This window comes from Vreelandella indica, assembly GCF_037070225.1.
Classification (GTDB): Bacteria; Pseudomonadota; Gammaproteobacteria; order Pseudomonadales; family Halomonadaceae; genus Vreelandella; species Vreelandella arctica.
Window position 1 is genome coordinate 114415 of the sequence record NZ_JBANSO010000007.1, and the last position, 53897, is coordinate 168311.

The 53897-nt window shown below is 54.7% G+C and carries 57 protein-coding genes and 1 tRNA gene (1 of these 58 running past the window's edge); 24 read left to right on the forward strand and 34 right to left on the reverse strand.

The genetic code is table 11. The annotated features are described in order from the left end of the window. On the reverse strand, nt 1–982 hold the 5' portion of the coding sequence (locus V8L71_RS06695) for an OmpP1/FadL family transporter (protein ID WP_336273594.1). The gene continues 371 nt to the left of window position 1, outside the view; the window shows 982 of its 1353 coding nt (coding positions 1–982); its start codon is at nt 980–982; the stop codon falls past the left edge of the window. A gap of 265 nt (nt 983–1247) precedes the next feature. On the opposite strand from V8L71_RS06695, the gene V8L71_RS06700 reads away from it, so the two are divergent. Together V8L71_RS06700 and V8L71_RS06705 are read left to right on the forward strand one after the other, a co-directional pair. Further along, entirely contained in the window at nt 1248–1676 is a 429-nt protein-coding gene (locus V8L71_RS06700; protein WP_336273595.1) for a MerR family transcriptional regulator, read from the forward strand. Next, the gene (locus V8L71_RS06705; protein ID WP_336273596.1) at nt 1673–4240 is read left to right on the forward strand and encodes a heavy metal translocating P-type ATPase; all 2568 of its coding nucleotides are present in this window, start codon (nt 1673–1675) and stop codon (nt 4238–4240) included. The genes V8L71_RS06700 and V8L71_RS06705 overlap by 4 nt, the downstream gene beginning before the upstream one ends. A 74-nt stretch (nt 4241–4314) precedes the next feature. Here V8L71_RS06705 and V8L71_RS06710 read toward each other — a convergent pair whose 3' ends face one another. From V8L71_RS06710 to ffh, 11 genes are all read right to left on the reverse strand, one after another. Then, nucleotides 4315–4944, reverse strand: a complete 630-nt coding sequence (locus tag V8L71_RS06710) for a YitT family protein (protein WP_336273597.1) — start codon at nt 4942–4944, stop codon at nt 4315–4317. Between the two features lie 44 nt (nt 4945–4988). Continuing rightward, complete coding sequence (locus V8L71_RS06715) at nt 4989–6800, reverse strand: single-stranded-DNA-specific exonuclease RecJ (protein ID WP_336273598.1); 1812 nt, start codon at nt 6798–6800, stop codon at nt 4989–4991. A gap of 22 nt (nt 6801–6822) precedes the next feature. Then, nucleotides 6823–8211, reverse strand: a complete 1389-nt coding sequence (thrC, locus tag V8L71_RS06720) for a threonine synthase (protein WP_336273599.1) — start codon at nt 8209–8211, stop codon at nt 6823–6825. A 5-nt stretch (nt 8212–8216) separates the two neighbouring features. Then, the gene (locus tag V8L71_RS06725; RefSeq protein WP_101147680.1) at nt 8217–9533 is read right to left on the reverse strand and encodes a homoserine dehydrogenase; all 1317 of its coding nucleotides are present in this window, start codon (nt 9531–9533) and stop codon (nt 8217–8219) included. Nucleotides 9534–9666: 133 nt separating this feature from the next. Beyond that, nucleotides 9667–10446: a DsbC family protein gene (locus V8L71_RS06730; RefSeq protein ID WP_336273600.1), complete on the reverse strand. Its 780-nt coding sequence runs from the start codon at nt 10444–10446 to the stop codon at nt 9667–9669. After that, on the reverse strand, nt 10421–11302 hold the full coding sequence (xerD, locus tag V8L71_RS06735; protein WP_336273601.1) for a site-specific tyrosine recombinase XerD: 882 nt from the start codon (nt 11300–11302) through the stop codon (nt 10421–10423). The genes V8L71_RS06730 and xerD overlap by 26 nt, the downstream gene beginning before the upstream one ends. A gap of 135 nt (nt 11303–11437) precedes the next feature. Continuing rightward, a complete protein-coding gene (rplS, locus tag V8L71_RS06740) occupies nt 11438–11794 on the reverse strand; it encodes a 50S ribosomal protein L19 (RefSeq protein WP_027957738.1) in 357 nt (118 codons plus the stop codon). A gap of 232 nt (nt 11795–12026) precedes the next feature. Further along, on the reverse strand, nt 12027–12788 hold the full coding sequence (gene trmD / locus V8L71_RS06745; RefSeq protein ID WP_336273619.1) for a tRNA (guanosine(37)-N1)-methyltransferase TrmD: 762 nt from the start codon (nt 12786–12788) through the stop codon (nt 12027–12029). A gap of 101 nt (nt 12789–12889) precedes the next feature. Continuing rightward, the gene (gene rimM / locus V8L71_RS06750) at nt 12890–13435 is read right to left on the reverse strand and encodes a ribosome maturation factor RimM (protein ID WP_008958728.1); all 546 of its coding nucleotides are present in this window, start codon (nt 13433–13435) and stop codon (nt 12890–12892) included. A gap of 66 nt (nt 13436–13501) precedes the next feature. Next, a complete protein-coding gene (gene rpsP, locus V8L71_RS06755; RefSeq protein WP_007111767.1) occupies nt 13502–13750 on the reverse strand; it encodes a 30S ribosomal protein S16 in 249 nt (82 codons plus the stop codon). Nucleotides 13751–14039: 289 nt separating this feature from the next. After that, nucleotides 14040–15467, reverse strand: coding sequence for a signal recognition particle protein (gene ffh / locus V8L71_RS06760; protein ID WP_071695239.1), 1428 nt, complete (start codon nt 15465–15467; stop codon nt 14040–14042). Between the two features lie 244 nt (nt 15468–15711). Between ffh and V8L71_RS06765 the strand changes: the two genes are divergently transcribed. Beyond that, a complete protein-coding gene (locus V8L71_RS06765) occupies nt 15712–16509 on the forward strand; it encodes a cytochrome C assembly family protein (RefSeq protein WP_336273602.1) in 798 nt (265 codons plus the stop codon). Nucleotides 16510–16613: 104 nt separating this feature from the next. Further along, on the forward strand, nt 16614–17888 hold the full coding sequence (locus V8L71_RS06770; RefSeq protein WP_336273603.1) for an HlyC/CorC family transporter: 1275 nt from the start codon (nt 16614–16616) through the stop codon (nt 17886–17888). A 46-nt stretch (nt 17889–17934) separates the two neighbouring features. Here the strand turns inward: V8L71_RS06770 and V8L71_RS06775 are convergent, their stop codons facing one another. Next, nucleotides 17935–18600 carry a 1-acyl-sn-glycerol-3-phosphate acyltransferase gene (locus V8L71_RS06775; RefSeq protein ID WP_295712376.1) on the reverse strand — a complete coding sequence of 222 codons (666 nt, stop codon included), beginning with the start codon at nt 18598–18600 and terminating at the stop codon, nt 17935–17937. Continuing rightward, nucleotides 18597–19211 carry a TetR/AcrR family transcriptional regulator gene (locus V8L71_RS06780; RefSeq protein ID WP_008958733.1) on the reverse strand — a complete coding sequence of 205 codons (615 nt, stop codon included), beginning with the start codon at nt 19209–19211 and terminating at the stop codon, nt 18597–18599. The genes V8L71_RS06775 and V8L71_RS06780 overlap by 4 nt, the downstream gene beginning before the upstream one ends. Before the next feature lie 191 nt (nt 19212–19402). Here V8L71_RS06780 and V8L71_RS06785 point away from each other — a divergent pair, with 191 nt between their 5' ends. Further along, nucleotides 19403–20089 (forward strand): SOS response-associated peptidase, encoded by a 687-nt coding sequence (locus V8L71_RS06785; protein WP_295712379.1) that lies wholly within the window; start codon nt 19403–19405, stop codon nt 20087–20089. Next, complete coding sequence (locus V8L71_RS06790; RefSeq protein WP_336273604.1) at nt 20089–22977, forward strand: insulinase family protein; 2889 nt, start codon at nt 20089–20091, stop codon at nt 22975–22977. The genes V8L71_RS06785 and V8L71_RS06790 overlap by 1 nt, the downstream gene beginning before the upstream one ends. Nucleotides 22978–22998: 21 nt before the next feature. Here the strand turns inward: V8L71_RS06790 and sbcB are convergent, their stop codons facing one another. The 4 genes from sbcB to minC form a co-directional block, all read right to left on the reverse strand. Next, entirely contained in the window at nt 22999–24492 is a 1494-nt protein-coding gene (gene sbcB / locus V8L71_RS06795; protein ID WP_336273605.1) for an exodeoxyribonuclease I, read from the reverse strand. A 106-nt stretch (nt 24493–24598) separates the two neighbouring features. Further along, nucleotides 24599–24850 (reverse strand): cell division topological specificity factor MinE, encoded by a 252-nt coding sequence (gene minE / locus V8L71_RS06800; RefSeq protein WP_035564989.1) that lies wholly within the window; start codon nt 24848–24850, stop codon nt 24599–24601. Next, nucleotides 24847–25665 carry a septum site-determining protein MinD gene (gene minD / locus V8L71_RS06805; RefSeq protein ID WP_290695743.1) on the reverse strand — a complete coding sequence of 273 codons (819 nt, stop codon included), beginning with the start codon at nt 25663–25665 and terminating at the stop codon, nt 24847–24849. The genes minE and minD overlap by 4 nt, the downstream gene beginning before the upstream one ends. Before the next feature lie 157 nt (nt 25666–25822). Continuing rightward, the gene (minC, locus tag V8L71_RS06810) at nt 25823–26572 is read right to left on the reverse strand and encodes a septum site-determining protein MinC (RefSeq protein ID WP_336273606.1); all 750 of its coding nucleotides are present in this window, start codon (nt 26570–26572) and stop codon (nt 25823–25825) included. 194 nt (nt 26573–26766) lie between these two features. Here minC and V8L71_RS06815 point away from each other — a divergent pair, with 194 nt between their 5' ends. Then, on the forward strand, nt 26767–29583 hold the full coding sequence (locus V8L71_RS06815) for a DUF349 domain-containing protein (RefSeq protein WP_336273607.1): 2817 nt from the start codon (nt 26767–26769) through the stop codon (nt 29581–29583). Nucleotides 29584–29683: 100 nt separating this feature from the next. On the opposite strand, the gene phbB is transcribed toward V8L71_RS06815, so the two are convergent. Next, a complete protein-coding gene (gene phbB / locus V8L71_RS06820) occupies nt 29684–30430 on the reverse strand; it encodes an acetoacetyl-CoA reductase (RefSeq protein WP_336273608.1) in 747 nt (248 codons plus the stop codon). 271 nt (nt 30431–30701) lie between these two features. On the opposite strand from phbB, the gene V8L71_RS06825 reads away from it, so the two are divergent. Beyond that, nucleotides 30702–30778, forward strand: a tRNA-Met gene (locus tag V8L71_RS06825). Between the two features lie 164 nt (nt 30779–30942). Here V8L71_RS06825 and V8L71_RS06830 read toward each other — a convergent pair. Beyond that, the gene (locus V8L71_RS06830) at nt 30943–31218 is read right to left on the reverse strand and encodes a helix-turn-helix domain-containing protein (RefSeq protein WP_431313166.1); all 276 of its coding nucleotides are present in this window, start codon (nt 31216–31218) and stop codon (nt 30943–30945) included. 97 nt (nt 31219–31315) lie between these two features. Between V8L71_RS06830 and V8L71_RS06835 the strand changes: the two genes are divergently transcribed. Genes V8L71_RS06835 through V8L71_RS06850 form a run of 4 tightly spaced genes read left to right on the forward strand, consistent with a single transcriptional unit; the run spans nt 31316 to nt 34028 of the window. Then, a complete protein-coding gene (locus V8L71_RS06835; RefSeq protein WP_008958743.1) occupies nt 31316–31555 on the forward strand; it encodes a hypothetical protein in 240 nt (79 codons plus the stop codon). Then, entirely contained in the window at nt 31548–32786 is a 1239-nt protein-coding gene (locus tag V8L71_RS06840) for a tyrosine-type recombinase/integrase (protein ID WP_227404221.1), read from the forward strand. The genes V8L71_RS06835 and V8L71_RS06840 overlap by 8 nt, the downstream gene beginning before the upstream one ends. Continuing rightward, complete coding sequence (locus V8L71_RS06845) at nt 32773–33726, forward strand: TraI domain-containing protein (protein ID WP_336273609.1); 954 nt, start codon at nt 32773–32775, stop codon at nt 33724–33726. Before V8L71_RS06840 ends, V8L71_RS06845 begins: the two co-directional genes overlap by 14 nt. Beyond that, nucleotides 33726–34028: a BPSL0761 family protein gene (locus V8L71_RS06850; protein ID WP_336273610.1), complete on the forward strand. Its 303-nt coding sequence runs from the start codon at nt 33726–33728 to the stop codon at nt 34026–34028. The genes V8L71_RS06845 and V8L71_RS06850 overlap by 1 nt, the downstream gene beginning before the upstream one ends. Before the next feature lie 129 nt (nt 34029–34157). Here the strand turns inward: V8L71_RS06850 and V8L71_RS06855 are convergent, their stop codons facing one another. The 4 genes from V8L71_RS06855 to V8L71_RS06870 are packed head-to-tail and all read right to left on the reverse strand — an operon-like array spanning nt 34158 to nt 36146. Further along, a complete protein-coding gene (locus tag V8L71_RS06855; RefSeq protein ID WP_227404218.1) occupies nt 34158–34820 on the reverse strand; it encodes a RodZ family helix-turn-helix domain-containing protein in 663 nt (220 codons plus the stop codon). A 31-nt stretch (nt 34821–34851) separates the two neighbouring features. After that, a complete protein-coding gene (locus tag V8L71_RS06860) occupies nt 34852–34974 on the reverse strand; it encodes a hypothetical protein (RefSeq protein ID WP_264478602.1) in 123 nt (40 codons plus the stop codon). A 16-nt stretch (nt 34975–34990) separates the two neighbouring features. Further along, complete coding sequence (locus V8L71_RS06865) at nt 34991–35725, reverse strand: HupE/UreJ family protein (protein ID WP_217352979.1); 735 nt, start codon at nt 35723–35725, stop codon at nt 34991–34993. 55 nt (nt 35726–35780) lie between these two features. After that, the gene (locus V8L71_RS06870; RefSeq protein WP_159340888.1) at nt 35781–36146 is read right to left on the reverse strand and encodes a hypothetical protein; all 366 of its coding nucleotides are present in this window, start codon (nt 36144–36146) and stop codon (nt 35781–35783) included. Between the two features lie 126 nt (nt 36147–36272). On the opposite strand from V8L71_RS06870, the gene V8L71_RS06875 reads away from it, so the two are divergent. From V8L71_RS06875 to V8L71_RS20700, 5 genes are all read left to right on the forward strand, one after another. Then, entirely contained in the window at nt 36273–36548 is a 276-nt protein-coding gene (locus V8L71_RS06875; protein ID WP_159340886.1) for a metal-sensing transcriptional repressor, read from the forward strand. A 40-nt stretch (nt 36549–36588) separates the two neighbouring features. Next, entirely contained in the window at nt 36589–36900 is a 312-nt protein-coding gene (locus V8L71_RS20685) for a hypothetical protein (RefSeq protein ID WP_159340883.1), read from the forward strand. Then, nucleotides 36834–37187 (forward strand): MFS transporter, encoded by a 354-nt coding sequence (locus tag V8L71_RS20690; RefSeq protein WP_254436443.1) that lies wholly within the window; start codon nt 36834–36836, stop codon nt 37185–37187. The genes V8L71_RS20685 and V8L71_RS20690 overlap by 67 nt, the downstream gene beginning before the upstream one ends. Before the next feature lie 93 nt (nt 37188–37280). Then, the gene (locus V8L71_RS20695) at nt 37281–37583 is read left to right on the forward strand and encodes a hypothetical protein (RefSeq protein WP_348534542.1); all 303 of its coding nucleotides are present in this window, start codon (nt 37281–37283) and stop codon (nt 37581–37583) included. Then, nucleotides 37540–37950, forward strand: coding sequence for a hypothetical protein (locus V8L71_RS20700; protein WP_348534543.1), 411 nt, complete (start codon nt 37540–37542; stop codon nt 37948–37950). Before V8L71_RS20695 ends, V8L71_RS20700 begins: the two co-directional genes overlap by 44 nt. 359 nt (nt 37951–38309) lie before the next feature. Here the strand turns inward: V8L71_RS20700 and V8L71_RS06885 are convergent, their stop codons facing one another. The 4 genes from V8L71_RS06885 to V8L71_RS06900 are packed head-to-tail and all read right to left on the reverse strand — an operon-like array spanning nt 38310 to nt 43630. Further along, on the reverse strand, nt 38310–39353 hold the full coding sequence (locus V8L71_RS06885) for a L,D-transpeptidase family protein (RefSeq protein ID WP_431313167.1): 1044 nt from the start codon (nt 39351–39353) through the stop codon (nt 38310–38312). 53 nt (nt 39354–39406) lie between these two features. Next, a complete protein-coding gene (gene lnt, locus V8L71_RS06890; RefSeq protein WP_336273611.1) occupies nt 39407–40939 on the reverse strand; it encodes an apolipoprotein N-acyltransferase in 1533 nt (510 codons plus the stop codon). Between the two features lie 4 nt (nt 40940–40943). Then, on the reverse strand, nt 40944–41447 hold the full coding sequence (gene lspA / locus V8L71_RS06895; RefSeq protein WP_113271269.1) for a signal peptidase II: 504 nt from the start codon (nt 41445–41447) through the stop codon (nt 40944–40946). Further along, nucleotides 41444–43630, reverse strand: a complete 2187-nt coding sequence (locus V8L71_RS06900; protein WP_113271268.1) for a heavy metal translocating P-type ATPase — start codon at nt 43628–43630, stop codon at nt 41444–41446. The genes lspA and V8L71_RS06900 overlap by 4 nt, the downstream gene beginning before the upstream one ends. An 86-nt stretch (nt 43631–43716) precedes the next feature. Between V8L71_RS06900 and V8L71_RS06905 the strand changes: the two genes are divergently transcribed. Further along, nucleotides 43717–44175 carry a MerR family transcriptional regulator gene (locus tag V8L71_RS06905; RefSeq protein WP_082051477.1) on the forward strand — a complete coding sequence of 153 codons (459 nt, stop codon included), beginning with the start codon at nt 43717–43719 and terminating at the stop codon, nt 44173–44175. 28 nt (nt 44176–44203) lie between these two features. On the opposite strand, the gene V8L71_RS06910 is transcribed toward V8L71_RS06905, so the two are convergent. From V8L71_RS06910 to V8L71_RS06925, 4 genes are all read right to left on the reverse strand, one after another. Further along, nucleotides 44204–44986 (reverse strand): ZIP family metal transporter, encoded by a 783-nt coding sequence (locus V8L71_RS06910; RefSeq protein WP_336273612.1) that lies wholly within the window; start codon nt 44984–44986, stop codon nt 44204–44206. A gap of 112 nt (nt 44987–45098) precedes the next feature. Next, nucleotides 45099–46088 carry a M23 family metallopeptidase gene (locus V8L71_RS06915; protein WP_336273613.1) on the reverse strand — a complete coding sequence of 330 codons (990 nt, stop codon included), beginning with the start codon at nt 46086–46088 and terminating at the stop codon, nt 45099–45101. Continuing rightward, entirely contained in the window at nt 46088–46765 is a 678-nt protein-coding gene (locus tag V8L71_RS06920) for a DsbA family protein (protein WP_022521292.1), read from the reverse strand. Before V8L71_RS06920 ends, V8L71_RS06915 begins: the two co-directional genes overlap by 1 nt. A 113-nt stretch (nt 46766–46878) precedes the next feature. After that, entirely contained in the window at nt 46879–47793 is a 915-nt protein-coding gene (locus tag V8L71_RS06925; RefSeq protein ID WP_035556048.1) for a cation diffusion facilitator family transporter, read from the reverse strand. A gap of 204 nt (nt 47794–47997) precedes the next feature. Here V8L71_RS06925 and V8L71_RS06930 point away from each other — a divergent pair, with 204 nt between their 5' ends. Further along, nucleotides 47998–48918, forward strand: a complete 921-nt coding sequence (locus V8L71_RS06930; protein ID WP_027957952.1) for a bile acid:sodium symporter family protein — start codon at nt 47998–48000, stop codon at nt 48916–48918. Nucleotides 48919–49299: 381 nt separating this feature from the next. On the opposite strand, the gene V8L71_RS06935 is transcribed toward V8L71_RS06930, so the two are convergent. Together V8L71_RS06935 and V8L71_RS06940 are read right to left on the reverse strand one after the other, a co-directional pair. Then, complete coding sequence (locus V8L71_RS06935; protein WP_113271262.1) at nt 49300–49740, reverse strand: DUF411 domain-containing protein; 441 nt, start codon at nt 49738–49740, stop codon at nt 49300–49302. 13 nt (nt 49741–49753) lie between these two features. Continuing rightward, the gene (locus V8L71_RS06940) at nt 49754–49888 is read right to left on the reverse strand and encodes a hypothetical protein (RefSeq protein ID WP_281372643.1); all 135 of its coding nucleotides are present in this window, start codon (nt 49886–49888) and stop codon (nt 49754–49756) included. Between the two features lie 244 nt (nt 49889–50132). Between V8L71_RS06940 and V8L71_RS06945 the strand changes: the two genes are divergently transcribed. The 5 genes from V8L71_RS06945 to V8L71_RS06965 all read left to right on the forward strand — a co-directional run. After that, nucleotides 50133–51077 (forward strand): IS5 family transposase, encoded by a 945-nt coding sequence (locus tag V8L71_RS06945; RefSeq protein ID WP_336273614.1) that lies wholly within the window; start codon nt 50133–50135, stop codon nt 51075–51077. Between the two features lie 510 nt (nt 51078–51587). Next, nucleotides 51588–51959, forward strand: a complete 372-nt coding sequence (locus V8L71_RS06950; protein ID WP_035556043.1) for a copper resistance CopC family protein — start codon at nt 51588–51590, stop codon at nt 51957–51959. Nucleotides 51960–52010: 51 nt separating this feature from the next. Then, complete coding sequence (locus V8L71_RS06955) at nt 52011–52868, forward strand: copper resistance D family protein (protein WP_336273615.1); 858 nt, start codon at nt 52011–52013, stop codon at nt 52866–52868. A 282-nt stretch (nt 52869–53150) separates the two neighbouring features. Next, entirely contained in the window at nt 53151–53684 is a 534-nt protein-coding gene (locus V8L71_RS06960) for a cupredoxin domain-containing protein (protein ID WP_035556080.1), read from the forward strand. A gap of 14 nt (nt 53685–53698) precedes the next feature. Continuing rightward, nucleotides 53699–53897, forward strand: a 199-nt coding sequence (locus V8L71_RS06965; RefSeq protein WP_336273616.1) for a response regulator, incomplete at its 3' end; no start/stop codon positions are given.

The window sequence follows — 53897 nt, forward strand, 5'->3', positions numbered from 1 at the left end:
GATCATTCACAACCCGAATTTCTTCAAACTGGCTCCAGCGCACCCAAGAGGCGCCAAACATCAGTTTAAGGCGGTCAGTCATCTGTTGAGTTAGTGAGAAATTAACTGTTTCAGGTGTGGTTAAATCTAAATTAGCGTTACTTTGAAGAGGAGCACCCGTACTTGGATTTGGGGCTGTTGTGCCATCCGGAGCAATGGCCCTATAGTCGCCTTCAAGCTCATAGTCAACTTTCGAACGGTAAGTTAGACCCAACGTAGTTTCGGGTACCGGGCGATAGATAACACCTAAGTTATAGCCCCATGCTTCATCTTTACCTTCAACACGTGCATCAATGTCCGTAGCGGGGTCATAATTAAGACCACTCGGAACTTGACGACGAAGCTCACCTTCTACTTGGTTGTAAGTCACACCCGCACCTACCGCCCACTGCTCATTAAAGCGATAAGAAACCGTCGGCTGGGCACTGACTACCGTCAGCTCGGTGTAATTGCCAAAATAGCGGCCTTGGAAATCATCTTCATAATCAGTTTTAGAGCCAAACGGCGCATATACACCAAAACCAAACGCTAGCTGATCATTGACGGGGTGCGCATAGAAAGCAAAGGGAATCGCTGTACCCGGCACCATATCTCCATCATTACCCCCAGGGATACTGCCTACAGGAATTTGGCTACCGCTTGGCCCTACACCAGTGGCCAAACCTGAGTCTAAAGTACGAGAAGCTTCGGCGTTAGAAATATCAGTACTAACGTTTAGATAAGTAGCACCCGCCGTAATCTGCGCCCGATCTAAAAACGACATACCCGCCGGGTTGCCGTATACGATGGTGGCATCATGTACGTTCGAGCTACGTCCTGCATGGCCATAGCCCTGCCCACTAACGCTCTGCTCATTAATTTGGTACCCGCCCGCATGGGCTTGGCTGGCGAAGGCGGCTGTGATGGCAGCAGCCAGGGTGAGCTTATTAAATTTATTATTCATAGTGGGCCTCTCTTCCCGATGATCCAGTGGATACCGACGATCCACTCTCTTTATTTTTTACATGACTGTTTTCTCGCACCTGGGCCAAAGGTTCAAGGGCAAACGTTCGTTTTATTTAATTTTTGCCTTATACATTAGTCGCACGGCCGTTTTAAATCAGTGTTTTAGTCATTTTGGCTGATAGCCAAAGACACCCTTGACCTATGGGTTACCCACAGGTTCTACACTTGGATAGTCATTAGTTAACAAGCTGGGAGAACAGGTCATGAAAGTTAATGAGCTTGCCAAACGAGGCGGCGTCACCGCGGAGACCGTGCGCCATTACGCTCGTGAACAGCTGCTTGCCCCCCAGCGGCACCCCGATAACGGTTATCAGCTATTTTCCGATACCGACTTAGAGCGGCTGCACTTTATTCAACGGGCGCGCAAATTAGGTTTTAGCGTGGCGGAGATTCGCGACATCCTGACCCACGCCGACCAGGGTGACTCCCCCTGCCCATTGGTACGCGACTTACTTGCCAGCCGACTACCACAAATCCGCGCACGCATTGCCGAGCTCGAAGCGCTAGCCGAACGAATGGAACAGGCCATGGAGAGCTGGCAGAAAATGCCCGACGGGTCTCCCGACGGCCACAGCGTGTGCCGCCTGATTGAGAGTTTTCCTGACTCCACGTCTACCAAGGAGGCCCCATGAGTGACTCCTCTACCGAAGCCGCCTCAGGCGTAAGCACTGCCAATGACGCCACCACACGAACCATCCCCGGCATGAGCTGCCAGGGCTGCGTTAAGCGTATGCGCGAGGCGATTCAAACTATCGACCCTGACGCTGACGTGAGCGGCACGCCTAACGAAAAACGCCTTGAGGTGGTTTCGACGTTAACCGACGCCGAGCTTGATCAATGCTTGACCGAGGCGGGCTATCCGCCAACAGTCCCAAACGCTGCTGATAAGCAGCCAGATAACGTGCCACCCGCTGAAGCTGAAAAGGCTGCAAGTCATCCTTCCCATTCTCAAGGACATGGCCAGGGCAAAAAGCAGCGCTTGGCGATTAGCGGGATGACCTGCGCCAGCTGTGTCAAAAGCGTTCAAAAAGCGCTTGAACGTACCGAGGGTGTGGACACTGCCAGCGTCAATTTTGGCACCCACTCCGCCCAAGTGTTTGGCAGTGCCGAGACCCAAGCGTTGATCGCCGCCGTTGAGTCAGCGGGCTACGGTGCCGAGCCAATTGTGGATATGCGGGAAGCCGAGCACACCCGGGCAGAGCAGGATGCCAAGACCTACCAAAAACGACTGCGCGGCAGCGCCATCTCGTTGGCACTGGCGATTCCACTGATGCTCAGCATGCTGTTTTTCCACCCTCACCCGATGGGGTTAGGGCGTCTCTACTGGCTGGTGATTGGTCTATTAACCCTGGGCATTATGGCCTTCCCAGGGCGGCACTTTTTCGTCAACGCCTGGAAGCAGTTTAAGCATCGCCAAGCCAATATGGATACATTAGTCGCTATAGGCACCGGCACTGCCTGGCTCTACTCCATGGCGGTGGTGCTGTTCGCACCGTGGTTACCGGAAGTCGCTCAAGGCATCTATTTTGAAGCCTCCGCCATGGTGATCGGGCTGATTCTGCTCGGCAATGCCATGGAACTGCGCGCCCGAGGGCGCACCAGCAATGCCTTAAAGCGCCTGCTTGACCTACAGAGCCGAACAGCGAGAGTTATTCGCGATGGTCACGAGCAGGAGATTGAGATCGATGCCGTGCAAACGGGTGATCACGTTCGAGTGCGGCCTGGAGAACGCCTGCCTGTGGATGGTCAGGTGACCGAAGGCGAAAGCCATATCGACGAGTCGATGCTCACCGGCGAGCCTGTACCTGTAGCGAAGCGCGAGGGGGATGAAGTCAGCGCTGGCACGGTGAATGGCCGTGGCGGGCTGGTCTATCAAGCAACACGAGTAGGCGCCGACACCCGGCTGGGCCAGATTACCGAGCAGGTGGCAAGCGCTCAAAACTCGCGCCCTCCGATTGGTGAGCTAGCCGACCAGGTCTCCAGCGTTTTTGTGCCTGCGGTAATGATCATTGCCGTATTGACTGCCCTGGTGTGGTTCAACCTAGGGCCCGCTCCCCAAGTGATCCATATGCTGGTGACGGCGACCACCGTACTGATCATTGCCTGCCCCTGCGCGCTGGGCCTGGCCACGCCAATCTCGACCATGATAGGCGTCGGTAAAGCGGCGGAGCACGGGGTGCTGGTGCGCAGCGGCGAGGCGCTGCAAACCGCGAGCAAGCTGACCACGCTAGTCGTCGATAAAACCGGCACGCTCACCCAGGGCAAGCCCAGCGTTACTGATGCACAGATGTTTGGCGTGGAGCAATCTACCGTGCTGGCGCTGGTGAACGCGCTTGAGCGCGGCTCCGAACACCCCCTGGCAGCGGCGTTAATGAACTACGCAGATGAACACAACGCACCTCCTGCCGAGGTTAATGGTTTCGACAGCGTGACCGGTGGCGGGGTAAAAGCCCAAACCGCTGATGGCAAAGCGCTGCTGCTGGGCAATGCGCGCCTGTTAAGCGAGGCCGGTGTGGATCTTAAATCAGGTGAAGAGCAGGCTCGCGCTCTGGAGGAGCGGGCCCGCACACTGGTTTATCTAGCGGTGGATGGAAAACTGGCCGCCCTGTTTGGCATCAGCGACCCGCTTCGCCATGACACGGTGGCCGCGATCAAGCGCCTGCAAAAAGATGGCTTAACCATCGTTATGTTAACCGGGGATAACGAGCACACCGCCAAAGCCATTGCCCGGGAGGTGGGCATTGATGAGTTTCGCGCGGGCTTGTTGCCTGAAGACAAGCACGCCGAGATTGAGCGCCGTCAAAAGGCAGGGGAAATCGTTGGCATGGTGGGCGATGGCATCAATGATGCCCCAGCGCTGGCCCGAGCGAATGTGGGCTTTGCGATTGGCCAAGGCACCGATGTGGCGATTGAGAGCGCGGGGATCACGCTAATGCGTGGCTCGCTGCACGGAGTGGCGTCTGCGATAGAGATCAGTCGCGCCACGCTGCGCAATATCAAACAGAACCTGGTGGGCGCCTTTGGCTATAACCTGCTGTGTATTCCCATCGCGGCGGGGGTGCTCTACCCGATCACCGGCATGCTGCTTTCACCGATGATAGCAGGCGCTGCCATGTCACTCTCTTCCATCACCGTGGTGAGTAACGCTAACCGTTTGCGGCTGTGGAAATCACCCCGTCAGGAGGACGTCGCATGAGTCTATTGATCAACCTGGCAGGCCTGGGGCTTATCGCACTGATAGTGTGGTGGTTCTGGCTTGGCTAAACGTTTTTAGCTCACCCCAATATAGCGCCCTGGCTTATGGTTCAGGGCGATAATCAGGTTTAGCGTCAGCGCCCCTAGTACCGAATACCCCACACGATCCAGCGGTAGTTGGGTCAACGCAATCAGCAGGATAACGCCATCAATCGCCAGTTGAACGTAACCTGCACGAAAGCCGTGTTTATCCTGCAAGTAGAGCGCGAGAATATTGATACCGCCTAGGCTCGTGCGGTGGCGAAACAGCATCAGCATACCAATGCCCATCAGCGCGCCGCCCATTAACGCAGCGTAGATTGAGGGCACGATGGCAAACTGCACCCAGCCTTGGGTTAGCTCCGAAAACAGCGATACCAGACCAATAGCGGCGAAGGTACGTAGGGTAAAACTCCAGCCCATACGCTTAACCGCCAAGTAGTAAAACGGCAGGTTAATGGCAAAAAAGTACACCCCAAAGCCCCAGCCAGTCACGCTGCTGATCATATAGCTGAGCAGCAGCGCCAAGCCTGCCGTACTGCCGGTCAGCAACACCGCATGGGTGTAAAAGGTCACCCCCAGCGCGACAAAGAACGTGCCCAGCAGCATCGCCATCACATCTTCATAGGGGCGATGTTGATCCTTGGGTAAATCTTCAACACGCATGGGAGCGTCCTTACTTAGGCTGTTGAGGTTATCAAGTGATTAGTTTAGATAGCGCTAGCGTGCTCAACCATTAACTGCAGCGTCTCACGGCCACGCCAACGATTGCGATTGAGCTTATAGGCACAGTGCAGCGTATCACCCACGTTAAACCCTGGCAGTTCCCCCGGTGTTAACGCACGAAACCAAATCGCTTTGCAGGTCACGGGGCCAGTGGAAAGCTCTAGCATCAGGTGCGCGCCATCAGCTCCCACCGGGCGCAGCGCCTCAACAATAAAGCGGCCTTCAAACAGCGGCGGATCGAATTCACGCCCGTAGGGGCCGAGTGTTTCGATCTCCGTTAATGTCGTCAGCGAAAGCTGCGCCGTGGAGAGTTCACCATCCGTCCAAAGGCGCGGATAGAGCGTTCGTCCCTCTAACTGCTCGCCCACTGCCTGCAAGAAAGCCGTTTTAAAGGCCTCAAGCTGATCCCGTGGCACGCCCACCCCTGCCGCGCCACTATGACCACCAAAGCGTGGTAACGCCTGGGGAGCAAGCTCAAAGGTACGCTGAAGGGCATCGCGCAGGTGCAGCCCGTCAATCGAGCGGCCAGAGCCGGTTAGCATGCCCGGTGCCGATGCTTGAGTTAGCACCAGTGCCGGGCGCCCGTAGGCCTGCACTAACCGCGAGGCGACGATACCCTGTACGCCGGGGTGCCCGTCTTCCAGCAGCACCACCACGGCGGGCTCGTCGGCACTCAGGGCGCTCGCCGCCAAGGTACGCGCCTCGGCAGCCATATCGGCCTCAATCGCTTTGCGGGACTGGTTATCCTGATCCAGCACGTCGAGCTGACGATTGGCGACACCATCGTTCTCGGCCAGCATAAAGTGCAGCGCCGCGTAGGGATCGTCCAGCCGCGAGCGGGCGTTGATGCGCGGCCCCATCTGAAACGCTAACGTCTCGGCGTTAAACGGCACGCTGTCGGCACCTAGCCGCGTGGCCATGGCGCGCCAGCACGCCGCATCCATCCGATTGATCAGCTTTAACCCTTGGTTGACCACCGCGCGGTTGGCCGGACTGCCACCCAATGACACACAGTCAGCCACAGTGCCCAAAGCTACATAGGAGAGCCAGGGCGACAGTTTGGGCGTCGACTCTGACAGCGCTCCCCACTCAATCAGCACACCGCGCGCCAGTGACATCAACAGCCACGCCACCATACAGCCAGCGATGGTTTTGTCAGGGTAGTCACAGTCCGAGCGGGTCGGATTTACGCAGGCATAAGCAGAAGATGGTGGCCCCTCGATAGGCAGCGCATGGTGGTCGCTGACCACCACATCGATACCCGCCGCTTTTAGGCGCGCGATCCGTGGCTCATCGGAGCTGCCACAGTCGGCGGTAATCACCAGGGTCGGAAACGGCTTTTGCGCCAGGGTGCGCTCTACCAGCGGCAGGCTAATCCCGTAGCCGTCGTTAATGCGATGGCCGATCAGACTGTGCAACTTGCCCTCCGGCACCCCAAACAGCTCTACCAGTGTGCGCCGGATCACGACATGAGAGGTAATACCGTCCACGTCGTAGTCGGTGAGAATACCGATCGCCTCGCCCTCGGCCACCGCCTGAGCGATACGCTCAGCAGCGCGGCGACCGTCCGCAAGCTTCTCGGGATGCGCTAGATAGCGCAGGCTAGGCGAAATTAATGGCAACAGTTCGCCGCGGTAGCCGGGCAAACGAGACGCCAGCAGCCGTGCCTGCAGTTCGCTTAAGCCTTCGGCTTGGGCACGGGCATACAGCGCCTCATCCACTGGACGAGGCTCTAAACGCGGTCTGGTTGTGCTGGAGGACGGCGTGCTATGGGGCAAATCGGTCACTGACGTCATCGCTGCCTCAATGAACGGGCATTCAACGCCGGTTTTCCACAACAAATTGCTGAACAGCGGCAAGCTCTGCTGGCAGCACGGTGTAACGCTCTTCGCGCTCTAGCAGGTCTTCCATATGCGGCGGCAGCGGCACGCCTAAGAAGCCCGCTTTCACCACGGCTTCGGCAAACTTGGCCGGATGCGCAGTCGCCAGGGTAATCACCGGCGTTGACTGATCAGCCCGGGCGCGCTCAGCGGCAATATAACCGGTCGCGGTATGCGGATCGAGCATCTCACCGGTGCGCTTATGAGCGTCACGAATCACTTCCAGAATCGTTGCATCGTCCACGCTATAGCTTGAGAACTTCTCGCGCAGCTTGGCCAGCGGCGCATCGGCCAGAGCAGAGGGCTCCTGCTGGAAGCGCTCAAGCAGGGCTGCCACGGCCATACCGTCGCGGTCATAAGCATCAAACAGCAGCCGCTCGAAGTTAGACGACACCACGATATCCATGGAGGGCGCCAACGTCGCCGCCAACTCCTTTTTGGAGAAGTCGTTGGCGGCCAGCGTGCGGTGCAGAATATCGTTGGCGTTGGTGGCGATGATGAACTGCTTCACCGGCAGGCCCATTTTGTAGGCCATATAGCCCGCAAACACGTTGCCAAAGTTGGCGGACGGTACGCAGAAGCTCACCTCGCGGTGCGGTGCACCCAGCGCGACGCCTGAGGCGATGTAGTAAACGATCTGGGCCATGATGCGCGCCCAGTTGATCGAATTCACCGCCACCAGGCGCGTGCCGTTTAGGAACGTTTGATCGGCAAAGCTTGCCTTGACCATTGCCTGGGCGTCGTCGAAATTGCCTTCGATGGCAATATTGAAGACGTTATTGGCCAGTACCGAGGTCATTTGACGACGCTGCACTTCTGAGACCCGGTTGTGCGGGTGCAGAATAAAGATATCCAGGTTGTCGCAGTGGCGGCAACCCTCAATCGCCGCGGAGCCGGTATCGCCCGAGGTCGCACCCATGATCACCGCACGTTCGCCGCGCTTTTTCAGGAAGTGATCCAGCAAGCGACCGAGCAACTGTAGCGCCACATCTTTGAACGCCAGCGTCGGGCCATGAAACTGCTCAAGCAGGAAGTGGTTGGCATCTAGCTGCTTAAGCGGCACGACCGCATCGTGATTAAACGTCGCGTAGGCTTCGGTCACAATGCTACGGAACGTTGTGTCGTCGATCTCACCGTTCACAAACGGCTTCATCACCCGGAAGGCGATCTCCGCATAGGAGAGCCCGGCCATCTCGACGAGCTCTTCGCGGGAGAATTCAGGCAGTGTTTCCGGCACATATAGGCCGCCGTCGCTGGCCATGCCGGTAAGCACGACTTCTTCAAAAGAGAGCGCGGGCGCCTGCCCACGCGTGCTGATATATCGCATCTGGGCTACTCCCCTTCGTCCAGGCTTTCCACGCGAATGCGTGTTAGCGGCCCGGCGATATCGGCCATCGACTCAATTTCACGAATCGCTTCGTTCATCTGCTTCTCTTTGGTGCGGTGGGTGAGCAGAATGATCGGCACCAATTCACCTTCGGTCGCTTCTTTCTGAATCAGCGCTTCGATAGAGATTCCCTGCTCGGCCAGAATCGTTGCCACTCGCGCCAGCACACCGGGGCGATCTACCGCCAGCAGGCGCAGGTAATAGGCGGTGGTAATGTCTTCCATCGGCATGATGGGTAGCTGGCTGACATCTTCATCAATGCCGCTGAACGCCAGGTAAGGCACGCGGTAGTGGTGATCGGTAGAGATATCCCGCGCGACGTCGAGCAGATCGGCCACAACTGCTGAGGCAGTCGGCTCTGCGCCAGCACCAGCACCGTAATAGAGCGTCGGGCCAACCGCGTCACCCATGATCGCAATGGCGTTTTTCACACCATGCACATTGGCCAGTAGGCGCTCTTTAGGAATCAGCGTGGGGTGCACGCGCAGCTCCAGGCCTTGGTCGGTGCGTTTGGAGATCCCCAGATGCTTGATCACATAGCCAAGGTTATCGGCCTGCTCGACATCTTCCGCGGTAATACGCGAAATGCCTTCGGTAAAGGCTTTCTCAAACTGCAGCGGCACGCCGTAAGCAATCGAGGCCAAAATCGTCAGCTTGTGCGCGGCGTCGATACCTTCCACATCAAAAGTGGGATCGGATTCGGCGTAGCCCAACGCTTGGGCTTCTGCGAGCACGTCTTCAAAGGCACGGCCTTCGTCGCGCATATGGGTAAGAATATAGTTGCCGGTGCCGTTGATAATGCCCGCCACCCATTCGATACGGTTGGCACCCAAGCCTTCGCGCAACGACTTAATCACCGGAATACCACCCGCGACCGCGGCTTCAAATGCCACGATAACGCCCTTTTCGTGGGCAGCCTTGAAGATTTCGTTACCGTGCACGGCAATCAGCGCTTTGTTGGCGGTGACCACGTGCTTGCCGTTGGCGATCGCCGTCAGCACCAGTTCGCGAGCGATATCGTAACCGCCAATTAGCTCCACCAGAACATCGACATTGGGGTTGGTGGCAACTTCAAACACATCAGAGGTGGCATTGATGCCGGTAATATCGCAGTCAGGATGAATACTGCGGTGAGCAACCTGCTCAATCACAATAGGACGGCCAGCACGACGCGCAATATCGTCAGCGTTGCGGGTCAATACGTTAAAGGTGCCGCCACCGACAGTGCCTAAACCACAAATACCTACTCTTACCGGTTTCAAAATACTTCCCCTTTCGTGTCGTGCACCTGGTGGTGCTGGTCTTAAATTTAGTCTTAAAAGCGGTTTTATAAGCTCTTAACCACGCGCGTTAAGACAGTATCTCAGCGTTGTATGCCGTCTAATCGTTGCGGCACTACTCATCGTCATCCAAGCCTAACATGGCGGTGAGCCGCTCGGGTGGCACAAATCCAGGGACCAACTGCCCATCGGGCAAAATAATCGCTGGCGTCCCCTGCACGCCCAGGGCTTTACCCAGCTCATATTGGCCAGCCACCGGATTGTCGCAGTCTGCCGCGCTGGAAATAGCCTCGCCTTCTTTGGCTTGAGTCATCGCTTCGCTGCGATTATCTGAGCACCACACCTGCTGCAGCGTGTTGGCGGCTTGGCTCCCCATGCCCGCACGAGGAAACGCCAGATAATGAACGGCGATACCGCGCTCATTTAGCTCGGGAATCGTTTCGTGTAAGCGGGCACAGTAAGGGCATGTGGGGTCGGTAAACACCGTGACAGTTGCCTTCGGCTCATCAGCTCCGCGGAAAATCACTCGCTCGCTTTCCGGCACGGCTGCTAACGCATCAGCACGCTCTTGATTCTGCTCTTGTTCGGTCAAATTCACCAAACCGTTATCGGCATTTTCATACAGATCGCCGACAAGAAAGTGGCTACCGTCCGCATTGGAGTAGAAGGATTCGCCGCTCTCCAACCGCACATGGTAAACGCCACTCATGGGCGTCTCCGTCACCGTTTCCACAGGCATCGCCTGACCATTAACGCTAAGGGATTCTGAAAGGCGGTCTGTTATCGCATCAGCCTGAGCGGCAACAGGTAATAGACTGCCCGCTATTAATAACGGAAATACTAAAAAACGGCGTTGACGCATCATCAATTCAACCTCGTGGGTGATGTTCTGCATGTAGGCTTTCCAAGCGCGCTTGGGCCACATGGGTATAAATTTGGGTCGTCGATAAATCGCTATGACCCAGCAGCAGCTGTACGACCCGCAAATTGGCCCCATGATTCAATAAATGGGTCGCAAATGCATGGCGAAGTGTGTGCGGTGACAGTGGCCGGGTAATCCCTGCCGTGATGGCATGTACCTTAATGCGATGCCAAAACGTTTGCCGAGTCATGGCTTTATCGCCCCGGCCTGGGAACAGCGCTGGGCGCGTTGGGTCACTCATCAGCGCCAATCGCGCGGTCTCCATGTAGTGCGCAATCCAATCCGCGGCCTCTTCACCCATGGGCACCAGGCGGTCTTTATCACCCTTACCGCGCACCCTCACCACGTTTTGGCGAAGGTTCACTGCATCGCCGGTCAGCCCCACCAGCTCTGACACCCGTAGGCCACAGGCGTAAAGTAACTCCAACATGGCACGATCGCGCACGCCTAAAGGCGTCTCCGTATCCGGCGCCATCAGCAGGCGCTCTACTTCGTCTTCTTCCAACGTATTAGGCAAGCCGGGAATGACGCGCGGCAGCTTGATGTCAGTGAGCGGGTCACTCATCACCTGGTTATTTAAGCGCCCCCAGCGGTAGAAACTGCGCAGCGTCGACAGCAGCCGGGCATTGCTACGCAGTTGGTAGCCCTGTTCCCGGCGGCTGGCGAACCATTCGCTAATCCGTTCCGGCGGTGGCGCCAGCAGCGCTTCGCCATGGCTCTCCAAATGTCGTTGCCACGCGGTTAAATCACGCCGATAGGCAGCTAGCGTATGATCGCTGGCGCCCTGCTCGAGCCATAGGGCATCCAGAAAAGCATCAATCACGCTCATACGGCAGCAGTCTCCGGCTGTTTGTTATCAAGCAGCTGTATAAACAAAACCCCGCCCCGCAAAGCGGTGACGGGGTCTTGGTATCTGGGCGCCACGCGTATAGAAGCACAGCGAACGCCCATGGAACAGTGGCGTTTAAGCCAGCTTTTCCTTGATACGTGCAGAACGACCGCTGCGCTCGCGCAGGTAGTAAAGCTTGGCTTGACGCACATCACCACGACGTTTGACTTCAATCGAGTCAACCAGCGGGCTGTAAGTCTGGAAGGTACGCTCAACGCCAACGCCGTGAGAAATTTTACGCACGGTGAACGCGGAGTTCAGGCCACGGTTACGCTTACCGATGACCACACCTTCAAACGCCTGCAGACGCTCGCGGGTGCCTTCTTTTACTTTTACCTGAACGACAATAGTGTCGCCGGGGGCAAAGGGAGGAATTTCCTTGCCCATTTGCTCAGATTCGATCGCCTGGATCACTTTGCTTTTGCTGCTCATCTTCATACTCCTGAATAACGTGTTGGCTTAACCGCTCAAACATGGGTGGCGGAAGCCGTGATCCCGGCGCTCGAAACGAGCTTCGCGGGAGTCGTTATGGGTGACACAGGTGCGTTGGCTAGTTCTTCAAACATAGACTTCTATGTAAGCTACTGCCGTGTCCGCCCTGCACCGCCGCTCTGGTTCAAGCAGTTGAAAACAACCTAGTTAATAAAACTAGTTGAAAAACAAGCTACTTAGTGGACAGAGCGTGTTCCTCGATAAACTCATTTAACAGCTTGCGCTGTTCGGCATCTAACGTTCGCCCTTCCAATAGGTCTGGACGGCGTTGCCATGTCCGGCCTAGCGACTGCTTTAATCGCCAACGCTTGATAGCTGCATGATTACCGCTTAGCAACACATCTGGCACTTGGCGCCCGTCAATTATTTCCGGACGGGTATAGTGCGGGCAGTCTAGCAGACCGTCATTAAACGAGTCTTCGACAGCGGAATCCTGATGGCCCAGCACGCCGGGTATCAGCCTTGCCGCTGCATCGATCAGCACCATTGCTGGCAGCTCACCGCCGCTCAACACATAGTCACCAATCGACCACTCTTCATCGATGTCACTCTCCACCACGCGTTCATCAATGCCTTCATAGCGACCTGCCACGACCACTAAAGGCCCGGCGGAAGCCAGTGCTTGAACGCCCTGCTGATCCAGCTTTCGCCCTTGAGGCGATAGATAGATCACCGTCGGTACTAAGCCGGTGGCTAGTTGCGCCCGCTCACGAGCCGCAAAGATCGCTGAGCGCAGAGTGTCGACTTTCATCAACATCCCTGGACCACCGCCATAGGGGCGGTCATCTACGCTACGATGGCGGTCAGTGGCGTAATCCCGCGGGTTCCAAAACTCCAGTGCAATACGCTGTTTCTCTACCGCTCGCCCGACCACGCCCTGTTGCGTTAACGCGTCGAACATTTCGGGAAACAACGACACCACACCAATCCACATTGCAGGCGCTACTGCTTCACTCTCCGTTGCCGGAGCGTTGCCACTATCCAACTCAGTTGAGTCGGAAGATGCATCATTACTCAAACTGTTCATAAGTTTGGTCAAAACTCAGGATCCCAATCGACGACCATGCGGCCCTCTTGGGAACTGATTTCAACAATGACATCATCTGGCAAAAATGGCAGCAGTCGCTCGCGCTTGTCGATTGCGTCTGAATCGCCGCGAACCACCATGACATCGTTGGCGCCGGTTTCAAACAGGTAGCTTACCCGCCCTAACCGCTCGCCGGCCTGAGTGAAGACCGTCATGCCTTCAAGCTCATGCCAATAGTATTCGCCGTCAGAAAGCTTAGGTAGTGTTTCTTTGGGCATCAGAATGTCCGTTTGGGCTAATGCTTCCGCCGCACTACGGTCATCGACCCCTTCAAGCTGCACTACAATTCCCTTGCCCTGTCGACGCCCCTGAACAATGCTCATGCGTTTAAGGGTTTCGCCTTGGCGCACCCACCATTCCGGGTATTCGAGAATGCTGTCCATCGGGCTAGTGTAGGAGTACACCTTGAGCCAACCTTTCACCCCATAAGGGCTAGTCAGCTTGCCTAGCACCACATGCGTGTCGTCAGTTTGGCTTATTTCAAAACGCGTCATTGACGACCTCAGCTAACCCAGCATTCATCTAATATCACACTACAGAACAGAACCCACAATGCAGGCTTACGCCTGTTTGCGTGCTTCTTTAACCAGCTCAGCAACACGACCAGACAACTGGGCGCCTTGGCTCTGCCAGTGAACAACGCGATCTAGGTCAACGCGCAGACGCTCTTCCTGACCACGGGCAACCGGGTTGAAAAAGCCGATACGCTCGATGAAACGACCGTCGCGGGCGTTACGAGAGTCAGTAACGGTCAGGTGGTAAAAGGGACGCTTCTTGGCGCCACCACGGGCCAAACGAATGGTAACCATACGATAACTATCCTTCGGTTGAGGTTACGAGAGTGTGTTGTTAGCGCAAACCGCTATCGGAACACTCTTCGTGCTGTTTTCTTGGCGCTAAGCCCACATAAGGCATGCTTAGTACCATTAAGGCCTTCACTGAGACTGTTACCGCTACGTTTTTAACGTATTTTAGGCAACACCCACGCATGAAGAGGCCGCATTCTACGCAAATGCGCTCGGCTTGGAAAGCCTGACAGCCAGAAAACTCACAGGCCGTCAACCTCACCAAGCGCATCAGCACGTTACTGTTAGTGTTTTAACGCCGCGGCAATCCGCCTGGGCCACCCATACCGCCCATGCCGCCGGGCCCACCCATACCTCCGGGCCCGCCAGGGCCACCGCCGCCCATCATGCCGGACATGCCGCGCATCATTTTCTGCATGCCGCCCTTCTGGCCTGCTTTCTTCATCATCTTCTGCATCTGCTTATGCTGCTTAAGCAGACGATTAAGATCAGGCACTTGCAGACCGGCACCCGAGGCAATACGGCGCTTGCGCGAGCCATTGATAATATCCGGCTTGCGGCGCTCTTTGGGCGTCATGGAGTTGATCAGCGCTTCTAATTTGCCGAGCTCTTTCTCAGGACCAGGGCCTTGGGCCATCTCGGCCATCTGCCCCATACCCGGCAACTTGCCCATTAGACCACCCATACCGCCCATCTTCTTGAGCTGCTGGAGCTGGTCGCGAAAATCTTCCAGGTCAAAGCCATCACCCTTCTTGACCTTTTTGGCCAACTTCTCGGCTTTGGACTTATCGACGGTGCGCTCAGCTTCCTCGATCAGCGACAGCATGTCGCCCATGCCCAGGATGCGCGAGGCAACCCGGTCTGGGTGGAAAGGCTCTAGGGCATCGACTTTTTCACCGACACCCATAAACTTAATGGGCTTGCCGGTAATGTGGCGTACCGACAGCGCCGCGCCACCACGAGCATCACCGTCCGCCTTGGTGAGGATCACCCCAGTTAGCGGCAGCGCTTCGCTAAACGCCTTGGCGGTATTGGCGGCATCCTGGCCGGTCATGGCGTCAACGACAAACAGCGTTTCCTGAGGCGAGACCGCTTTATGCAGTGCCTGAATCTCCGCCATCATGGCTTCATCAATCGCCAGACGGCCGGCGGTATCGATCAGCACGACATCGTGAAACTGGATTTTGGCGTGCTTGATGGCCGCTTCGGCAATCGCTACCGGCTGTTGGTCAGAGCGTGAGGGGAAGAAATCCACCTCGACTTCTTTTGCCAGGGTTTCGAGCTGGTCGATAGCCGCCGGGCGATAGACGTCGGCAGACACCACCAAGACTTTCTTCTTCTCGCGCTCACGCAGGTAGCGGGCCAACTTGGCCACAGAGGTGGTTTTACCCGCCCCCTGTAGACCGGCCATCAATACAACAGCGGGGGAGCCTTTAAGCACAAAGCCGTCGTTGGCTTCGCCCATAATCGCTTCCAGCTCTTGCTGGACGATTTTGACGAACTGCTGGCCAGGCGACAGGCTTTTGGACACTTCCTGCCCTACCGCCCGCTCGCGAACGCGCTCGATAAACTCCTTGATGACCGGCAATGCTACATCGGCCTCAAGCAGTGCGCGGCGCACTTCGCGCAGGGTGTCTTTTATATTGTCGTCAGTCAGGCGAGCCTGACCTTTAATCGACTTTAACGTCTGGGAAAGACGCTCGCTTAGATTCTGAAACATGGGGCCTCTGCCTCCGTCACTGCCGTCGGCGCGCACGCCCTGGACTAATTAGTAAAAAGATTATACGCGCTCACGCTTAGAGTCTCCATGGGGTGCATTGAGCGCCATACCTATTTTCCTACGTTTGCCCTGCTGGGCGACGCCGCTTGGATTAGTTATAGTAGTTGGATAGATTCTCGTCGTAATCACACTTAATACGTTTATTTATTCACAGCAACGCGCTGCAAGGCGCACGGATAGCATCATGCAGGCGCTCCCTTTCGCCACGATTGCTTTTGTTTTTTATGTTGCCGCTGCCATTTGGCAGGGCATGACGCTCTTCCGGCGCGTGCCGCCCCGCCAGGGCATGGTGCGCCTGCTCGCCGTGTTGGGCTTGCTGTTGCATATTCCTGTGGTGGTCAAATTAGTCGGCCAATCCCCTGGGCTACTGCCCGGCTTTACCACCAGTGCCACGCTACTGATGGCGGTGGCGGTTAATGTTGTGTTGGTCGCCAGCCTGTTTAAACCAGTGCTTAATGCAGGCATTGCACTGTTTCCGCTAGCAGGCATTGCGCTCATTGCTGCCACTTGGCTACCGAATCAAGGCGGCCATACGGGACTAACGCCAGGCATTTTGTTGCATGCAGTGAGCTCTGCCCTAGCGTTTGCCGTATTGGCCATTGCCGCCGCACAAGCCGTGCTGGTTGGCCTGCAAAACCAGGCGCTACGCCATCATCATATTCGCGGCATAGTGCAGTCGCTACCGCCGCTGACCACCATGGAGCGCGTGCTTTTTGAGTTGATCTGGGCGGGCATCATTCTATTAACGCTCTCCATCGCGAGCGGCCTTATTTTCCTGGATAACTTTTTTGCCCAACACTTGGCGCATAAAACCGTGCTTTCGCTGCTGGCTTGGGTAATCTTCACGACACTGTTGATTGGTCGTTATCGTTATGGATGGCGCGGCATGCGTGCCGTACGCTGGACACTGGGCGGCTGCGGCCTACTCGTACTGGCCTATTTCGGCAGCAAGTTTGTACTTGAGGTTTTACTCAATCGATAACTGCTCAACCGCAAACGGGGCGCAACCACGCCTTTGGTTGTCTTGACACACCACTCGCGACCTTCTACAAATCGAGCCTAATACGCCACAAAGGACTTTTCGACTTGAGCGACGACTTCCCCCTGGGGTTACTGTTCGGCCTGCTAGCCTTACTGATAGTGCTTTCTGCTTTCTTCTCCAGCTCTGAAACCGGCATGATGTCGATTAACCGCTACCGCTTGAGTCATCAAGCCAACAGCGGGGATCGCAGAGCCAAACGGGTCATGCGCCTGCTCACACGCCCAGACCGCCTGATCGGCGTTATCCTGATCGGCAATAACTTCGTCAATAACTTGGCAGCGTCGATCGCCACCATTATTGCCATTCACTTCTTTGGCGATGTATCAGGGCCTGCTATCTCCACCGCCCTGCTGACCATCACGATTCTGATTTTCGCCGAAGTGACGCCGAAGACCTACGCCGCGATTAAGCCCGAGCGGATTGCTTACCCGACGTCCTATGCCCTTGAGCCACTGCTGAAACTGCTCTACCCGCTGGTATGGCTGGTTAACGTGATGTCTAACGGCCTGCTCCGGCTAGTGGGCGTTAAAAGCGTCGATAACGGCGGTGACAGCCTAACGCGTGATGAACTGCGCACGGTGGTACATGAAGCCGGCACGTTGATTCCCTACCGTCACCGCGCCATGCTGCTGTCGATTCTTGACCTTGAGAACGTTACGGTTAATGACATTATGGTGCCTCGCCATGAAGTTCTGGGCATCGACCTGGATGACACGCTGGAAGATATTTTGACGCAGATTCGTACCAGCCAGCACACTCGGCTGCCGGTCTATAAAGGCGACATCAATAATATTATCGGCATGCTGCATTTGCGTAATGCGGCACGCTTTCTATCCCGGGATGAAGTCACCAAGGCATCCATTGTTCAGGAAGCCCGCGAGCCCTATTTTATTCCCGAGTCGACACCTCTCCATACCCAATTGCTCAACTTTCAAAAGCAGAAGCGGCGTATTGGCATCGTGGTAGATGAGTATGGCGATGTTGAGGGCTTGGTCACGCTGGAGGATATTCTCGAAGAGATCGTTGGTGAGTTCACTACCGATGTCTCTGAAGATGAAGAGATTCACCAGCAGGACGACGGCAGCCATGTGATCGAAGGCACCGCCAATATTCGCGAAATTAATAAGATGCTCGGCTGGCAGCTTCCTACCGATGGCCCCAAGACGCTTAACGGGCTAATCCTTGAACACCTTGAAGCTTTTCCGGAAGGCCCGGCGTGCCTGCAGATCGACAATATGCGCATGGAGATTCTAGAGATCCGAGACAATCTCATCACCTCGGCGCGCTGCTGGCAAAAGCTGCGAGCACCACGCCGCTAGGCGGCGATCAAGACGAAGGATTGAGTTAAGAGAGAGCTCAAACAGCTTAACGGCGGCTGGCCAGATCCTGATCAGCCGCTGCTTTTAAAGCCCTCACTCGGGCTTCCAGAAAACGCCGCAGCGCCATATCATCGGCATCCAAGCGATTGAGCGGTGGCCCAAAGTGTAAGCTCACGGGCGCCCGAAACCGCTTGGGATACTTCTTTAGCGCCTTACCACCATGGTGAGACGTCCAGGAGCCCCATAGGCCCGCCAACCCAGCTGGAATGACCGGCACATCATCCCTGGCCAGTATGGTCTCCAATCCACGGCGAAAAGCATGGATCTCACCGTCTGGGGTCAGCCGGCCTTCGGGAAAGACCATCACGACCTGCCCCTGGCGAAGCGCAGTGCTAACGTCATCCAGGGCGCGCCTAAGAGCGCCAGGGCTGCGCCGCTCAGACTCAATGGGAATAGCGCCCACCAGCTGGAACCACCACTTCAGCCAAGGGGAATCAAAAATCGGCTGATCCATAACAAAGCGTAATGGCCGGGGGCTAGCGCCGCCAAGCACCAGGGCATCCATAAAGCTTACGTGATTACACACTACCAGCGCGGCACCGTGCGCAGGGATATGCTGACGCCCATGCACCTGCAGCCGATAGCAAAGGCGCATGGAGATAAAAATCAGCCAGCGCAGCACTTGACGAGTCGCATTCACCCACCCCGTCACGTTGCCGCCTCACGGTGGCGTAAGCCCGCCAGAATGGTACTCATCAGTTGATCCAGCAGTTCGTCCACTTTCAACTGCTGGCCCTGCCAGTAGCCCAGGCGCTCATTCAGGCCAAGCTGAACGAGGCCATGCACACTGCCCCACAGCGTACGCCCCAAACGACGCGCCTCCAGGTCATCCAAGGCAGGCTGATAAGATTTGAGCGATGCTTCCACTTGCGTAAACAGCGCTTCAATCAAGTCACTCTGACGCTGATCCAGCTCACCCTCTTTTGCCAACGGGTAATCGAAAAGCAGCTGCCAGCGGTAGCAGTCCTGCTCAGCGAAAAGCCAATAGGCACGGGCTAACGAACGCAGCCACGGCTCAGGATCATCATCCACCAGGCTGGTAATGGTGTGCTGCAAGCGCGCCAGCGTTTCCACATTGACGTGCTGCAATAAGTTATTGAAGCTGCCATAGAGTTTAAGTAGCGTACTGGGGGCGCAGCCAACTTCCCTGGCCAGGGCACGTAGTGAAAGACCATGGACTGGCTGCTCAGCCAACCATTCATCACAAGCGTGCATGACCTGAGAATGGAGGGCATCGGGCGCATGCTGTCTAGGACGGGCCATGGCGATCTCTTAAGGTCAACGGCAAACGAGGAGGAATGCCTCACTGCACTTTAGCGGGAGCAAGGGGTAATATAGGATACCTTACATCGAACACTGTTTTCGACACTAAAACACTACATTTCGTGCTTCATTGCGCGAAGTCCCTCGCGTCCAGGGCCACTTCCACGACGATTTTGCTTAAGGAGACAGGCATGACGGGTCGATTGCATGTGCAAAATTTACCGCTGACCCGTTTATTGCCAACGCTTGATCGCCAGGACCCATTGATTGAGTCCGCTAATTTAGCGCCCCGGCGCCCTATTTCGGCGATTCGCCTTGAACAGGGCGAGTATCGGCTCTCGTCGGTTTTCTGGGGGCTGACACCGCCTTGGCTGGAAGTACTGGATCACGCCCCCCACTGCGCCCGCTCTGAAACCCTGGCATCACGGGCGATGTTTCGCGATGCATTCAGCGCACGCCGGTGCGTTATTCCCGTGAGCGGTTTCTATGTATGGAAAACACAGCCGCGCAGTAAACAGCCTTATCTAGTGACCCAGGTATCCCGGGCGCCGTTACTGCTGGGCGCGTTGTGGTGCCGTTATCACACCACCTTAACGGCGTTCACCGATTCCGCGGCCTTGATTACCGTACCCGCTAATATTCTGCTCTCGCCACTCACGGATCGCCTGCCCGCCGTCATTCCCAGCCATGCGTTATCTACCTGGCTCAACCCCGATACCGATACCGACACGCTTAATTCGCTATTAACGCCCGCACCTTTGGAACTGTTGGGCGCTTTTCCGGTATCTAAACATGTCAATAATCCCGCCTATCAGTCATCGGCTTGTGCCCATCCTACCGGGTCGATGCTGCGCTGGGCTGTGTCTCAGGAGCTGTAATGTTGCGACCCCCTTGTTTCAAGCACTGGCATCACCTGCCGCGGCATGCACTGTTCGGTGTCATCATAAGCCTCTGGGTAGCGCCGCTCGCGTTAGCCAACGACAATGAGGCCATTGCCGATCCGGACGCAGTGGACGCTGTCAAAGCGACCGTCACCCCGATCACCAGCCCTTATGACAGTCGCGACTACCGTGTATTGACGCTTGAAAATGGCCTGAATGTGCTACTGGTCAGCGACCCTGAGGCAGATAAAGCCGCCGCGTCCATGAACGTTCGCGTGGGCAGCGCTCAAGACCCTGAGGACCTTCAGGGGTTGGCTCACTTTCTGGAGCACATGCTGTTTTTAGGCACCGAGCCGTATCCAGAGTCCGACGGCTATCAGCGCTATATCTCTAACAACGCCGGCTCACACAACGCTTTTACCGCCCAGCAGGATACCAATTACTTCTTTGATATTGAGCCATCGGCGCTGCCGGGGGCGTTAGATCGCTTCAGCGAATTTTTCCTTTCGCCGCTGTTTAATGCCGACCACCTGGAGAGCGAACGTAACATCGTTCACTCGGAGTACATGGCGCGGATCCGTGACGAATCCCGGCGTGAAAACGATGTACTGAATCAGCTTTTAAACCCTAAAAACCCCACCACCGGCTTTGCCGTGGGTAGCCGTGAAACGCTCGCAAGCCCGCCAGAGGGCGAAACGCCGCTGCGTGAGCGAGTGATTGATTTTTATCACCAGCATTACGATGCCAACGTAATGAACTTGGCGATTGTGGCTCCCCAGCCACTGGATCAGTTAGAAACATGGGTCGCCGAACGCTTTGCCGCTATTCCCGACCGCGATCTAAGCGCGCCGACCATTGACGCGTCGCTGATCGATACCGACACCCTTCCTCGCTACATCGAGCGGCAATCGCTGCAAGATCGTCGTCAGCTGCGCTTTTACTTCCCAGTACCTGACCCTACCGATGACTACCGCAGCAAACCAACACAACTGATTGCGCATCTGCTTGGTGACGAAGGCGATGGCAGCCTGCTTGCCGTGCTGCGCGATGCCGGGCTGGCCGATGGACTTTCCGCCGGCATAGGTCGTGGTGACGGTAACGAAGCGCTATTCACTATCTCCATCAGCCTGACACCCGCAGGCGCCGAACGCTTAGACGACATTGAAGCCACGCTGTTGGCAGCCATTGATCAACTGCGTAATGACGGCCTCGCCGAGTGGCGCTACGAGGAGCAAGCAGACCTCAACGAGCAGGGATTCCGCTTCCAGCAACACGGCGCGCCACAGCAGGAAGCCACTCGCCTCTCCATGAGCCTTTCGCGCTATCCGGTAGAAGATGTTCAATACGCGGCTTACCGCATGGATGGCCCTGATGCAGAGCGTCAACAAGCCTACCTGGATGCGCTAACGGCCGATAACATGCTGCGCTTTTACTCTGGGCCTGACGTGGAGAGCGATACCGTTTCACCGTGGTTCAACACGCAGTGGAAAGAGCAGACGCCCGACCAACCGGGGCAGGCGTTAAGCGGCCTGGCACTCCCCGGCCCCAACCCCTTCATTGCCAGTGACTTAACCTTACTCGAAGGGCAGGATGACCACCCCAGCCTGCTGGTCGATACGCCGTCGTTTACCGCTTGGCACATGCAGGATGCGCGCTTTAATACGCCGAGCGTCGAGTGGCGCGTCAGCCTACAAAACCCCACCGCCAGCTATTCCGCCGAAGAAGCAGTGTTAACACGCTTATTGGCCAGTTGGCTTAATGACAGTTTGAACGAATCGCTTTACCCCGCTTGGCTGGCGGGCCAGTCCTTTAGCGCCTACCCGCACTCCCGCGGTATGACGCTTTCCTTCTCCGGCTGGCGGGATGGGCAAACGCCCCTGATCGAACAGGCCATTGAACAACTCAAAAGTGCCGCGATCACCGACGGCGCTTTCGAGCGCGTGCGTTACCAACTGCAGCGTGAATGGCGCAACGCTCCTCAGTCATCGCTATATGGCCAAGCCAGCCGAACGCTGGGCGAAGCCTTGCTCACGCCCCAGTGGTCGACTGCTGAACTGCTTGCCGCCAGCGACCGCTTTGACCGTCATCATTTAGAGGATTTTCGCCAACGCTTTCTGGGGGGGCTCTATGTCGATGCCATGGCGGTCGGTAACCTCGATGAAGCGCTGGCGCGCGAACAGGCACAGCTAATGCGCACTCAGTTGCGCCCACGGCTAACCCGCGATGAGATTCCCAACCTAACCCCCCTCGCAGCGGATGAAGCGCACGCGGTGCTACACCCGCATAGCTCGCGAGAGGAATCGTTGGTGCTGCGCTATCTGCAAGCACGCGATCAAACCCTGGAAGAACAAGCGACGACGAGCGTGATTGCCCAGTGGCTAGATACGCCGTTCTATCAGCAGTTACGCACTGAACAGCAGCTCGGCTATATCGTTAACGCGGGCTATTCACCCCTTCTCGAAGCGCCGGGCATTGCGCTGGTGGTGCAATCACCGGATGTCGACAGCGACACCATCGCCGCGCGCATGGATACCTTTCTGGAGGAGGCAGGCCAGCGTCTTGCGCCATTGACCGATGAAGCGTTAGCGCCCTATCGCCAAGCGGTACACGATCAGTTGCGCCAGCGCGATACGAGTTTATCTGGCATGGCCAATCGTTACTGGCAGGCAACCGCCCTGGAAGACGTGCGTTTTGACCGCCGTGACCAGTTGGCGGAATTAGTCCTCGACGTCAGCCTTGATGACATCAAGGCCCTTTGGCCATCGCTGCAGGAGCACATGCTCGATGTGCGCTTCAACCCTAGCGATGAACCGAGCGATGTCAACCATTATCGCGAGGGCCTCGCACCACTGCCCCACGTGCATGAAGAGCAAACCGCTCGGTAACGCATTAGCACCTTGAGCCGCTCAGGCGTCAAACGCCTGAGCGGGCATCATGGCTTCCACGAACATGACGAGCTCTTCCAGAATCTGGCGCTCACGATCAGTAAGGGTTTGCTGATTGTACTGCTCAATTTCCCGCGCAAATGCCTTCAACGTAAAGCCTGCTAATGCAGGATCATTAATGCGCATCCAGCGAAACGCCTCCCACTGCTCACGCTCTTCGCCTTCCAGCGTGTCGGGATAACTGCGCGCACGAAAGCGAAACAGCATCTCTTCCAGGCGTGAATCTTGAAACGCAAACCGTTGCCCCACTAAGTCCCATGGCTCCATTTCGCGCACTCGTTCCATCTGCTGCCGGTCTACGGCAGAGAAAAAGCTGCCTGAGTAGAGCATTAGATCCGGGTCTTGCGGCGCCTCTTCGTAGCCTGCGTTAAACACCTCAGCGACTTTGTCGGCCAACCCGCTGGCATCGCGCAAGGTTTTCCAATGCTGCCGACAGGCCGTCACATCCAAGCCCAACCGTTTAACGATAGTGCCGTATTCGCCTTTTTGCGGCCCATCGACATCTTTTAGGGCACTCGCAGGAAAAACCACGGGGCAGCGATTGATATGAATCACTTTCAGCGGGATGCGCGCCTCGCCTTCAGTTAAATCCTGTTGGCTAACAAACACGCGCTCACGAATCTGCTCAGCGGACATGCTCAGCATATCACTGGGGTCCACGCTTAAATCGTAAACGATTACCCCATTCGGATTTGTCGGATGTTCGGCCAGCGGCATGACTAACGCACTACAGCCTCGGCTGGCGGGATAGCGGCGGGAAATATGCAGCAGTGGTTTGGCACCGGGCAGGTCGAGCTGCGTCGCCACGGCACGCTTACCGCGCAGGCCAAGTAGGTAGTCGAACAACTTAGCATTACGCGCTTTGAGCAAACGGGCCAGCGCAATCGTCGCCCGCACATCGGCGACCGCATCGTGCGCGCCCTCATGGGCAATCCCATTCGCCGCCGTCAAATGCTCAAGTTTGAAGCTGGGTGCGCCGTCTTCGCGCCGCGGCCACTCAATGCCATCCGGGCGCAGCGCATAGAAGGCGCGCACAATATCAATCAAATCCCAGCGGGAATTGCCGTTTTGCCACTCGCGAGAATAAGGATCGAGCAGGTTGCGATAAAAAAGATGCCGTGACACCTCATCATCAAATCGCAGGCTGTTGTAGCCCACGACGCAAGTGCCCGGCTCGCTCATATGACGCTGAATCTCACCCGCAAACTCGGCTTCGGGGAGACCATGGCGTTGCGCTTTTTGAGGCGTGATACCCGTGATCAAACAGGCCGCGGGATGGGGCAAATAGTCATCGGCCGGTTTACAGTAAAGCTCGATGGGATCACCGATCTCGTTGAGATCGGCATCGGTGCGAAGCGCGGCGAACTGGGCGGGCCGATCGCGACGCGGGTCAGCCCCGAAGGTTTCATAGTCATGCCAGAGAAAACTGGCAGGGGCAGCATTGGGTGGCGCCATGCACTAACACTCCGCTGGGCAATGAAAAGCCCAAGCGTAGCACACCCGCCACCCCTTTCGCCGCGTCTTACGCACTTTGATTAGTGATGAAGATCGGCGCTAAAGATCAGCTTTTGGGAAGTGTGACGTTTAGCTCCAGCACCGAACAGTTATCTTCACTGTCGAGTGAAATCTGAATGGCATCGTCATCTACATGCACGTAACGGCGAATCACCTCTAACAGCTCACGCTCAAGCAGCGGCATATAGTCAGGCTGGCCGCGCTGGCTACGCTGATGCGCTACGATAATTTGCAAACGTTCTTTGGCTACCGAGGCGGATTTCCTGCGCTCACGCTTCAAGAACTCCAGCAGTTTCATCGACGACCTCCCCCAAACATGCGGCTCAGCAGGCTTTTACGCTGCACTTCGTGAAAGCGCAACGGCATGTCTTCACCGAGCAGGCGCGATACGGTGTCGCTATAGGCTTGGCCAGCGTCGCTTGAAATATCGTGGGTAACGGGCACGCCTTGGTTCGACGCGCGCAGAACGGCTTCTGACTCGGGAATCAAACCCAGCAGATTAATCGCTAAAATTTCGCGAATGTCGTCCAGCGTTAGCATGTCGCCAGATGTCACTCGCTCGGGATTGTAGCGAGTGACCAGCAGGTGCTCTTTGATGGGGTCTTCGCCTTGCTCGGCGCGACGTGTCTTCGAAGCCAGCAGCCCTAAAATGCGATCCGAATCGCGCACTGAGGATACTTCGGGATTGGTGACGACTATGGCTTCATCAGCAAAATACATGGCCAACTGCGCACCGCGCTCGATGCCAGCAGGTGAATCACACAGTATGTAATCAAAGTCTTCTTTCAGCTTTTCGAGAATTTCCGCGACCCCTTCTTGGGTCAAAGCGTCTTTATCGCGGGTTTGCGAAGCTGGCAAAATGAACAAGTTTTCGACGCGCTTATCACGAATCAGCGCCTGGTTAAGCCCCGCTTCGCCCTGAATCACATTGACTAAGTCATACACTACACGACGCTCGCAACCCATGATCAGGTCGAGATTACGCAAGCCCACATCAAAATCGATCACAACGGTTTTTTTACCGCGCAGGGCAAGGCCTGTAGAAATGGCTGCCGCGCTGGTGGTTTTACCGACCCCTCCTTTACCAGAGGTCACTACAATTATCTTGGCCAAGAGTCACTTCCTTCTTGAAGTCGTTCATCGCGAGCGCAGCTCATTTGGCGCTTTGCGCATAACGGGAACGTCAATGTCATCAACAAGCCATACTGTAACGGATAGCGTCTTCGGCGTCGCTAGGGATGAAGCACCAATGCGCGCTCATAAAAAGACCTTAACCTAATGGCTTAATTTCAAGCTGTTCTTTTGTAAAGTGAACTTCCGCGGGCCGCCCCAGAAGCTGTGAGTCAATATCTTCCAAACGCTTGTAATTACCGGCCACCGAGAGCAATTCGGCTTCCAGCTCCCGGCAGTAAATGCCCGCCTGGGTATTGCCATGAATTCCCGCCAATGCACGGCCCCGCAGGGCGCCGTAAACATGAATACTGCCCGCAGCCAATACTTCCGCGCCTGCATTGACAGCCCCGATAACGACCAGATCCCCCTCAGCAGCGCTTACCTGCTGCCCCGAGCGAACCGTTCCCCGGTAGAGGCGAGTGGCGAGAGCAGGAACCTCTATATCGCTTACTTGAGTGTCTTCACGGGTGACTTCATGCACCGGAGAAGTATCAACGCTTTCGAGCACCCGTGGGCGCCCCTCTTCTACCGGCGGGAACCAACCCAATCCCAGCGCCCAGGCCGATTGACGCACCGGTTCAGTGCCGCCACGCACCGCCACCGGGAGCAGCTTATGATCGCGGCACACGGCACAAATACGCTCTAGGGCTAAGTGCGGTTCATCCAACTTTTCCACGCTGAGCACAACCGGTGTATGCTGGAAGAAAGCAGGCGATTGGGAAAGTTTGCCAGCCAGCTGCTGCCGGATTCGCTCCGGGTCAGCGCTACTTAGCTCCATGACGGTCATCGGCAGCATGCCGCCTTTGAAGGTAAAGGCCACCGCGGCACTATCCACATTAAGGCTCATGGCCGAACTCCCTGTCATGTTCAGATAAGTTAAAGGTAGCGTACTATCACGCATTGTGGTCTAGAAAATAGTCGCTTACCACACCATGCTTATTACAAAATAGTAAGGCCAAGCTAAGCGACAGCGCCGGCGACTGCAACCGCCGTGTGGCTGACTACCGATTTTTTTCACGCTACGCACCAGCAGGATGATCCATGCACGGACTGTTAAGACGCCTGTTCGCACCTCGGTGGCAGCATCCCGACCCCGAAGTACGTCGTCAGGCCCTCCAGCGACTCGACCCTGAACAATCAGAACAGCGCCAGGCGCTGCAGTCGCTCTCTCAAGATCCCGATAGCCAGATACGCCTTGCTGCGCTGCTGGCGTTGGATGACTGCGCAGGCTTAGTCGATGCTTATCCGCATCATCAGCAAAATGAAGCCTGGTTCAATGCGGTTTGCCAACGGCTAAGCGGGCGTGAAGGCCATACCGACCTGCAGCAGCGTCAAGCGCTGGTTGAGCTTATTGAAGAGCCGCGAGTGTTAAACGCGGTGGCCTTACAGGCCGACAATCTAACATTACGCTTAATGGCATTGAGCAAGCTTACTGATGAGAACGACCTGATACATCAGGCCTGCCATAACGGCGTGGCCGCGGTTCGTCACCAGGCTGCTGAGCGCATTGAGGATGAAGAGGGACTCAAACGCTTATTGAAAGAAGCACGTCGTGACCGCCAAGTGGTTCGTTTAGCGCGGGAACGTCTTAACCGTCTACGTAGCGATGCGCAGTGGCTAGAAGCTGAAGCACAGCAGCGTGAAACGCTGCTTAGCCAACTGGAGCAGCATGCCCGCGCGCCGTGGGAGCCGCTTTACGGCGGCCGTTTCCGGCATCTTGAACGGCAATGGGAACAACTCACTCAACCACCAACCGTTGAGCAGGAGCAGCGTTTTCACCAAGCGCTGCTCAATTGCCGCAAAACACTGCACGATCATGAGACTCAAGAGCAGGCTCGCCAACAGAGCGCAGAGCGCCGCGACGAAGCCGAAAACACGCGCGAACAGTTACTTGAAGGAATTGAAGAAACCCTCGACGGCCTACGTCACGCGTCTGCCATGACCGTACAGGACATAGACAGCCTGCGCGCTCAGCGCCAGCTACTCGGCCAACGCTGGCAAACGCTTTCCGATATGCATCCGCCGAGCGACGCTATACGCCAGCGTTATACAGTAGCGATTCAACACTACGATCAATGCCTGGAAGCTTGGCAACGCTGGTGCGCGGTTAGCGCCAATATGGAAACAGCGCTGGCTAATGGTGACCACGCTACCTTGGCGGCACAAGTGAGCGAGTGCCAATGGCCCGACACGTTAACGCCCCCCGCGCTACTGCGCCGTGCCCATGCGGTACTTAGCGACGAAACTACTGCCCCATCGCCTCCGGCGGAAGATCAAGCCACACTCGCGACCTATGCGGGCGAACTCGACTCCTTTGAACACTTGCTAGAGCGTGGCGCCTTCAAAAGCGCCAGCCGTCTTCACCAGCGGCTTAAACCTCGTATCGAAGGGCTAGAAAGCGCTGCCGCTCAACCGCTCAAAACTCGCTTGAAGCACTTAGCAGCACGGCTAGCGGAGTTACGCGATTGGCGTGGATTTGTCGCCGGACCAAAGCGTGAGCAGCTCTGCGTCAGCATCGAAGCGTTAGCCAACGACCTTCACATGGCAGAAGAAGCTCTTGACCGTCACCATCGTCAGTTGGTTAAAGAGTGGAAATCACTAGGTGATGCAGCAGCCAACCGCGAACAGTCTGCTCGTTTTCGCAGCGCCTCGAACCGTATTCATGAGCGTCTCGCTCCTTGGCGGGATCAGCTTAGCAAAGAGCGTGAGACCAACCTTCAAGCCCGCGAAGCGCTGTGCGATCAACTTGAGAGCTTGCTGGCCCAGCCGGCTGAAAACGCCGACCCCGATGTCCTTCGGCAAATTCGCGACAAGGCACGCCACCAATGGCGTCACTACAGCCCGGTACCCCGTGACCGCTCAGAAGCCGTTGGTCGCCGCTTTGGCACTATTCGTCATCAGCTACAGGCGCTAATTGATCAGCGTGCCGACACAATTGCCTCACAGAAACGGGAGCTGATCAGTCAGGTAACTGCACTGCGCAGTGATGACAGCCAGCCGTTGGCGCAACGTATTCACCACACCAAACAGCTACAACATCAGTGGCGAGCGCTCGGGCGAGCCCCAAAAGGCGAAGAGCAAACGTTGTGGCAAACCTTTCGACATGAGTGTGACCAGCTTTTTGCCCAACGCGATGCGCATAAAAATGAGCAAGCGGCACGCCAACAACAGCAGCTTGATGAGATGCAAACGCTCATCGATCAAATGGATAGCTGGCAGCCCATTGAGGCCAGCGAAGCCTCCACGTTGGATAACTTTCTAAACCAGGCCAACCAGCTCGAACCGCTGCCACGCAATCGTCGCAGCGAGGGCATGCAGCGGCGCATGAGCGGCATTGTGCGGGCACGTCGCGAACGCTTAAATCGGCTCGCCGTCGTCAATACGGTTCAGCAGTGGCACGCGATTATGCCGCTAGTGAATGCTCACTTGGCCGCCGACCAGAATTACCTGAGTGAGGGAACTCCCAACGAGGTAGATGCGCAAGAGTTACTCAGCGCCCCCCTTCCGGCGGCCTTTAAAGAGGCACACGCCATCCGCAATCAGCAGCGCCATCGTGTAGCAGTGCCGTTATCTGATAATGACTATGCCAAGCTGGCGGAGTCTCTCGCCCGCTTGAGAGTACATCTCTCTATGCTGGCCATTGGTAGCGTCCGGCAAAGCGATGAGCCGCTGCGACTAGCCATCCAGGTAGAACGCTTGAACGAGGCTTTCAGCCAGGAGCGCAGTCGTGATGAAGAAGTCACCGACATTCTAGCCGCGCTTTTGGCACTGGGACCGATGCCTGCCGCACTATGGGCTGAAGAAGTAGAAGAGTTGGATAACCTGCTAAGCCGCTTGGCAAGAGTTCCCCTGCCTTAACAAATGACGAACACATCAATAACAACGGGAGGCTGAGCGCCTCCCGTTTGCGTTCTCCTCTGAGTCAAGGAGCTAGTGTTTATCAGCCAGTAGCGAACCACTAGCCCATAAACTGACCACCGTTGATATCAATGTTAGCACCGGTAATAAATCCTGATTCCTTGTCGGCTAAGAAAGTAACCAAGCGGCCAATCTCTTCTGGCTTGCCATAGCGCTTCACTGGGATTGTTTCCCGAATGGCTTCGCGCACTTTTTCGGGAATATTCATGATCATATCGGTAGCGATATAACCAGGCGATACAGTATTAACCGTAATCCCCTTGGTCGCCGTTTCCTGTGCCAGCGACATGGTCAAGCCGTGCATGCCGGCTTTCGCTGCCGCGTAGTTCACCTGACCAAACTGCCCCTTACGGCCATTGATGGATGAAATATTGATGATCCGGCCATAGCCATTCTCAAGCATCATCTCAATAACACTACGGCAGGTATTAAAAACACTGTTGAGGTTGGTATCGAGCACTTCGTACCACTGCTCGTAAGACATTTTCTTCAGGGTGCCATCACGGGTAATACCCGCACAGTTCACTAGCACACTGATGGGGCCGTACTTATCATGAATTTCACGGGCACCTTCCAGGCAAGCATTATGGTCAGAAAGGTCGACGCCGGACAATTCGATATTGTTATAGCCGTCAGCACGCTGCGTTTCTAGCCAGGTTTTGGCCTTATCGGGGTTGCGGTAACCCGCAACAACCAAATATCCCGCATCTGCCAACGAACGACAAATTGCCGTACCGATACCACCAGTTCCACCAGTTACCCAGGCGACGGGGGCTTGATTGGTCATTGACTACCTCCCTGAAATGACAAATGGCTTGGGTCTAAAAGCATATAGGTTGTGTCACAAGCCATTGTGAATAAGCGCGGTTGCGCCTGTATTACCCTAGCGCATTACTGGCTTGAGCAATGCACCAACGTAAGCTTTTTGTTATGGCTATCTAAAGCATAGCTGCACTTCTCTCATGTTGCAGCAGGATGCTCGCTACTGCCATAAGCCGAACGTGTTAATACCCCTATTGACTTCATGCGAAATCTCTGTAGAATACGCCACACGTTGATGCGGGGTGGAGCAGTCTGGTAGCTCGTCGGGCTCATAACCCGAAGGTCATCGGTTCAAATCCGGTCCCCGCTACCAATATTTTGAAAGGCAGATCAGTTACTTACTGATCTGCCTTTTTTATTTCTGTTCGTCTGCAAACTTCCTGTGACACATCTGTGACGTATATGTGACACATTCGCTCCGTTGCTTACGTGCGTAATTTATTCTTGCGACCTTCAGTCAACTACTGGCAGTATTAATCAACTCTCATTTTTCTCATGGTTTTTTTGAATTTCTAGCAAATCACCCACCTCACAACTGAAAAGCTTGCATAGCTTATCCAGTGCATCCAGCTCGATTCGCTGAGCGGTTTCTTTATAAAGAAGCGTAACAGTATTGCGGTTAAGACCTGTTTCACGCGCAACATCCACGATCTTCATTTTGTGCTCACCCATCAAGCGCGCGAGATGACAACGAACCATCAAAATCTCCTGTAAATGCTTTTTGTCATCCTGAATGGCAAAAAATGCTTGCAAATGGTATTTTGCTGTCTAAAATGTCATTCAGGATGACATTCTGATACTTGGAATGCCTTTTAGTCACGCAGAATACCACTCCTTCTGGAGGTTTTCGATGGATTCATCTTATACCTATCTCACGACCGAAGAGCTTGCCCAGCGCATCAAGTACGACTGCCGCACTATCCGACAGCAGCTAAAAGACAGCGTCCTTATCGAGGGCACCCACTACATCAAGCCATTTGGCCGACGGAAAATTTTGTTCTTGTGGGAAGCCGTTGAAAAAGAAATGCTGAAAGCCGCTCATGGCAACATTTCGATTCCGATGGCAAATGGAGGCTATAGCCATGGGTAAGGTTCGCCAACGAAAAGAGACGGGTAAGCTCTATCTGGATTTTTTCTACCAAGGCCTGCGGTTACGTGAGCAAACTGCACTGAAAGACACGCCTACTAACAGAAAAAAAGTGGAGCAATTACTGGCAAAGGTAGAAGCAAAGATTTTGCTAGATGATCTCGACTATGCTGAGTTTTTCCCTGGCAGTAAAAATTTGCAGAAGCTGGGGTTAAATAACGCCGCTAAAAACCAAGCTCTTCAACCTGCACAGATCGAGAACACTCAACCGGCTGTGGAGACACCACTCTTCAACGATTTTTCTGATCAGTGGTTCGACGAGAGCAAAATCCAATGGCGTGCCTCTCACGTACGCAATGTGAGTTCGATCTTGGATAGCTCTCTTAAACCAGCGTTTGGGAAAAAACACATCGGAGATATCACCAAGGCGGACATCCTGGCGTTCCGCACCAAACTAGCCAAGCGCAGGGGCCGTGGTGCCACGGGGCTGGTATCGCCTAAAACGATCAACAGCCATATGTCCATTTTGCGTATGGTGCTCGATGAGGCGGCCGAGCGTTTCGACTTTGAGACGCCGTACAAAAACATCAAGCCGTTAAAGCTACAGAAGACGCATATCGAGCCGTTTTCTCTACACGAGGTGCAACGCATCATCGACAATGTACGCCCAGACTATTGCAACTATTACACCGTGCGGTTCTTTACCGGCCTGCGTACTGGTGAAGTCGATGGATTGAAGTGGAAAAACATTGATTTTGCTAAGCGAGAAATCTTAGTACGCGAAACATTGATCAATGGTGAAACGGAATACACCAAGACCGATGGATCGCAACGAGAAATACCCATGTTCGGGCAGGTGTATGACGCCCTCAAAACGCAGTACGCCGCCACTGGGCACATGAGTAAGTACGTGTTCTGCAATCAGATGGGACAGCCGCTTGATCACAATAACGTGACAAAGCGCGTGTGGTACCCCTTACTCAAGTCTCTTGGGCTGACCAAACGCCGTCCTTATCAAACACGCCATACTGCCGCGACACTCTTTTTGGCTTCTGGCGAAAATCCAGAGTGGGTGGCGCGAATGCTGGGCCATAGTTCAACCGAGATGCTGTTCAAGGTTTATTCACGTTACGTCCCCAATGCCACCCGTATGGATGGCTCTGCCTTTGAGCGTTTGTTAGGCAACACCACGCCCACTAAGCCCCAGAAGGAGCAGCATCATGAAACGGCTTGATAACGCCCCTACTCATCTGTCTCGTACCTTCACGGGCACTTATCGCCTTACTGGACGCGTGGTGGAGTTCGACAACGCGAAAACGCCTTTCTTAAAGCTGCGGCTAAGCGATTGTGTGGGGAATCAAATCGCGATGCTCAACTTGAGCAAAACAACAGTACCTGAGCGCATCGGCCATCTGGACTTTGTTACCGCCTCCGGCGTGAAGTGTTTGTCAGGCCAATTCATTCTCGATGAGTTCCGCAGGGCGTCTCGGGATGAAGTGACCTCTATGGATACCCTGCAATCGTTGCCACGGGTGTACTCCCCGATGCCAGAGGCATTCGACAAGTTAATCGCGACCGTACAGTCGCTTCAATCAGACTGCCTTCGAGTGTTTTTGACACGGGTACTGGAACGCAAGGATCGTCTTGAAGCTTTTTTGAATGCGCCCGCCAGCGCCAATTATCACCATGCGTATCCAGGTGGTTTGCTAAAACACTCGCTGGAAGTTGCCAATCACTCAGTGGCTATGCTGCGCCTTAACGAGCCAACCATGCCTCGACTCATGCAGGAAGCCTGTTTCGTGGGAGGACTATTGCACGACATTGGTAAGACATATACTTATGACTCCAAGGGCAAGCCAAATGCCGCCTGGAAACTCTGCAGCCATGACGTGTTTACGCTAGAGGCTTGTGCCTACGGGCTTACATACTTGGATGCACATGAACCCGACATTGCGATGACATTACGCCATGTTTGGACATGTGCTTCGCCAGGCGCTCGCTACGGACAACCCGCAGCAATGACGTTGGCCCGTTATATTCGTGACGCGGATGGGCAAAGCGCGATGGCCGATAACCAACAGCGGGCTTTTCGCCGTCAAACTAACGTGGGATTTGGCCGACTCGGACAAAACCTTTTTTGGCAACCTCAACTACCTGCCGCAGCATCTCATTGATGCCGTCTTCTACTCATCGACTTGAGCCGTCAGCTTTTGGTGTGGCGTTTCTATCAAAGCAAAAGAAAAATTTTATGACCATGCCAAGTGAACGCACGCGCTCGGTCATCCAGACCCGAGAGTTCTTGATCGAGCTAAGCCGTAACACTGACTTTCCAGAAACCATCCGCAGGCAAGCAAAGCAGCTATTAAGGCATTACCCGTCACAGATAGAGATGCTAGACGCTGGCCAACTGGAAGAGCACCTTACTGATGGGACTATATTCCAGCCTATTTTTAGCTCTGTTATTGAGGGACTCTAAAGTGTAGCACTACTCAAGCAGGGGGTGACGTCGCAAGCTGCAAGTTAATCAATTAAGGCCACTAACGAACACTTTACGCTAGTACAAAGTACGCCTCTAGCACTCAAGAGAACACTAGGGGCTAATCCGTTACAGGGCCTTCACTAACTCGCCGTAATCTCCTCCCACACGCAAGACAATGGTCACGTCGTTGTCATTACGGTTGCGGAAGAACCAGCCATGATTGCCGGTGAAAGCAGCTTCAAGCTCACCTTCATCCTCGGGCACGCCACGGCCTTTCTCATAGCTAATGGAGCTCCCATTGCCATCACCGTGCGTGTCAAAGTTGACGGGGCCACCTTCGGAGACCCAGGCAAAGGTAGCAACTGCCCCTTCTTGCATGGTGAGTTTGTACTCCGTGCCTTCCCCTGGCGTCAGGGTAAAGCTCACCTCATCACTCCATGGAGACGCTTCTTCCGCTTGCGCCATCTGGGAAGCGGCTTCCTCGGAAGCCAATGCTTCCGCCAGCGCCACGCTGGCGTCGGTCATCACCCTTTCAGAATCGGCCGGTGAAGGTGCGACTGGATCACTTGCTGAGGGAGAATTGGCTGTTTGGGGAGCGATCTCTGTCTTGGGCGTCGCAGTCTGAGCATCAGCACCGTTTACCGTTGCAGGCTGACTATCACTGACGATCTCTTGAGATGCAGTGGGTTGAGACGCCTGCTGGGCACTGGCTTGATCGTTGGCCTGGTCAAGCTCGGCTTCCTCAGCCAGCTGGGTTTTGATTTCTCCCATCTCAGTCAGCCCCAACATGCGCCCAGCGCCGGTGGGGTCAATGACATACTCAGCAGGGCAGCACGACGGTGATCAGCAAAGCGACGGCAATAACGGCGGCCATCAACGTAGAGCGAAGTAACTTACCCGTTGACGGCAGTTCGGCACGGGTTGGAAGATCAGTGTTATACATCGGGGACTCCCCTTAATTAAGCAATGAAATAGCCGGTCAGTTGATAACCCACCAGCATAAAACCAGCACACATCATGGCGACGTTGGCGGTATACGCGTGGCGTAAGAAGCCAGTAGTACGTCGCCAGAAGCCCATCACAATGAGAATGGCGCTCAATGCCAGTAGCTGGCCGATCTCTACGCCTACGTTGAATGCCAGGAGGTTAGGGACGAGACCATCGGGCGAGATATCGTATTCAATGATCTTGCTCGACAGGCCAAAGCCATGAAACAGACCAAAAACCAACGTGGCTACCTTAGTGTTGGGCTGAAAGCCGAACCAACGCTGATACGCACCGATGTTATCGAGCGCCTTATAAACAACGGAGAGTCCGATGATGGCGTCGATCAGATAGCTATTGATGCCGATATTGAAGTACACCCCTAACAGCATGGTTGCCGAGTGACCGATGGCAAAGAGGCTGACGTAAATGGCGATATGCTGCATTCGGTAGAGGAAAAAGATGATCCCTAACAAAAACAGGATGTGGTCATACCCCGTCACCATGTGCTTGGCACCGAGATACATAAACGAGAGCAGATGAACGCCATAGATCTCCTGGATATAGCCCTTGTCACCTTCAGCCACCGCGTGAGCAAGCGCCTCGCCACTGGCGCCCAGTAGCATTAACAGCAGGGTTAGAAAGGCTAAGGCGTGGCGTCGGTTCATCATAGGCAAGCCGAGCACACCCCTTACTTGGGATGGAAACATGCAACCTCCACGGGTCTGTCGTTAGTCTTGGCCATCCGATGGATGGCCCCAGTCATCAAGCGACGACTGGCCGTGGAGGCCGCTCCAAGCGGTAGACTCGACGCAGGGGAAAAGCGCGTCGTTCGCCTAGCCGCAGGGCATGACGGACGTTGAGTGCGATGGCAATGCTCGCCCCCAACCGGTCCGCTTGTTCGTGGAAGTGACTGCCGCTCTCATGAGGGAGTTGGCGACCGTCTTCATGCATGTGGCCATGGGTATGCCCATGGCCATTCTGCACACTCTCATGGTGAGATGACTCAACGCCAACCATGCTCATTGCGCCATGTGCACTCGCTTCGCCCACACTGGTAAGAAGTAGGCTAGGCAAAAACAGCAATAGCAGGGTCAGATAGCGAAGACGGTGGCGCAGCCGATTGGGCATTTAAAGCGCCCAGGACAAAAATTGACGGTAAAAATGTAAATAACAGTTTGCTTACGCTGTAGCGCCGCGTAGCGGCAATAGATTAACATCCCCTCCAGGGGGATAGGAATAAAATAAGGGAAAGAAATGACAATACATACACACCAGTCACATCCCGATATCATCAAGCGCTTAAACCGGGCTCGGGGGCACCTTTCGAGCGTGACGCAGATGATAGAGGGTGGTCGCCACTGTCTGGAAATTGCCCAGCAGCTTCATGCGGTTGAGAAAGCTATTCAACAGGCCAAACGTGCCTTGGTTTTAGATCATATCGATCACTGTCTAGAGAATGCCTTGGGCTCTCAGGATCAAACGCAGCGGGCGCGGGCTGAAGAGTTCAAGGCCATTGCCCGCTACCTGTAAATACATCCAAGCCCCCCCTCACTTGCTTGAGGAACGCTCTATGCTCGATGTACTCGCCCATCGCGTCTATCGCCATCTCTTTTTCGCTCAGGTCATTGCAATGATTGGCACCGGTCTGACCACCGTTGCCCTAGCGTTACTGGTTCATGATTTTACTGAGGGGCAGGCGGGTGTCGTACTAGGCACAGCGCTGGCGATTAAGATGGTCGCCTACGTGGGCATTGCTCCACTGGTGGTGCTTACGCCTCACGCCTACCTCGACACACGTTGTTGGTTAGCCTCGACTTGCTGCGAGCATCCGTGGTTTGCGCACTGCCTTTCGTTACAGAAGTGTGGCAAATCTATGTGCTGATCTTTCTACTCAATGCTTGCTCAGCAGGCTTCACACCCGTTTTCCAGGCGACAATACCGGACATCCTAGAAAACGAGGAGCAATACACGCGAGCATTATCCCTGTCACGCCTTGCCTACGACTTAGAGAACCTTCTTAGCCCGATGGTGGCAGCAGCATCGCTGATGGTGATGAGTTTTGATGTCCTGTTTGTACTCAACGCCCTGGCGTTCATGATCTCTGCCTCCCTGGTTATATCGGTGATGTTGCCTGAGTCACTATCACTAGAAGAAATTTCCGGCGTTTAGCGTCGCGTTTCTCACGGCATACGGATTTATCTTAAAACACCTCGTCTGCGGGGTCTGTTGGCGTTGAACTTTGCGGTCTCAGCCGCCGGAGCGATGCAGATCGTCAATACGGTAGTGCTTGTTCGCTCTATGTTGGGGCTTGGCGAGAAAGAAGTAGCTTTGGCATTTGCGGCTGCAGGCGGGGGCTCCATGCTGGTGGCCTTACTGCTACCCAAGGTACTGGATCGATTGCCTGAACGACCAGTCATGATGCTTGGTGGCATTATCATGGCGTTCGGTCTCTACTTGAGGCACATCGTTTGCGGGACTTGTCGGGCTATGGTTGCTACTGGGTGCAGGCGCTTCGATGGTCATGCCCCCTGCAGGGCGCTTGCTCAAGCGTTCTTGCCAGCCTGAGGATCGCCCAGTGCTATTTGCTGCCCAATTCTCATTGTCCCACTGTTGCTGGTTGATCACCTATCTGTTGGCAGGCTGGCTGGGGGTAAAACTGGGGCTGACGGGAACGTTCGCTTTGCACGGGACAGTAGCTTTAACGGCGACAGGGCTTGCGATGCTTGCTTGGCATCGTCGAGATACAAGAGAGATTGCGCACGAGCACTCGCCTATACGTCATAGCCATCTTCACTATCACGATGAACACCATCAACACGAGCATGAAGGGTGGGAGGGGCCGGAACCTCATAGCCATTCCCACCATCATCTCAAAAATGTGCATCGGCACATATTTGTCATTGATAACCACTATATACGATGGCCTTCGTGACACATTAAGGCTGACAAATTAATAGATGCCTATTAGGTTAAATCACCACGAGTAATGCCTACTTTACTGCATTCATCACAGAAGCTTCGCAGGGAACATTTTCCTTCTTAGGCTTAGTGTGCTTGAACGTATGGGCCTCTCTGGACAGTGACCAGCTAATTTTTGAATGAAACATGCTCAATCATCGTGTCAATTTAAGGTTTAGAAGGACGGCATCATAGCTGAGTGAGACGGAACGCCTAATCTGGAAAATGCACCTTACGAAAAGCACAAGTTGAAATGAGTCTCCCCATCTTATTAGCAGGGGGCTGCCTTCCCCAACCTGCATGTCAGCGCTCAATGGGCTTTTTGTGTGAATGTCATGATCGTTGAGATGACGTCAAAACCAGTTCTTCATAAATGCCCTCGATAGCCTTCTCTTCGGGGCTGTGACGCTGTGGCTCCTGTTCCGGGTTAGGATGTAGGAGGGTTATAAGCCCGCTGGAGAATGACAGGACGTCGCTGAGCTGCTCGTAATCGACGTTTACGTTATCGACATTGTATTGGTTGAGGCGTGTCACGGTCTCTGAGAGTGCCGCCATACTATGCTCTTCTTCTCCAAGCGGTGGAAATGCCTGTACCAGCGGCTGTCCGTTGTCCCAACCGATTTTAATAGGTTGGTTGATGATATTGACCTGGGTGCCCGCCGGTATGCGGTCAAAAATTGATTCAATATCGTCAGGCAACATGCGTATACAGCCACGGCTTGCACGCATGCCAATGCCATCGGGCTGGTTGGTACCGTGAATCAAATAGCCATCGAAGCCTAAGATAATGGCGTGGTCTCCCAGCGGGTTATCGGGGCCGGGCGGGACAACACTTGGCGCGGTTTCGCCGCGTGCTTCAGCTTCACGTTTTACCGACTCAGGCGGGTACCATGCGGGGTTTTTAATGTTCATGGTGGTCTCGGTCACACCGAGAGGGGTATCAAACCCTTCGCGACCGATGCCGATAGGATAGGTCTCAACGCGCGGTGTCTCACCGGTTTTGACATCTGGGTAGTAGTAAAGCCGCAGCTCGGCAATATTGATTACGATCCCAGTTCGCTCGACATTCGGCAGAATAAAACGTCCGGGAATAGTCACTTCCGTGCCCACCCCTGGAACCCAGATGCTGACCTCTGGATTTGCACGGGTCATCTCCAAATAGCCAAGGTTGTGACGCCTGGCAATATCTATCAAGGTATCGTCGTAATCCTTCACGGTGAAGGTGTCAGCCTCTCCGATAATATTGCCTTCCTCAGGTAGCGGGTAATGCCCCTTGGGCCATTCCGTCTCCTGGGTAGTGGCGGGTTGTGCCGCCATGGCAACAGGGAGCCATGCCAGAGACGAAACCATCACACTCATGATGAAGCCGATCTGCATTGGCCATGGGAGGAGTCTCTTAAGTATTGCTGCGTTATTTACCGAGAGCATCGCTAGGTTCCTTTTTCATCTAATGCGTCGTTTTTTGATCGAGATAAGTTGAGTTGTAATCCGAGCAGCGTCAGCAAGGCAGCGAGTATCCAAGAGGGGCCACTACCGGTGCGTGTGAAAGGAGTTAGGCCCTGCATCGGGGTCACTTTGCCAGTTAAACTGGCCTGTTCAAACTGTGGGGCACGGGCTGTGACGTGACCTTGTGAATCGATGATGGCCGTCACGCCATTACTGGTAGCTCGAAGTAGGTGACGACCATTTTCTAAGGCACGTAGACGCGCCATTTGAAGATGTTGGTGTGGGCCAATGGAACGCCCAAACCACGTATCGTTGGAAACCGTTAATAGCAGCTCGGCATTACGCGCCTGTTGGGCGACGTGGTCGGCGAAAATGATCTCGTAACAGATGGCAGTGCCAATGGTGGTTCCAGCCACGTGTAACGGAGCCTGTCCGTCTGACCCTGGGGTCAGGCGGGGTGCTGGCAAGTCGAAAAAAGCAAGGGTGTCAGCGAGGAGGCTTTGGAATGGCAAATACTCGCCAAAGGGTACTAAGTGCGCTTTCTGGTATTCGCCCTGCACATCATTTAGCCCTATGACGCTGTTATAAGAGCGCCCTTCACTGTCGCGTTGCAAAATGCCGGTCAACAAGGCGGTGTTAGGCCCCAGGTCGGACGCTACTTGCTCCAGTATTCGCTGTGCTTCCTGCTCAAGCATGGGAAGGGCTGCCTCGGGCCAAACGATGAGATCGATGTCCCTTGCTTGCTCTTGTGTCATTGTTGTGTAGATATTGACCGCCTCGCGCTGCCCTTGGGCAGTCCACTTAATGCGCTGATCAAGATTCCCTTGCAGCAATGCCACCTGGATGGGCTTGCCAGCCGGGGTTGTCCATTGGGCAGGCAATAGGAATGGAACGATCCACAAGGCGGCCATTGGGACAAGGAAACCCCAGCGGCGACGCAGTACTTCTACCCCTAACGTACCTGTCAGCGCGGTCATGAGTGACAGCAAGTACACACCACCAACGGGCGCCCATGGGGCTAGTGGAGAATCTATCTGAGAGGTGCCCAGCAATAACCAGGGAAAGCCGGTGAGCAACCAGGTGCGTAGCCATTCGCTCACCACCCACATACCGGCAAAGCTAAGAAAGGCGAACCGTGGCCCCGTGATGCGTCGATAGAGCCCAAAGGGAACTGCAAAGAAGAGCGCCAGGACGCTGACAAAAAGAGTGGTGAGGAGCATCGCCACCAAGGCCCCGGTGCCACTGAAATCGTGAATAGCAACGAAGACCCACGACGTGCCTGAACCGAACAGGCCTACGCCATAACACCACCCACGCAGGGTGGCCATGGCGGGCGTTAGCGATGCTATTTTCCAATAGACCAGTGCTACGCCCACTGGGCCAAGCCACCATAGGGAAAAAGGGGCGGCACTCAAGGTGGTCAGTACCCCAGCGGCTAGCGCTACAACGCAATCTACTATTGGTGAGGAGCGCCCAGCAAAAAGCGTATATTCTTTATCTTTATCGACCAAATCCATACTGTTACTCTGCGCGCTTAAAAGCAGGACTTTCACGCCATAATGCCACTGCGAACATCAATACACCTGCAAACAGCGCGATATCGGCCATGTTAAAGGCGGGCCAATGCCATTCGCCCCAGTAAATGTCCAGATAGTCGACGACGTACCCTCGCGCTAAGCGATCAACGGTATTACCGAGCGCGCCGCCAAGAATCAGGCTGTACGCGCAGGCCTCTAAGCGCGACAGGGGTTTGCATAGCTGCACAACCAATACGACGACCACCACCAACGCTAAACCAAGAAAGAAATAGCGCTGCCAACCACCTGCCTCCGCGAGAAAGCTGAAAGCGGCCCCTGTATTACCGGTGTAAACCCAGTTAAAAAACGGTGTTAGCGGAATGACTTGGCCAAACGACATCCGGGCATGCACGATTTCTTTGACCAGTTGATCGGCTAGAGCCAACACGCAAGCAAATGTGAACCATGGCCAACGTCGTGAAGGGCTGTCGTGTTGCGCTGTGCTCATGACGTTGTTTTTCCTTGTGACAGGCCTGTCAATGCGGTACTGGGCGAAAAGCGATAACCCAGCAGTCGCATGGCGTTCAACGTCACTAGGACGGTAGCACCGGTATCGGCCATCACCGCAATCCACATACCGGTAATACCCAGAGCTGTGGTGACCAGGAAAATGGCTTTTAAGCCAAGGGCGAGAACAACGTTGGTTTTCACATTGCGCAGCGTGGCACGAGAGAGGTCTATCAGCTCAGCGATGCCGGTAACGCGGTTCTTGAGCAAGGCTGCATCGGCGGTTTCCAACGCCACATCCGTGCCGCCCCCCATCGCGATACCGACATCGGCTGCCGCGAGTGCCGGTGCATCGTTGATGCCATCGCCAACTTTACCGATGGGGCCACGACCTGCCGCTTGCCAGTCTCGAACATACGCTGCCTTGTCTTCAGGCATGAGTTCGCCGTACGCTTCAATGCCTAAGCGACCCCCAGTGGCAGCGACGGTGCGGGCATTATCACCGCTGAGCATGACAGCCTGTACGCCTAAACGGGATAGCGCCGCTAGGCCTTCAAGGGCATCTTCGCGTGGCTCATCGCGAACAGCGATCAAGCCCAACAAACGCTCGCCTTCGACGAGGAGTGCGAGGCTCTTACCGGCTTCTTCTAACGCGATAATCCGAGCACTGAGACTTACCTCAAGGATGACTTTCTCGTGAAGATGACGAGGCGTCATTAAGCTCAGCTCGCGACCCTCCACCTGGCCTGAGACACCGCGCCCCGCCAAAGCACGACTGCCGGTGACGGTGGGGAGGTTTAGGCCCGACTGTCGGGCATGCTCAACGATAGCCGTGGCGATAGGGTGACTGGAATCTCGCTCTATCGCGGCGGCGAGCCGCAATACGCTGTTATCGTCTTCCTCAGCAATCCAAGACTCCACATCTGTGACTCTTGGGGTACCCGCAGTGAGGGTGCCCGTTTTATCTAATGCCACCAAGCGAAGCTTACTTAACTGTTCAAGAACGGCTCCCCCTTTGATCAGTAGTCCGCGCCGAGCGCCCGCCGAGAGACCTGCGGCGATGGCGGCTGGGGTAGAAATGACCAACGCGCAGGGGCATGCGATTAACAGCAATGCTAACGCACGGTAAATCGACTCCGACCATGCCATGGTCGATACCAGCGGTGGCACTATCGCCATCAGTAGGGCGAGTAAGACGACGGCGGGCATATAGTAATACGCAAAACGATCAATAAAGCGTGCTATCGGTGCCTTGGCGGCCTGTGCTTCTTCAACCAGACGAATAACGCGAGCGATCGTATTGTCATCAGCGCCTCGTGTTACCTCCACCTCCAGGGCGGCATCAAGATTCACTGTGCCAGCAAAAATGTCATCACCAGGCGCTCGCGAACGGGGTATGGACTCGCCGTTTACCGGCGACTCGTCAATGTCGGAGGTGCCCACCAGGATGCGTCCATCGCAGGGTACGCGATCACCGGGCCGCACCAGCACACGCTGCCCGGGTTTAAGTGACTCCGCCGAGACGTCACGCAGCTGGCCATTGTCCATCAGCCTCGCCGTTGAGGGTGTTAAATTTGCCAAGGCTGAGATACTGCGGCGCGCTCGTGAAGCAGCTACCCCTTCGAGTAGCTCACCTACGGCGAACAAGAACACGACCATCGCAGCTTCAGCGGCAGCATTGATGGCCAATGCGCCAAGCGCAGCGATGCACATCAGCATCTCGATGGTAAAGGGATTGCGCATTTTGAGGGCGCCCCAGGCACTCTGCGCAATGGGTATTAAGCCGACTAGCGTGGCCAAAATGAAAGGCATATTACCCAGCGCAGGCCATGCTAAACGAAGCGCGAAGGCCACTATCAGCAGATTTCCTGTGATAATGACCAAGCGCCCTTTAGCGGTTTGCCACCAAGAGGATGAAGCACCAGATGCGCGTGTTTGGCCATCATGGGAAGCCACTTGATAGCCTAGTTCGTTCAGGATGCCCTCAATGGTCTTTCGCGAGGGGGCCCCGTGATCGTGGTGGTGAATCTTCACTGATCCCGTGACCGAGCTTGCCGTGACTTCCTCAATGCCTTCCAGTCGCTCTAGCGCCGATACAACCTTGCGCTCACAACCGCCGCAGTCCATGCCTTCAACACGCAGCGTCAAGACGTTTGGCGCTGTTGTCGGCGTTGATGTTTTCATGGTGCCTCTTCTCTCAATGGGCTATGGTTTTGAAGTGTAAACCTTGTAGCAACTATAGCTTCAAGCCCTACGTAAGGAGTTTTACCATGTCGATGATGGGGCAAAGTATCAGCATTGGTGAGTTAGCACGACGAGCCGATTGCAAACCTGAAACGGTTCGTTATTACGAGCGTATTGGGCTGCTGCGCGATGCAACACGAACCGGTGGGGGGCAGCGCCGCTATGGAGACGACGCTGTGCGGCGCTTGACCTTTATTCGTCATGCCCGAGACTTTGGCTTTTCGGTGGAGTCAGTGCGAGAGCTTTTGGCCATGTCAGATCAACCTGATATGCCTTGCCAAGAAGTCGATGCCATCGCCACGCATCACCTAAAGAAAGTGGAGTCCCGCCTTCAACGACTGTCCATACTGCGTGAGGAGCTTCAACGGATGGTCACGCAGTGTGCCGGTGGTAAAGTGGAAAGCTGCCGAATCATTGAGGTCATCAGTGATCATCAGCTCTGTATCACTGAAAAATCGCACGGAGGGGCTCACGACTTAGGTTAGCACTAACGCTACGCCCCACGCCCAATGGTTAGCCCAGCGAAACATCCAAAAACAGCATGAGTACCAATCCGATAGAGAGGCCCAGCGTGGCCTTTTTTTGGTGCCCGCTTCGATGAGTTTCGGGAATAATCTCATGACTGATCACATACAACATCGCCCCCGCCGCAAAGGCCAACCCCCAGGGCAGTAGCGCTTGTGACATGCTGATGACTCCAGCGCCTAATAAGCCACCCAACGGCTCAACAAGCCCCGTAAGGGCGGCAATCGTCCATGACCGCCAACGTGAATAGCCCACGCCTAGCAGTGATACTGCTACGGCCAGTCCTTCTGGGGCATTCTGAAGTCCAATGCCAATCGCTAGTGGAACGCCTCCTTCGCTTCCCCTTGCGCCGAAGGCCACGCCAACGGCCAGCCCTTCTGGCAGGTTGTGTATCGTAATGGCAATAATAAACAACCAGATACGACGTAGTGAGGCAGCCTCTGGCCCTTCTCGCCCCTGTTCGAAGTGCTCATGAGGTAAGAGTTCGTTCAGTAGTGCGACCATTCCAATCCCTAGCAAGATGGCCGCACAGGCAATGGCAGCAGGTACCACGCTACCTCCGTAACGCAGCTCCGAGGCTTCTAAGGAGGGTATGATCAGTGAGAAGAAAGAGGCCGCTAGCATGACGCCAGCGGCGAACCCCAACGCTAAATCGCGAACACCACGATTCGGTGTTTTGGTAAACAAGACGGGAAGCGCCCCGACAGCCGTCATCAAGCCCGCGGCAAGGCTTCCCAATACCCCCATGGTGACGAGAGAAACCTCTTCCATACCGATTACCTGTCTTGTGGTAGATGAGTGATCACAGCGCTAGGGTTCCATAACGAGGCAAGCACACGTTCACGTTACTAACAATCCATGCAACGTTGCTAAGCACGGGTGGTTACGGCTCGTTAAACGAGATCAAGTCATAAATGGACGCCGTGCCGATAGCTTGTTCCAAGCGATCTCTTGCCTCGTAAAGTGACGCTTGATATTCACCTTGAGTCGGCTGCTCACCCAACATGATGCGTTGACCTTGACCAAGGGGATCAACAGGCTGGTCATTGACTCTCACTTCGTAATGCAGGTTGGGACCCGTGGCGACCCCGGACGAACCTACCTCTCCGAGCGACTCTCCCGCATTAACTAAATCCCCAACCACTAGCTGTGGAGAGAATCGGCTAAGGTGTGTGTAGCGACTAATGGCCCCTGTGTCGTGTTCCACCTCGATCACCTGCCCGTATCCCCCTTGGCGCCCCATAAAGGATACGCGCCCAGGTGCGGTAGCAATGACTGGCGTTCCCGTTGGTGCAGCCAAATCAATTCCATTATGAGGGCGCACCCCTCCATACACAGGATGTCGCCGATTCCCAAAGCGAGACGTTAAGCGAGCACTAAGCACAGGCAAACGCAACGTGCTTAGCAGGGTATTGCTTTTGAAAAGAGCAACGTCCCCCTTTGGAGTGACCGGCCATATAACCTCTAAGGGCTCTGCCTGATCAGGCAGAGCGGCATAACTGAGGCGTGGTGGCCCAACACGGGCGCCGTCCTGGCGTCGATCTTCCTCCCACACTAATTGAATACGTTCACTGCCAGAAAACTCCAGCGGCGCTGCGATAAACTCGCTGAGCAGTGTTTCCAGTTTAGTGGCGAAACGCGTTGGGACACCTTCTGCTGCCAAGGCCTCGTAGAGGGTGGTATCAATGACGACATCACGCCCAAAGGTTAGGGTATCAACGCTATCGAGCGGTAATGTGCCTTCTTGCTCGCTAGCCGCCTGTAACTTGACAGGGCTAAGTTCAGACGGAGGCAATGACAGATGCGTTTGCCAATTGGCTTCGGCTAGCAAGGGGTAAAAGCCCACCAAGCCTAGTAACCACCAGCGCTGCATCACTGGCCATCCTCTTCCCCAGAGATCTCCGCTACTTCACTCTCGACGGCATCAATCAGCTCTTGCATACCAAAGGGGTCTAAAGGCTCGCCATTGACAAAAAAGGTAGGTGTTTGGCGAATCTGATTGGCTCTGACATCCGCCATGTCTTGGTCAATCACCGCCTGCACCTCAGCAGAAGTCAGTTGCTCTTCGGCAGCCGCTAAATCAAGGCCTCCTTGGCTCGCGATATCGAGGATAGCGGATTCATCAAAACTGCCATGTGAAGCCCATTGATCCTGGCGAGCCAGCAGCCTCTCCAGTACCGGTTCAAAGACGCCCTGACGACGAGCAACTTCTAATACCCGAATGGCCTTGTCCGATACGTCGCCGTGGAAAGGAGTGTAGCGCACGATGAGCCGCACTTTTTCTGGGTAGGTTTCCAGAATACTTTTTGTCAGGGGATAGAAAGCACGGCAGGCTTCGCAAGCCGGATCGAAGAATTCCACAATCGTCACCGGCGCGTCTTCTCGTCCCAAGATGGGGGAGTGTGAACGCACCAAGGAGTCCTCGGCCTGGACACCGCTCTCTTTTGCTGCCTGAGCTTGCATGTCTAAGAGGGCAGGCTTCGATACGGCGACGATCGCAGCGGTCAGCATTAACGTACCGGCCAATATAAAAGACGCTTTTTTGAACATGTTTCTCTCTCTGTCTCAACGATGGGGTGGAAAAGTAGGGTTGAAAAATAAGCCAATCGCTATGGGAGTAAGCTGCTCGCTATCTACCTGAGCTGGGAGCCGGCCTCGGTCTGTCACTCATGCCCATATAGATTGGCATTTTGATGCGCGTGGTCACTATGCTCAAACTCTAGGCTGGAATGAGCAATACTGAAGCGCATTTTAAGCTGCTCCTTGATCTCTGCTTTGACGGATTCAAGCTGCTGCCAGCCGGTTTCTGTCAGAACCACGTGGCAGTCAAGGGCTGCCATGTTTTCCTGCATCTGCCATAGATGCACATGGTGAATATCCTGGACTCCCTCGATATCTCGTACGGTCTCAACGACTGCCTGCCCGTCAATGTCCGGGGGAGATCCCAGCATTAGCGTACGGATAGGGCCGCCAATTTCAGAGAAGGCTAGGTAAAGAATATATAGCGCAATCCCTATCGTGATCGCGGGGTCTACCCAGCGCATGTCGTACAGTAAAATAAGCGAACCACCGATAATCACGGCGATGGAGGCAAACGCATCCGATAAGTTATGCAGAAAAAGGGCGCGGATATTGACACTCTCTTTTTGCATTGACCACGTGAGCATGGCGGTAAGGGCATCGACGACGAGCGCGACGCCACCAATAATCACGATCGTCCATCCCTCTATCTCAGGGGGATCGACCATCCGCATAGCGCCTTCGTAAATCAGGTAGACACCGACAATAATGAGGGTGGTGTAATTGATGAGTGCTGCCACTATCTCGATGCGGCCATAGCCAAAGGTCATATGCACATCGGCAGGCCGTCTGGCGATTTTACGAGCAGCAAAGGCAATGACTAATGCTGCCAAGTCAGAAAAGTTATGTAACGCATCAGCGATCAGCGATAGGCTCCCCGCCATAATGCCACCGACGATTTGAGCGATGGTTAAGAGCCCATTGGCCCAAATGGAGATGCTGACGCGCCGGTCGCCAGAGGCAGGATCAATGTGGGGATGATCATGATGATGTCCCATCTGTTACCCTCTCTCGAATTATCTGTTCTTGGTACTATAAAACCTCTAGCAACTAAAGCTTCAACCCTTGAGCATTATCTATTTGCATCGCTGGATTGGGAAGCACGTCCCTAGCTACCAAGGAGCCTTTGTGTGCTGGGCCGAAGGTGATCATGTTTTAGGTGCGGGGCTCAATCCACTTCAACCGGTAACGTCCAATCCACCATGGGTAGATTCATTTATTTTGTCGAGGCGCACCTTGTCTGGTTTGTAATCGTCGTCGCGGGGGGAGGCTTACTCTTTCCGGCCACCGGAATAATGCTTAAGTTCGCGATTGGGCCATTACTGGCATTACTGATGTTGATTATCAGCCTCACATTCGATGCGCATGCAGTGCGCATCGTGTTCCGAAAGCCGTCACGGCAGTTGTTGGCATTGGGGCTGGTCTATGGGCCTATGTCGATTGCCGGGTGGCTAACGGGCCGTCTATTTTTTGGAAGCGGCCCGCTGGCTGCTGGCCAAACCTTGCTCGGCACGCTGCCGACAGATGTGTCTTCTCCTCTTTTGGTACTGATGGCGAAAGGCAATGTGGCGCTTGCCGCTGTTTTCAACGCAGTCAACACCGCGTTATGTCCGTTTATTGTTCCCTTCCTGTTTTTATGGCTCACCGGCCTTCAGTTAGACGTGCCGCTTGGATCAATTATTCTTGAATTAACACTAATCGTGCTTCTTCCTACCGTGATTGGGGTCAGCTTGCGTACAAGGTTCTCGGCTTTCTTTGCACGGCATGATTCAGCGTATGCAGGGATAGGGTCGATTCTGTATCTGCTGATCCTACTCGCCGTGGTCGGGCCGAATGCCACCACGATCATTGGCTATGGCTGGTATGCGTTTGTGATTGCGGGCGCGGCCCTGTGCCTCAATTTGATTGGGTACCTGGTAGGTATGTCCTCACGGTTACTCACCTCTGATCGCAAAGAGGTGATTACCTATCTTTTCACGGTCAGTAAAAAGGAATTCAGCATCGCTGCAGCGTTTGTCGCTGCTTCTGGCTTGCCATCAGAGATCGCAATTCCAGCCGCTTTTTTTGCCGTGATTCAAATGATCACTTCGCCCATCGCAGCGAAGATCCTCGCCCGCCACTGAAGGGATGGCCGTATCGGCTCTTCGTCAGAAGAGCAACCTGCACACGGGGTGTACAGGTTGCTCTTAGCGACAAAACAGACACCGCTACTCATAAAGGTGGCAAATAGTACCTATGCTAAGTCACTGCGACCAATACTGACCTTGCTAAAAGCATTTAACACAGAGGCTTCGCAGGGTATCTGTTCCTTTTTGGATTTAAGATGCTTAAAAGTATCAGCGAACCCTGGGAAAGGCCCCGCCAATTTCTGGATGATTTCTTGAACATGTCGCACGTTAGAGAGCGTCTGACGCAACCAATTTTCAAATCATCTCGAAACACACCTGGTGCTTAACAAACATCTCATGTAGTACAAGAGGTCTAATTATGTCATCCAAAACCTACTACAGCGTCATAAACGCCTTGTCTTCTTGATCCGTAAAGGAATACACGTCATAGGGCGCTTCCTGAGGCCCTGGCATCCCCGGTGTACCGATGGGCATACCTGCTAGGCCAATGCCGTCTGCATCAGGCTGTTGCTCAAACAGCGCCTGTACGGCTTCCATCGGAACATGGCCCTCAATCCAATACTCGCCGATTTCGATGGTATGGCACGATCCAAGACCATAGGGAACACCCGCCTGTTGTTTGATATCACCCAGCTCGACGTCATCAATAACGGTGACGTCTACGCCAAGTTCCTCAAGATGGCGCGCATATTCGTCACAACAGCCGCACTGGGGGTTCTTATACAGTGTCGCCTCTGGCGGTAACGCCGCTTGAGCGGAGACCGTCCCAATTAGCATGAAACCCGAGAGCAAAAGTTTGGTGGTCATATGTTGCATTAATTTCAACTCCTTAATGTGAACGACTGAAGAGGTACTTGGCCAGCGACGCGATCGCCAAGCCAATTAATAACAGCATAGCCAGGGGCATCAACCAGCCTAACCACCCCATTGACCCCATAAAAGCAAAGCATTCCGCGTTCATCATGACATCACTCCTGATTTATGCCTTGAGCGAAGATGGCGCTACTTAAGACACTGAGGATTGCAGCCCGACCAATGGCAAAGTTCATCCTGTGCTTAACCATGATATCTCCCCTCATCATGTTGCTGATCGAGACATTGCCTTATCCGATAAAAATGGAAGAAGGCAGAGTTAGGGAAGCTCTGAAAAAGTCACTGCCATCAGCGATAATACGGCTATCGTCAACTGCATAGGATTCAGTGCTGCCATGGATCAAATCACCTTCTCCGAAGCCGAGTACCAGAACAAGAAGAGAAAGACCCGCCGCGAAATCTTTCTGGAGCGGATGGACAAGCTGATCCCCTGGACGCAGCTGGAGAAGAAGGTAGCCCGTTATTACCCCAAGGGCGAGAGCGGGCGGCCTCCGTATCCGTTGTCTGCCATGCTCCGCGTCCATTGCATGCAGTTGTTTTACAACCTGAGCGATCCGGCCATGGAAGACGCCCTCTACGAGATCGAGTCCATGCGCCAATTCGCCGGTTTGAAACTGGACCGATTGCCGGACGAAACCACGATTCTCAAGTTTCGCCATTTTCTGGAACGCCACGGCCTTGGCAAGGTGCTGTTCCAGGAAGTGAACAACCACCTGGAGAAAAATGGCCTGATGCTGCGCGAAGGGAGCATTGTCGATGCCACTATCATCTCTGCGCCTAGTTCCACCAAAAACAAAAAAGGCGAGCGCGATCCGGAAATGCACCAAACTAAGAAAGGTAGCTCTTGGCACTTTGGCATGAAAATGCACATAGGTGTCGACGATAAGCTTGGGGTGATTCACAGCATCGAGACCACGGCTGCCAATGTCCATGACATTGTGCCTGCCGATAAGCTCCTTCACGGTGAAGAGCAACGCGTCTTCGGTGATGCCGGTTACCTGGGTATTCAAAAACGCGACGAGCACAAGCACCGCAACGATGTCTCTTGGTATATTGCCAAACGGCCTGGCACCCGCAAGAAGCTAGATGCCAGGCGACAGAAAGTCGAAAAAGTCAAAGCCAGTATCCGTGCCAAGGTGGAGCACCCCTTTCGGTACATCAAACAAGTTTTTGGTTATGGCAAGGCTCGCTATCGTGGACTGGCCAAAAACACTCAGCGCCTGCATTTGCTGGCGGCGTTCAGCAACCTGCTGATCAGTGAGAAATACCTATGGGAATAGGGCGATTGCGCCCGCTTTCCGCTCAATGAGCAGGAAAGGGGCAAAAATACACAAAGAACGGGAGAAGAGTGTCTGAATTTTCGATTTTTTGTCGGCTCAAGTGAGCGTTAATGAATATCGGCAATTATTCAGACCTTCCTTAGCTTTTGTTATAAGCCTACAACCTATAGGTAGCCCAAAGGTAAAGAAGAAACTGATCCCAAACGCTAGATTTGTCACAGGTCATTTTTTCCGCCATTTTCAGCTCTGTTTCAGGTTGGCACGCTATAACACTGACTCAGTTCCATGAAGAAGAGCGCGTACAAATGCTGCTCAAATACATCGCCACCCAAGAAGCGAAAACCCAGCAGCCAAAGAATCCATGAATGCTCTCTTGGTTCTTTAAGAGCAAGATGCCATGTGCCTTGTTCGTCAAATAGGGCACATGAACGATGTCTGAAGGCTCAACCGAATCAGATTTGAAGCCTCCGCGACGAACCATTCAAGCCTAAAAAAATATAAGGAAACGGTATGCAAAAGAAGACGACTTCGCTCCCTATTATTCACGCTACCTTAGCAACGCTGCTGCTGTCGCTCGCAAGCCCAGTGTTGGCCCATGAAGGGGGCGCAAGCACTTCGCCTAAGGATGGCGTCACCATTCAGGATTCCCCAGCAGAGATTGGCATCGAGTTTGGTGGCATGATGCGCATCACCCAGTTTGAAGTGGCAGGCCCGGACGGCCCCGTTCCTCTTGATGGTCAGCCAGGCAGTGAACAGGTCGATCGCTACTTCGTAAAGCCCAGTGACACTCTTTCGGCTGGGGATTACCAGGTGCGCTGGCGTGGCCTATCGGATGACGGGCACATGATGTCTGACGGTTTTAACTTCTCGGTCGAGCCTTGACCCGTGGTCTGGTGGCCCTCAGTAAATAGCCTTGATGTCTGGACCGTCGCGATGATTCTCGTGGCGGCCGGGATTTACCTTAACGCCCTAGTCGCGACGGGGGCCGTGTTGTTTCGTCTAGCGTTTCCCCGACTCCCTGATCACGACCGGAGGCGCGTCGCCTGCATGGGCATCTTTGCTGCCTGGGCGGGGGTCATTCTGATTCTGTTCCAGTGGCCTTTAGAAGCTGGTTACCTTGGGGGCGGCAATATCGCTGCTGCAACCAACCCAATGCTGCTCGGAATCGTGTTCGATGGCGCGTCCGGGGTCCGGCTAATGCTGGCGGTAACTGGCTTGCTGCTAGTCCAGGCGATTCAGCTTAATAACTTAGCGCTCTCGAAAACAGCCAACAGCGTGAGCCTAGTAGGCGTGTTACTGGTGATGCTGGCATTCGTGCAGGTGGGGCATACAGTAAACACCCCACGCCTCATTCTGGCTGGCTTGCTGATCGTTCACCTGATGGCGGCAGCATTCTGGGTGGCCTCGCTGTGGCCGCTGTTCCATTTAGTGGGACGGGGTCACAACCAGGACAATACCGCCCACATTCTGACCCGTTTCGGGAAAATCGCCATAAGCGGAGTCGGCTTGTTGGTACTGGCGGGCGTCACGTTGGCCACGCTGCTAACGGGCGGTCTCACGCCACTGCTCACCACGGCATATGGACAGTTCTTGATCGGCAAGGTATTGATTGTGGCGGTGCTACTGTTATTTGCTGCCGCGAACAAGTGGCGGCTTGTTCCGGCCTTTGAGAGCGGCGACGCAACAGCCCCAGGACGGTTACAGAGAAGTATTGCACTGGAGATGGTGCTGGTCGCGGTTATCTTGTTGATCACGGCAGTGCTGACAAGAGTGTCATCACCGAATGGGTGACTAACAGGTCAACCACCTTGTTAAGCCGTTCCAGAGCTCGAAATTAACGGTCTCCTTCTTATGGGCCTTACGCTGAGGTTTAGGCGGAGGCTGCCATAGGCAATTGCACCAACAAGACGAAAAGTCATTGCTGCAGCGTTGACTCTAATCAGGGGGTCAGGATCCATCATCATGTTAGAAATGCTTTTGGGTAGCAGGCCATATTTTTACGTTAGGTTCAGGCTCGTTTCAGGTTAACACCGTATAAAGAACAAGTGACACTAACCTCTGAGGTAAATGACCATGCGCAACATCTCCTTAACAACGTCTATGTTTGCCCTTTCACTAAGTTTGATAACGAGTGCGGCTTGGGCTGCGCCCGGCCAAGGCAGTGGTGACAATGGCCTAACCGAGGCTGACGTTGACCGCACGATCAGCCTTGAAGCTGGCGATATGTGGTTCGACCCTGAAGCGCTAGAAATGGCGGCAGGGGAGGTGGTTAAATTTGAAATTACTAACACCGGCAATCTAGAACACGAATTTGTGATTGGTAGCAAAGAAGCCCAAGAAGAACATCGCCAGATGATGCTAAACATGGCCAATGGCGGAGGCCATGACATGTCAAATATGGCACACGGTGAAGGCCACGATATGTCCAATATGTCAAACGGCGATGGTCACGATATGGCCAATATGAGTATGGAAGGCGTCACCATTGCACCTGGCGAGACTGGGTCTCTATTATGGCGTGTTCCTGATAATGTTAACGCGCTAGAGTATGCATGTAACATTCCCGGCCATTACGAATCCGGCATGTACGGCAATTTTTCTCTCTAATCTGACGTATATCCATGAAACTGTTGCTACTTGAAGATGATGACTTGCTAGCGGAAAGCTTAGCAGAGAGTCTCAAAGACAACGGTTACCTAGTTGATTTGGCCGCTTCCTTGAAAGCGGCCAAGTCGCTGATGGCAACCGAGCATTATGAACTGGCGATCTTAGATGTCGGTTTGCCCGACGGCTCAGGGCTGGATCTGCTCGCCCAGTGGC

Coding starts and splice junctions, on each gene's coding strand:
- V8L71_RS06710 (WP_336273597.1), bottom strand. CDS start 4,944: ATGCGTGTTGAAGATTTACCCAAGGATCAACATCGCCCCTATGAAGAT.
- V8L71_RS06860 (WP_264478602.1), bottom strand. CDS start 34,974: ATGTATAACACTGATCTTCCAACCCGTGCCGAACTGCCGTCAACGGGT.
- V8L71_RS06955 (WP_336273615.1), top strand. CDS start 52,011: ATGATTCTCGTGGCGGCCGGGATTTACCTTAACGCCCTAGTCGCGACG.
- V8L71_RS06840 (WP_227404221.1), top strand. CDS start 31,548: ATGGGTAAGGTTCGCCAACGAAAAGAGACGGGTAAGCTCTATCTGGAT.
- V8L71_RS06900 (WP_113271268.1), bottom strand. CDS start 43,630: ATGAAAACATCAACGCCGACAACAGCGCCAAACGTCTTGACGCTGCGT.
- V8L71_RS06920 (WP_022521292.1), bottom strand. CDS start 46,765: ATGTTCAAAAAAGCGTCTTTTATATTGGCCGGTACGTTAATGCTGACC.
- V8L71_RS06865 (WP_217352979.1), bottom strand. CDS start 35,725: ATGTTTCCATCCCAAGTAAGGGGTGTGCTCGGCTTGCCTATGATGAAC.
- V8L71_RS06925 (WP_035556048.1), bottom strand. CDS start 47,793: ATGGGACATCATCATGATCATCCCCACATTGATCCTGCCTCTGGCGAC.
- V8L71_RS06700 (WP_336273595.1), top strand. CDS start 1,248: ATGAAAGTTAATGAGCTTGCCAAACGAGGCGGCGTCACCGCGGAGACC.
- trmD (WP_336273619.1), bottom strand. CDS start 12,788: ATGTGGATTGGTGTGGTGTCGTTGTTTCCCGAAATGTTCGACGCGTTA.
- V8L71_RS06730 (WP_336273600.1), bottom strand. CDS start 10,446: ATGCAGAACATCACCCACGAGGTTGAATTGATGATGCGTCAACGCCGT.
- lnt (WP_336273611.1), bottom strand. CDS start 40,939: ATGGATTTGGTCGATAAAGATAAAGAATATACGCTTTTTGCTGGGCGC.
- V8L71_RS06875 (WP_159340886.1), top strand. CDS start 36,273: ATGACAATACATACACACCAGTCACATCCCGATATCATCAAGCGCTTA.
- V8L71_RS06765 (WP_336273602.1), top strand. CDS start 15,712: ATGCAGGCGCTCCCTTTCGCCACGATTGCTTTTGTTTTTTATGTTGCC.
- phbB (WP_336273608.1), bottom strand. CDS start 30,430: ATGACCAATCAAGCCCCCGTCGCCTGGGTAACTGGTGGAACTGGTGGT.
- V8L71_RS06930 (WP_027957952.1), top strand. CDS start 47,998: ATGGGTAGATTCATTTATTTTGTCGAGGCGCACCTTGTCTGGTTTGTA.
- V8L71_RS20695 (WP_348534542.1), top strand. CDS start 37,281: ATGCAGATCGTCAATACGGTAGTGCTTGTTCGCTCTATGTTGGGGCTT.
- xerD (WP_336273601.1), bottom strand. CDS start 11,302: ATGAGCGTGATTGATGCTTTTCTGGATGCCCTATGGCTCGAGCAGGGC.
- V8L71_RS06935 (WP_113271262.1), bottom strand. CDS start 49,740: ATGCAACATATGACCACCAAACTTTTGCTCTCGGGTTTCATGCTAATT.
- V8L71_RS06835 (WP_008958743.1), top strand. CDS start 31,316: ATGGATTCATCTTATACCTATCTCACGACCGAAGAGCTTGCCCAGCGC.
- rplS (WP_027957738.1), bottom strand. CDS start 11,794: ATGAGCAGCAAAAGCAAAGTGATCCAGGCGATCGAATCTGAGCAAATG.
- V8L71_RS06870 (WP_159340888.1), bottom strand. CDS start 36,146: ATGCCCAATCGGCTGCGCCACCGTCTTCGCTATCTGACCCTGCTATTG.
- rimM (WP_008958728.1), bottom strand. CDS start 13,435: ATGACGCGTTTTGAAATAAGCCAAACTGACGACACGCATGTGGTGCTA.
- V8L71_RS06910 (WP_336273612.1), bottom strand. CDS start 44,986: ATGGAAGAGGTTTCTCTCGTCACCATGGGGGTATTGGGAAGCCTTGCC.
- rpsP (WP_007111767.1), bottom strand. CDS start 13,750: ATGGTTACCATTCGTTTGGCCCGTGGTGGCGCCAAGAAGCGTCCCTTT.
- V8L71_RS20685 (WP_159340883.1), top strand. CDS start 36,589: ATGCTCGATGTACTCGCCCATCGCGTCTATCGCCATCTCTTTTTCGCT.
- V8L71_RS06790 (WP_336273604.1), top strand. CDS start 20,089: ATGTTGCGACCCCCTTGTTTCAAGCACTGGCATCACCTGCCGCGGCAT.
- minE (WP_035564989.1), bottom strand. CDS start 24,850: ATGAAACTGCTGGAGTTCTTGAAGCGTGAGCGCAGGAAATCCGCCTCG.
- V8L71_RS06705 (WP_336273596.1), top strand. CDS start 1,673: ATGAGTGACTCCTCTACCGAAGCCGCCTCAGGCGTAAGCACTGCCAAT.
- V8L71_RS06960 (WP_035556080.1), top strand. CDS start 53,151: ATGCGCAACATCTCCTTAACAACGTCTATGTTTGCCCTTTCACTAAGT.
- V8L71_RS06815 (WP_336273607.1), top strand. CDS start 26,767: ATGCACGGACTGTTAAGACGCCTGTTCGCACCTCGGTGGCAGCATCCC.
- V8L71_RS06845 (WP_336273609.1), top strand. CDS start 32,773: ATGAAACGGCTTGATAACGCCCCTACTCATCTGTCTCGTACCTTCACG.
- V8L71_RS20700 (WP_348534543.1), top strand. CDS start 37,540: ATGCCCCCTGCAGGGCGCTTGCTCAAGCGTTCTTGCCAGCCTGAGGAT.
- sbcB (WP_336273605.1), bottom strand. CDS start 24,492: ATGGCGCCACCCAATGCTGCCCCTGCCAGTTTTCTCTGGCATGACTAT.
- V8L71_RS06850 (WP_336273610.1), top strand. CDS start 33,726: ATGCCGTCTTCTACTCATCGACTTGAGCCGTCAGCTTTTGGTGTGGCG.
- V8L71_RS06940 (WP_281372643.1), bottom strand. CDS start 49,888: ATGATGAACGCGGAATGCTTTGCTTTTATGGGGTCAATGGGGTGGTTA.
- V8L71_RS06855 (WP_227404218.1), bottom strand. CDS start 34,820: ATGTTGGGGCTGACTGAGATGGGAGAAATCAAAACCCAGCTGGCTGAG.
- V8L71_RS06785 (WP_295712379.1), top strand. CDS start 19,403: ATGACGGGTCGATTGCATGTGCAAAATTTACCGCTGACCCGTTTATTG.
- V8L71_RS06915 (WP_336273613.1), bottom strand. CDS start 46,088: ATGCAGCGCTGGTGGTTACTAGGCTTGGTGGGCTTTTACCCCTTGCTA.
- ffh (WP_071695239.1), bottom strand. CDS start 15,467: ATGTTTCAGAATCTAAGCGAGCGTCTTTCCCAGACGTTAAAGTCGATT.
- thrC (WP_336273599.1), bottom strand. CDS start 8,211: ATGCGATATATCAGCACGCGTGGGCAGGCGCCCGCGCTCTCTTTTGAA.
- V8L71_RS06945 (WP_336273614.1), top strand. CDS start 50,133: ATGGATCAAATCACCTTCTCCGAAGCCGAGTACCAGAACAAGAAGAGA.
- V8L71_RS06780 (WP_008958733.1), bottom strand. CDS start 19,211: ATGGCCCGTCCTAGACAGCATGCGCCCGATGCCCTCCATTCTCAGGTC.
- lspA (WP_113271269.1), bottom strand. CDS start 41,447: ATGAGCACAGCGCAACACGACAGCCCTTCACGACGTTGGCCATGGTTC.
- V8L71_RS06885 (WP_431313167.1), bottom strand. CDS start 39,353: ATGCAGATCGGCTTCATCATGAGTGTGATGGTTTCGTCTCTGGCATGG.
- minC (WP_336273606.1), bottom strand. CDS start 26,572: ATGAGCCTTAATGTGGATAGTGCCGCGGTGGCCTTTACCTTCAAAGGC.
- V8L71_RS06950 (WP_035556043.1), top strand. CDS start 51,588: ATGCAAAAGAAGACGACTTCGCTCCCTATTATTCACGCTACCTTAGCA.
- V8L71_RS06905 (WP_082051477.1), top strand. CDS start 43,717: ATGTCGATGATGGGGCAAAGTATCAGCATTGGTGAGTTAGCACGACGA.
- V8L71_RS06715 (WP_336273598.1), bottom strand. CDS start 6,800: ATGACGTCAGTGACCGATTTGCCCCATAGCACGCCGTCCTCCAGCACA.